Raw genomic sequence first — 45,578 nt, 5'->3', positions numbered from 1 at the left:
TTGGCCTCTCTTGAAGTGCGTTGGGACTGGGAGAGTGACGGATCCTGGGATACGGGTTACAGCACCACAAAGACTCTCACGCATACATTTACCACGGCAGGTAATTACACAGTGACCCTGGAGGTTCGGGACACCGAGGGAGCCACGGCTCAGGCGACGAAGGATATTTATGTGGCCGCAGTGAATACGGCTCCTGTGGCGGTGTTTACTGCCAATTACAGCACCGGAACAACCGAAACAGTCTTCACCTTTGATGCGTCAGATTCTTATGATGCCGAAGATAATGCATCTAATTTACAGGTTCGCTGGGATTGGGACGGTGACGGGACTTTTGAAACACCATATCAACCTGTCAGCCAACTCATGGAACATCAATTCAACATTGCAGGTATTTATCCGGTAACAGCACGTGTTAAGGACAGTGGAGGATTGACCGATGATGCCACAATCAGTTACACGATCACCGAATATGAAAATCAGGCACCGACTGCAGGATTTACGGTAACTCCGGAATCCGGATATATCGGTACTATTTTTGAATTTGATGCATCAAATTCAGTCGATTTGGAGGATGGTCAAAACCTGCTTTACATTTGGGATTGGGATAATGACGGTAATTGGGATACAGATACGCTATCTGTGTATACTGCAACATATAAATTCGAAAGTGCCGGATCCTATGTCGTTAAGTTGATTGTAATAGATTCGCAGGGATTGGTTGATGAGGCAACGGCTACAATAAATGTATCCACTACTGTTTATTACGCTCCTACTGCTATCTTTTCAGTAAGCTCTACAACAATCAATGTAGGTGATACGTTGACTGTTGACGCTTCAGAATCATTTGATACTGCTAATTATGAGTATACTCTTCGCTACAGGTGGGATTGGGAAGATGATGGTAGCTGGGATACGGGATATGAATCCAATGCTACAAAAAAGCATGTTTATGATGCTGCAGGAAATAAAACAATTCGGCTTGAGGTTATTGACGACGATGACCAGGTAGGCACAACAACCCAAACAATTACAGTTAACCCTTAAAAGAAATAATTATATGAAAAGAGTCCTGAATTCAGGACTCTTTTTCTTTAAGATAAAAATTACAAGTATCCACTACTAATCAAAAGGATTGGGATCTTCGATACCCGCTTTGGTTCGGGTAAACCGCAAAATTCTTTGATTCCCGTTATCTGAAACATACAAAACTTCATCATGAAAACTCAGTGCCTTTGGAGAAGCGAGAAGATCATGATATGATACCTGGATCAAAGTATCCTTGAGAACCATTTCACCGTCCACCCAGGTTGTATCTGTCTGTTTGATCCATTCCTCCCGGATTGCAACAAATTTTTGAAAATTACCTTGCGGACTGAATTTCAAGACGGCATTTATGGTTGAATCGAGGATAAATATGGCACCGTCGTCACCCACTACGGCATCCATGGGAGATTTAAAGCGACCTAAATCCATGATTTCATCTGTACCATAAGTAAAAGCTGTTGTATACGTGCCCGTACAAAGTTTATGAAAACCAAAGTAATCGCCATACTGTGTATATAATAAATTACCGTTATCATCACTATATAAGCTGTTCGGTTCCGAGATTGTCCCGGCACCTGTTCCTTCAGAAACCAAAAGATTATCATAGACCCCTTTTAAATGCCAGACAAAGGAACCATTTTTTAATTTCAACAAATAGGTTGGGATTAATTTAAAATTTATCAGTCTATTGTTTAATGAATCCATGACAGCAATATGGCGGGATTCCACGCTCTCGTCAGCTACAGCTATAAATGATTTTGGTAAAGATGCATAGACAGGATTATTACCTAAAACACTTCCATCAATGGGATCAATTGTGGCTTCACGGTTGGATTTGTCACGCGATGCATAAACAGGGACTATACCTAAAAGAGAGTCAATCAGAGCGGGGTCCGTATTAAGAACTTCGCTATGGTCAAGACGATTGTATCCCTCTGTAAACTCACCGATGTATGGATCCTCTGTAATAATTTCACCCTCCACACGATAATCAAAGGATGTGACAATACCCTCGACACCTGCCATATTCAAATATTGAAACCAGGCATAGACAGTGTCGCTTCTATTCGTGAAATAAAGAATAAATCGATTGTCCAGTGAAACTGAAACTGGTGAAAGGGGGGAACCCTTAAATGTAAGTTGCTGAAGTGGTTCATATACACCCGATTCCCGTTTTCCACTTGGACGGACAACAGATATGAGATGGCTAACTGGATCCGCAAGATAAAGATGGCCATCTTCCGTAGTTTCCATGTCGGAAAGTGAGCTGATACCCAAATCACTGAAATTCCACCGGGGAGTTATTTCTATAAATGCATCTTTATCTTCATATATTCCTGTCGGATTATCATTCTCGGCGGTAGGCAACTCCATGGTGTCAATACATGAAGTCAGGAAAAAAAGCGTGAATAACAGTAATATCAATTTTATGTGTCCCATTATCCGTCCTAGAAATTGTAAGATATCTGAAATTGTTGTGTCGGGTTCAAATATTCATTGTCCCTGTATGCGTAATCAATCATCAGAGATTGTCCCCATTTCTCTGCTTTAAAACCTAACCCAAAAGAGAGGGGATTATGATCTTTATTTGTATCAAAACCGGCTCTAAGAACAAGTGTCTTTAACAGAGTTACTTCAGTGCCGAAAGCAAAATACTCTGCATTGTCAACGGGATGGTTTAATTGGGCAGATACAAGCCAGTTAACTGCCTGACGTTCAAGAAGGGTTATGGCTGAACCCAGATGGAAAGTGGTGGGTGGAGAAAACTTTTCATACTCACGGGCCTCGGTATATCCTTCGGCATTGACATACTCATACGTGCCTTCAGGTGCCGTTGGAGGGCCGAAATTCAAAAAAGCAACAGCAATTCTCAGGTCTTTAAAACCGGTAAAATAATAGGTCCCTAAGTCCATGAGAATATTTGTGCTTTTAAAATTCAGGTATTCTTCCCGGGCGATACGCCCTGAAATGCCGAAACTGAACCGTTCACTCATTTTTCGGGAGAAGGAAAGACCGGCAAAATAATCGGTGAAGGTAAAGTATTCTCCGGAACCATAGGGTTTATATTCTGTAGTCACTTCCATGGCAGGCATGTGAAGAGTACCTGCTTCAAAGCCTAAGGCCCAATTACGAAATGGATAACTCACGGCAAAATATTCAAAATCAATATCGGCATACCAATCCAAATGACTGAACGTAACGGATGGATTTTCAAGCTGAATAAGTCCTCCCGGATTGTATTGTATGATTGATGCATCTCCGGCAATAGCAGTAAAAGCCCCGGCCATACCGGATGCTCTTGCACTGGGTTTTATTTTCAGGAATGTCAGAGATGATGTACCGGCACGTTGTCCGCCCAGCTGAGGCAATAATCCTCCGGCATGGAGTGTGGTTGTGAGAATGAGGAGTGTTAATATGATATGTTTTCGTTTCATTGTATTCCGTCAGCTAATGATTTAAAACATTAAAAACGCACCCAAAGACACCTGTCTGGGAACATAATACCGTGATGGATCATAATTCGGATTTCTGCCGCCTAAGTAGACATAGGATATAATTTCACCGGGATCATAGGGCTTGCCGGTAAAGGGGTTTATTCTTCTGGGAATTTTATGGTTGAACACATTTTGAGCATCAATGTAAAATCCATATCGGAAGGATTTAAAATAATATTCCTTGGTAAATTTAACATCGATTGTTACAAAAGGATCAGCGATAGCTCCGTATGGATTATCCGACATGGAGGTACCCAGAAAAATCCAGGTTCCATCTTCAACCTGAATAGTGTCTGTGGCAACACTGGGTGTATATCGCTGGCCTGACTGGGCATCAAAATGGATATTCAGTTTCCAATTGTTGGGGATTCTCATACCGAAAAGCCTGGGAGGTGTGTCTTCAAACATGTTAAACCGAAGATTTCCACGAAGTCGAAAGGGTTCATCCCACGAAAGGTAATTTTCTGAAAGGGGTTTTTGAGAAAGCATGCCTGCTTCAATCAGCAAATTATCATCCGGCCTTGATGATTTTCCTGTACTGATAGCGTATGAAAAGGATGCATCACCGGAAAAATACCGTCCGTACAGGCGGCGAAAAGTGATTTCTATACCCCTGGACCGGGCATAATCAGCATTAATGTAGATCAGCATGCTGTAATTCCCCACAAGGGGATTAAAACTGGTAATCCGTTGTGAGGTTTCGTAATCGAACATATCTTTATAATAAGCTTTGAATTCGATAGCCGTGGATTTTGAAAATTTATGTTTAATGCCCAATTCATAGGCGACTGTTGTCTTAGGATTCAAATTGGGATTCCCTATGAGGGAATAGGGATTTTCCGAACGGCTTGTGAGGTTGGCATAAACATAGTTGTAGGTTGGTAATTGACTGAAATGACCATAATTAAAATACAGGACATCGTTATCAGTAACCGGATGGCTGATTCCCAGACGCGGGCTTAAGTGACCCTTGGCTCTCCGCCCCAGAAGATTGAACGTTTCATTTATAAAGCGTTTTTTCCCTTCAGGGGTAATGGTAAGGATATCGGGATTATTCACAATATCTTCCACATATTCCCCGATAATCCAGTAATCATAGCGCAGTCCTATATTGGCAATCATACCTTCAAACGTAATTTTATCCTGGATATAAAAGGCTCCATCTGATGGTGATACGGTATAATAATCGAAGGATTCACCCAAACCTGAACCACTGCCTGCCCAAGGTTTATAGATATCTATGACCTGCATATCAGTTTTACGATGATTGTATCCCCCTTTGACTGTATGCCGTGTATTGGGTTGCCATGTAATATCTGCTTCAAAAGAATAGTTTTTACTGAAGTAATCATACCAATACGGTGCATCACCATGATCCCAGAACTCATCACCATTGTAGACACGAAGATTTCCAAAAGGATCCAAAGGAGTATAAGAGGTGGGATCCAAATCAAGGACTTCATTGTATTCGGACCAGTGTTTATTTTTAACCGCATCGTGCTTTCCGGTATAAAAATATCCCAGGTTCATATTGTAAAAAAGATGAGAATTCAGCGTATGTGTCCAAATAATATTAACAACCTGTGATTCCCGGGTTGTAGTGGGGTAATTATCCATGATTTCTTTATAGGCATAATCATAGTCCCTGTCGACATTGGCACTATGGTTATAAGAAACGGCAAATTTATGTTTTGGGGTAATCAACCAGCTCAGTTTGACCATGCCGCTGAAGTTATTTTCCTCCCGGCTGACAAAAATATCGGTCCATTCACGATAAGGATACAAAGGACCTGCTGTAGGTAAATAAGTGTCTGTCAGATAAAGATAACCACTCAGAAAATAGGAGAAATTTCCCGGAATTTTCTCATTGTTCCTAAACAGCGGGCCCCCCAGAGTAAACTCAATATTGTCTGTGTTGAAATTATCAGATAAAATTTTATCTGTCTTATATCTTGCGGAACCTTCCAGTTGTTTGGCGCCTTCCTTTAATTTGATGTCAATAATACCGGACATCGCTTGCCCATATTCTGCGTTAAACCCTCCGGTAATGAATTCCAATTCTTCGATGGCATTTGGATTTACATACAGACTGTTTGTGGCTCCAGTCAACGGATCTTTAATAGAAAGTCCGTCCACAATAAATTGTCCTTCATCAACACGCCCTCCCCGGATGTGAATTTCATTATCTCCGCTTTTCGATACACCGGTTTGCTGGGCCACAATATCGCTGACACTCTCCACTATGGAATTTTCCAGATCGCTGGCGCTTACATTGACAGAAGAACCGGTGGCATCTGCGTCAATAATCGGACGTTCACCAATCACCGTCACCTCTTGTCCTAAAGCCAAAACGGTTGGTTTCAGTTGAATATTCAGAACGCGTGTTTCCCGTTTAGAAACATCAATGCCGCCGTGAATCTGAACGGTATAACCCATCATGGAGACCTCAAGATCGTAACTTCCGGAAGATACATTCGGAATCACATACGTCCCATCCACATCAGATGCGGCACCGTAATATGTCCCTTTTAAAATGATATTTGCTCCCGGCAGGGGTTCACCCGTATCTGCATCTGTAACTGTTCCGCGGATAGTCGCAGCATATACCAAAGATGTACTAAGGACAATGAAGAGAAGTATTTTAATTATTATTGTATGTTTCATCATTCCAATTCAAATACGTGTTTAAAAAGTCTATCTACATTATCATTTCCATTACAGTAGTAAAGGGGGATGGTCATATAATAGCAAATACCATCGTTTATTCGGGTTTCGGTCATAATTCCGGGTGCGCCATTATAGGATCGCCCGTTCGGACCGGCATCCTCAAACCGGTATCGTATGACAGCATTTTCCCCGGGTTCTATAGCCCATAAACGGTCGGCCAGGGTAGACCCCAGTGATAAAGCCAATGTTGAATCCAGCTCTGAATTTCCCCAGAATGCATCGATTTTCGTCCCCGGCAGAACCCGCCCCGTTTTACTAAAAAAATACATAGTATCAATACTGGTGAAACTCCAGGTTGTATCTGCCAGTGTACCGCCTTTCATGGCATTATTCATAAAGAGAATACCACCATCAGCGACAAATCGTGTCAGAGCCAGGGCAGACTGGTTGATGGAGTTTTCCCCCCTGAATGTAAACCAAAAAACATTCTTAAAATAACTCAAATTGTATTCTATATCCTGCGTGCTGTAAGGGATTGAATTATGGGCATTGTTGACATTATCCCCGATTTCCCAGACAGAATAATGATCCGCACCAATGATCTTATCAAATATTTCTTTATAAAAATTCTGATGAGTATAATTAAGCTGGTCACTTGCATAGTCATTGACAATCAGATAATCGCCGACAGGTGCAATCACTTTCCACGTATTTGGAATCTCATCATCTTCGGGATCGGGAAAGGAAATAACATTCGATTTTGCTCCTGCAATGTCCTGTGCCTGAAAAAAGATTCTGTGAGTTCCTGGTTCCAAATTCTCAAGGAAAATGGAGCGCTGATCCCCATCCAGCCGGTGCCATGTGCTTGTATCATCCAAAGCCCAATAAATGGCTGTGATTGTTTCCAAACCGTCCAGATCGTAAACATCCCAGAAAAAAGAGTGGTGTGTAAAAGACTGATGGACAACATTCGGGGTAGTTGCAACAGAAGGGAGGGAGTTCAATTTCCATTCCAGAACGGGCGGGGAATTGTAAACAGGAAAACTTGCGGCAGCCGGTGTACTGTCTTCCAAACTGTCATTATCAACAGCCCAGACTTTTATGCTATATATATCAAATTTGCTTCGTAAAGGCAGATAAAATGTATCGGATTCCTGTTGTGTGAATACACGTTCAGGCATAAAACTCCATTGATAATAATATCCGATTACTTCACCATCCGGGTCATCACCCCACCAGAATACCTCTTTGACACTGACTGTTGTATCGAGTCCGAGGATTAGACTGTCGTTTTCTTCAATCCAAATTGTGTCTCCTTCATTAATCCAGTAATCACCGACAGTTAATACCGTATCCGGATGATAAATTATGGATATATGCGTTTCGGGGGCCAGATTGGTATAGGTTGTTTCCGGGATATTCGGCGTAAATGGATTTTCACAATTCCACATGAGAAGTGTTAATAAAAACAAAATTCCAACAAATACTCTATTTCTCATGGATACCTCTCATGATTGATCTGATTCTCACCCCATCAAAATCAGGGTTGCATGAAAGCCATGGTGTCGCCAATTTTCCGGATTTCCCCGTGATGATTTGATATTTCATGCTTTCTGTCATTTCATGAATGAATAAAAGGGGGGAGTTGAATCCCCCCTTTTAAACAAGATTTCTATTTAAGATACGTCATCTTTTTTACAGCGTTGAAATCACCGGCATTGATCTTGTACAGATAAATACCGCTACTGAGATTGATCGGTTTCCATGTTAAAGTATGTTGTCCGGGTGCATAAACACTGTTTGTCAGCGTATGAATTAACTGTCCTCTGACATTGTAAATCTGAATTGATACCAGAGTTTGTTCAGGGAGTGAGAATGAGATAGTGGTAGAGGGATTAAAGGGATTGGGATAATTCTGATACAAGGTATATGTGGTTGGTACTACAGGCTCGGTTGCTGATGTCAGCCCAAGATCCGTTCCGTCCCGGACTTCAATCTTAAAGGTGCCATAGGTGAACTGGTAAACACCTTTTACGATATCAAGGTAATCACCGATACCTACCGTGTCAGTGCCGCCGATGACAGCATATTCATTGCTGACAATGGTAAAGATTTCGGAAGGAACACAATCGTCATCGAGCAATATGCTGTCACTTCCATTTGTTATGGTGATATCATACTGATTGATGGAAGCGATTTGTGAAAAATCGGCCAGATTTACTTCAACACCTTCGAAAGATTCGTGATCGGCAGCAATATCCGAGATAGAAACTCTTGCGGGAGCGGGTGGTTCTGAAACATCGCCTGCAACGATTGAATCAGCGACAATATAGGTGTTTTTCTGCCATCTCCAGTAATCATCGTAGTTATCATCAACTCTGCCGGTTACAGTGACTTCCTGGCCATACTGGAGTCCGGCAAGCTGTTCAGGTGTGGCAAGAATGAAAATGCCGTTCCATGGACCACTGGCATCGGCCATGGGCAGGGCACTGACACCACTATTGGTAAAATGCGTAACATATCCCTGTCCGGCAGTGATATATCCGGTGACAGTCACGGTAGAGCCGTGGAATGGTGATTCACCATTGGCCCAATGTGTAAACTGGATATCCCTGATCACAGGATTACCATCTGTCACCACATAAGAGAAGTTTTTGAGATTTATATCTGACGGTAATGTAGACACACCGCCCTTTTCATCCTCAACATAGAAATAATAATCAACGAAGGCACCCTCTGCCTGAGCTGGAATTTCTCCGGCAAAAACCTTGTCGCCCTGATCATACATGATAACTTCCGTATAAGAGCCGGCATTGTCCACGCGATAAAAGACTTTGGCATCGGTTATTGACCGGTTCGTGACGGCTTTCACCTGAACCGTTACGGCATCAGAAGAGGAGGGAAGTTGAGGTGTTCTTGAAGCATCGGTCAGAAGTGCAGGACCTTCACCGGTTACAATATCCCGTTCATAAAGTGGTTCAATTTTATACGTTGTGGAATCTGCATAACTGCCGTAGTGATGATAAATCCATCCAACAACACTCTGCAGCTGCGTTCCAACAGGAGGTACTATATAGTTTCTCAGGCTGTCTGAATCATCATCAACCAATGCAGCCCCGGATCCATCATTAATTTCCATAACTTCATATTGGAGATCATTGTTTGTAACGACACAGTTTTCAACTTTTACAAAGACATTTCCCCATTGTTCGGCGGTCGTGGGCCACCGCAGGTCTCCTGTTTTCACAAGAGGAGTATCCGGAAGAGGCTGTTCGAAATTCATGATTTCAATATCCCCAACAAGCCAGAATTCCGTCATGTTCGCATCACCTGTGGTGTATTCACCCACATATCCGGTCATTTCAATCTCATCACCGGGGAAAAGGACGGGATAGATGGTTGAATCAGCATTATATGAAAGGATGGCACTCCAGGGACCGCCGTGAGGATCCGAAAGAATAAATTTAATCCCGTCTCCGGCATAACTGATACCAGTAGGCATGGTAACTATTCCCCGAACGGTCAACAGTGAACTGTCACCGGATTCTCTCACCAGATAAGATACATCAGATTCGGCATCTTCTCCTGCTTTTACCAGGTCCGAATACCGAACCTGCTGAATTCTCTGAATGCGGGTATATATTTTATCCTGCCCTTTTTTCACACCTTCTACAATATCATAGGCAATTCGGGGAGCAATTTTACGGTTGTTGTAATCATAGTTGAGGGGGCCGGTAATGGATTTAATCGAATCATATTCTGCGGGCCAGAAATAGTAATTTCCATTATCAACCATTACAGTGTCCGTACCATCTGTTACAGACCACTCACCGTATCCTTCATCGGGATTTGCCACGGCAACATCCCTGATCTGGACAAGCACTGCCTCATAGGATTCTGATTCGGCAGCTCCTGTGGCTATCTGATCTGCAGTGACGACGATTGGTTCAATACCGAAAACACCTTTTTCTTCAATGACAATTGATGTGAGATCGGTAAAACGAGTCATTCCATATTTTTCCTCGACAGTACCTGTTAATGTCACACTGTCTCCCTCGGCAATCAAAATATCATCGGGAGCGCTGTCATACACAAAAATTCCGGACCAGGGCGCATTATCATCCTGAACGAAAAAATATTTGTTCCCATAGGCATAGGGCTCTGCCGTTACAATACCTGATATGGTTACAGTTTGTCCGTTCAAGGGAGAATCACCACTGGCATCCGTTGTGTACTGAATATCCCTGATAGGCGTAATCTGGGCAAAAACAGTTGTTACCAGGACCGCTATCAGTACAACGGTTAGCAGTTTTTTCATATCACATCTCCTTTGTTTATTGTTCTCTACTTAATGATCAAAAAGCGGCCGGTTTGTTTTTTACCGGACTCTTTATCTTCGATGGAATAAAGATAAAGTCCGGTTGCCGTCGCCTGATCATAGTCGGTGATAAGATCCCATGCGTGTTCTCCACCGGCATAAACGGTATTTGATGTGGAAAGTTCTTTCAGGGACATAATATCTGATCCGTTATATGTATCGGCATCATGGTCAATGGTTTTAATCAATTCACCGGCAATGGTAAATATCCTGATAGTTGCTTTACGGGGTAAGCCATAGAACCATATCATCCGCTCACGAACTCCCAGACCGTCCCAGGCTGCATGAGCATTATAGGGATTGGGATAAACTCCCGTTATCCATTCTTCTTCCGGATTAGCCGGAGACTGCCCGGCAACAACCGCCGTACGGTTTTCCAGTGTGCTGGACTCCAGAGATACGAGTCCCGTGGCAGGATCACCGGTATCAAAGGAGGTCACGGAAAATACATTTTTATCCGGCCACCCGTTAAGTATGCCAGTATTTTCAAACTTATAGTAAAATGTGTCCGGACCAAAAACGGTATAGGACGGATTTCCATATTCATCTTTTATCCGGAGGACATCCAATCCACTGTTGAATCCAATATCATTTTTCTTGTCAATTTGTCCTAAAAGTGTCCACTGTTTATCAATGCCACTTGTTTTACGGCGTGCGTAAATCCGGTATCCTTCAAAGTCCTTTTTCCGGCTGATAGGGTCCTCGAAATCTTCAGGAGAATTATCCCAGTACAAAATAGCTTTACCGGCTTCCACTTCAATATGAAGGCGGGGAGAGGGTGGGGGAGAAGGGAGTATATAGCGATCCAGTACCCCATCCCCATCCTGATCTTCCCAATCATCCAGAACGCCGTTTCCGTTGCTGTCTTCGCCGTTATAGGCCTTCTGGGCCCAGTCCAGGTTTGCCCGAAGGAGTTCACGCCTCTCCGGTGAATCTTTTAATTCATTAGTTGCCCAACGCCCACACCCTACAGCATATACTACATTTAATGTGTCTCCGGGATAAAAATTCCAGGCTGTGCTGTCTTCATTTGCCGGATGTGTCCCGAATGGACCGGCTGAGATGAGTATCATCCAACTGTTGGGCTGACTGGGGTATCCATCCTCCGTGTAGAGATCGGGATAAGTACTCGGATCACCTTTGGGAACCGACGTTTTCATCTTATCATAGCGCTGATTGTCATCAACCGGCATAAAGTAATCCGGATAGGTCATATTGGATGCTGCCTGCCACGGCCATTGATTATACTGAGTATCCCAATATTCCCTTGGAACCGTTTCCGATCCGAGACAGGAAAATCCCACATAACTTTCGGCATATCCGTTATCTCCGTCCGCATCGAACTGGTAAGCTATATTCCGGGGAAAGCCCGGGACATTATCGTCCGGCATAGGGTCAAAATCAGATTGATCAAATCCATTCTGATTATCATACCAGCTCCAACCGCCGCCATTTTCATAAATACTTGTATAGTTCATGTTTCCGACAGCAGCATCTGCCCACAAGCCAACATAAACGTCTTTAATTACATCGGTACCCTTATTGACAATAAAATAATCCAGAATCACAAAAGCTTCTGCAAACTTATAATTCCAGGCATGAGTCTGTAAATTAACTTCTAAATTCATGGGTGTGTGTTCAACAACCGGGCTCATATCATGAAACCGGGTGATAAAATCCTGATGACTGACGGCATCGGGAGAATAGTAGCGGCTGGTAGTAATAGAGGAACGAACATAAATTGAATCACCGTTATCTGTAAATTCAAATCCTTCTGATCCGTAATCAAATACACCGTCCACAATGGCCGTTGAAACCCGTTTCACATCTCCAACAATTCCACCGATCCATAAACCGCCATAGCTCATGTGTTCCACTTGTTCCTTAATATTGTCGGGATATTGTTTGTACATGAAACTTGGTTGATCCGGATTGTTATATCCTTCGCCAATGATTCCAAAATTTGTGACCGTTAAACCCAATTGTCCCACCGTCGTATAATGGACATAATCGGCAACGCCGGCGCTGCTTTTTTTCATTTGAATATCCGAAACAGGTCCACTGCGTCGCTGTCCATAGGCACTTGATTGAATGATTAAGATAAAAACCGCTATAATGACATACAGAAAGTGAATTCTTCTGAAAATCGCTTTTTTCAATGCAACTCCCGCTTGATACCAGTAAAATAATCGATCTGATTATTTTCTGTTTGTCCAAATGTGTAAGATGTGAAAATATTCACCTTTTCCCCGGATTTATTGGACATATAAGCTATTTATTTTTAACGGATAAGTCAAAATTAAAATTATTTATAATCCCTTAATTTCAACTATCCCAAAGAAATTTTTACATTGTTTTAATTATCTATTACAGTCAAAAGTATGTCGTTGTAAACCAGTATGATAGAATAATTCATAAAAGTAATGGTAAGGATTCAAGTCATTCTTAATACAGAAAATCTCATTGCCCTTAAGAAATCTTAACTATATCTTAACACACAATTCATAGTGAATTAATTTAAAATGCGGATTATTCCGTGTATTTTCCGGCTTTGAAAAGCGGCTGTCCATGAAAAACCCAGGGAGTTCATGAACAAATACAAAAGCGGACTGATTAAAACATTACAGATTCTTGGCCTGTTATACATTTTTCTTCTCAGTATTGAATTGATTGGTTTGGGTTTTAAGTTGTTCGGCAAAGAGTTTGCCCATGCGTTGATGGAAACCACATCTTCACCATTTGTCGGGCTTTTTATTGGGATTCTTGTTACCAGCATGGTACAGAGTTCTTCTACGGTTACATCCATAGTTGTCGGGATGGTGGCGGGAGGGACGCTGACTATTTCAGGAGCCATTCCCATTGTGATGGGATCCAATATCGGAACATCCGTAACCAATATTATTGTTTCAATGGGATCCTTATCCAGACGCAACGAATTCCGGGATGCCTTCTCAGCAGCTGTTGTCCATGATTTTTTCAATATCCTTGCGGTCCTGATCCTTTTTCCGCTGCAAATATCCTTCAACATACTGGGTGTTTTATCTAAAAAACTGGCAGATATTTTTGTCGGGTCATCCGGAGTCACATTTAAAAGTCCACTTAAATTGGTTGTCGGGCCTGTTGCATCCTGGCTTGCGGAGTTTTTAAATAAAAATCCTGTTCTCATTGTTATTATGGCTCTTGTGCTTCTCTTCATTGCACTCCGGTATATCGTTGTGGTCTTGAAAAGTGTATTCATTAACAAGGCAGAAAACTTTTTCGATAAAGTTATTTTTAAATCTACATTCACTGCCCTTGCCTTTGGTTTGATCCTGACTGTTCTTGTCCAGAGCAGTTCCATTACCACGTCATTAATTGTACCTATTGTAGGTTCGGGTATTCTGACTCTGTATCAGGTTTTTCCCTATACCATCGGGGCTAATATCGGCACAACGATCACGGCAATTCTGGCTTCTCTTGTCACTGGTAAAACTGAGGCATTGATCGTTGCCTTTGCCCACTTTATGTTCAATGTAATCGGAGCTATACTAATTCTTTCTATTCCGTTTTTACGCAATATTCCACTTTGGGGCGCAAAGAAATTTTCAGGACTTGTTTATAATAATCGATATATATCCATTCTCTTTTTGCTCATCTTTTTCTTTATTATTCCACTGTTAGTAATCTTTTTATCGCGTTGATTTGAAATAGATTGAGATTAAGATTCATTTGCAGGTTATTTTAATAACTAATTACAACGTAAAATCGTTCATTTCAGTCAACATTTTTCTTAATTTCCCGACATGATAACGCAGATCCCCACCTGGACACATTCAACCCATTCATTTTCTCTTTCAGCTGCTCAAAAATATTTGTCTGTGATGAATCCGGTCATACGATTCACATGCAGAAATCAAGAATATCTTATCATAGATATATTCTTGAATGACAGGCAATTAAGGAAAATTTCATAAGGAGAGTCATGGCAAAAAAAATCATTAATGAACCTTCCCGGACCCTCATGGAATACCGTCTTTTACCGGGATACACAACAGATGAAACTTCCATTGATCAGATATCCCTTGAAACGACGTTGGCGTGGACTCCTGAGGGTGAGCAAAAATTCAAGCTCAATATTCCGGTTGTTTCAGCTGCCATGCAGAGTGTTTCCGGTGTGGAAATGGGAATTGAACTGGCCAGGCTGGGTGGACTGGCTTTTATATTTTGTTCACAAACGATAGAGAATGAAGCGGCCATGATCCGGGATATTAAAAGTTATAAGGCCGGTTTTGTGGATCCTTTCTATGTCCACCCGGATATGCTGATTGGAGATGTTTTCGAAATCAGTAAAAGTAAAGGCTTCAATACATTTCCCGTTGTTGATGTCAACCATAAACTGTTGGGTATTCTAACGAAAAATGATTACAGCGGAACCCATCATGCTCAACTGAAAGTTTCCGAGAGAATGATTCCCAGGGATCAGCTGGTTGTTGGAGTCAATATTTCTGATATCAAAGAAGCCAATAAACTGCTGAGAGAAAGTCATCAGAGTGTTCTTCCCATTGTTAATGAGGATGATCGGCTGAAAAATCTTGTTTTCCGGAAAGATATCCGCAATCACATGAATTATCCCATGGAATTGCTGGATGACCGGAAACGCCTGCTTACTGGAGCGGCGGTTAATACCCACGATTACAAAGAGCGTGTCCCGGCATTGGAAGAAGCCGGTGCTGATATTTTGACAGTGGATTCATCTGATGGTTTTTCAGTCTATCAAAAGCGAACCCTTGAATGGATCACGGCATATTATCCCTATCTTCCGGTGATCGGAGGCAATATTATCACGGGGAAAGGCTTTCGATTTCTGGTGGATTGCGGCGCACGGGCCGTGAAAGTCGGTATGGGCGGAGGATCCATTTGCATTACTCAGGAACAAAAAGGAACGGGGCGCGGACTTGCATCGGCAATTATTGATGTCGTTAACGAAAGGAATCGGTATTTTGAAGAGACCGGAAAATACATTCCTGTTGTTGCAGACGGAGGGATTGTGGATTCTAAAGATATTACCATTGCCCTTGCATTGGGTGCGGATTACGTGATGATGGGACGCTATTTTGCCCGGATGGAGGAATCCCCTACGGAAAAGATTCAGCTCAATAACCGGATTATGAAGCCCTATTGGGGTGAAGGATCTGCCAGGGCCCGCGAGTGGAAATCAGTCCGATATTACCAGATGAAGTTTGTTGAAGGAGTAGAAGGCTTTGTCCAGTATGCCGGCAAACTCCGGGACAATCTGCCTGAAACTCTCTCTAAAATCAAAGCATCCATGTCTTCCTGCGGCGTGACCAATATTCGGGAGTTTCATGAAAATGCAGAGCTTGAAATTGTCTCGGCATTATCCATCCGGGAAGGGAAGGTTCATGATATCTATATGCCGAATGACTCTTCAGATTATAAATCCGATAAATATTGACAGGACGTGTTGTTATGAGTATATCAATTGTTATGGGAGCCCAATGGGGTGATGAGGGGAAAGGGAAAATTGTAGATACCCTGGCTGAAAATGCCGATATGGTTATCCGGTATCAGGGTGGAGCCAATGCGGGACATACGGTAATACACGGATCAAATAAATATGTCCTTCATCTAATCCCCAGCGGTATCATATCCGGCCAATCAGTCAATATCATTGGAAATGGTTGTGTCGTGGATCCCGTATTACTCCTTAAAGAAATCGAAACTCTACGGAAGCAGGGGATTACGGTTGATCCCCGGCACCTCATGATTGCTGAAAATGCCCACATTGTAACACCCCTGCACAAATGGCTCGATTCACTTCAAAATGCATATATCGGTACGACCAAACGGGGAATCGGTCCGGCTTACGAGCAAAAAGCCCGCCGTAACGGAATTCGTTTTGATATGGTTGCCGGAAACAGGTATCAATCCATTCTGGAATCCCAGCTTGCTGAAATCCAAAAGGTGACTAAAGCCGTTTATGACCGGGAATTTCCCCTGGACATGGAAGATAAACTGGCAGAGTGTTTCAACTACGCCCAAGAACTTCTGCCCTTCGTCAAGGATACGGCACCTGTGATTGCCGATGCCGTGGCCTCAGGAAAAGAGGTTTTGTATGAAGGGGCACAGGGAACACTTCTGGATATTGATCATGGCACCTACCCCTTTGTGACTTCATCCAGTACAACCATCGGCGGGGCTTATACAGGATCCGGCGTTTACGTCCATTTCAATCAACGGATTGGCATCGTCAAATCCTATACTACACGGGTAGGTGAGGGACCCTTTCCAACGGAACTTTTTGATGAAGATGGTGAAATGCTACGAAAAAATGGTTATGAATACGGATCTACCACCGGCCGCCCCCGCCGCTGTGGCTGGCTGGATCTTCCCCTTCTGAAAAAAGCTATTCTAATCAATGGTTTCAATACCCTGGTTTTAACGAAAATCAGCTGCCTGTCCGGATTTCATACGTTGAAAATAGCTGTTGATTATCATGATAACCATCCGATTTATCAGGAGTTTGCAGGTTGGCAAGAACCTGTGGAAGGGATTACGGACTGGCAATCGCTCCCAAAAAACTGTCAGGACTATATTCAATTCATCGAAGATGCACTGGAGGTTCCTTTTGGGATGATTTCCACCGGTCCGGACAGGAAAAATATCATTATCAGAAACTCATAGCTTCATGATCCGCCACCGGCGGCAAATCACATTAAGAGGCATTTCATGAAAACACTATTTCAGAATGAAAAAATTCTTATACTTGATTTTGGATCCCAGGTGACCCAGCTGATTGCCCGAAGAATCCGGGAATCCCATGTCTATTGTGAAATTCATCCCTTTAACATGTCTCTGAAGGATATAAAAGCTTTTAATCCGAAGGGAATCATATTGTCAGGCGGACCGGCCAGTGTATACGCCAACAATGCACCGAAACCCCAGGACAAAATATACGATCTGGGCATTCCCATTTTGGGTATTTGTTACGGATTGCAATTGATTGCCCAACATTTTGGCGGATGTGTGGATAAGGCAGCTGAAAGAGAATATGGCAGGGCCGAACTGTCCATTCTGAATGAAGAAGATTTGTTCAACGGACTTCGGCTCGCAAACGGACGGTTAACGGTTTGGATGAGTCATGGCGACCGGATTGAGAACCTTCCCGGAAGCTTTGAAATACTTGCCGGGACGGATAATGCCCCGGTAGCTGCGATCCGGAACAAGGATAAAAACATATACGCCATCCAATTTCATCCCGAAGTTGCACATACTGATCAGGGTAAAGAAATTTTGAAGAATTTTATTTTGAAAATCTGTGATGTCCAGCCGGTTTGGACACCCCTGAATTTTGTCGAATCCCAACTGGAAAAAATACGTGAAAAAGTGGGAGGGAAGCGGGTCCTTTGCGGTTTATCAGGCGGAGTGGACAGTTCTGTTGTGGCACTTCTCTTGCATAAGGCGATCGGGGATCAGCTAACCTGTGTTTTTGTCAACAACGGCCTTTTAAGATTAAATGAAGCGGAAGATGTCCGGCAGGCCTTTTGTGAACATTTTAAAATCAAACTTGTCTATGTGGATGCAGAGGAACGTTTCCTGCAAGCCCTTCAAGGAGTTTCTGATCCTGAAACAAAACGGAGGATTATCGGTAACCTCTTTATTGACATTTTTGAGGATGAAGCCCGTAAGCTTGGAAATTTTGAATTTTTAGCCCAGGGGACACTTTATCCTGATGTGATTGAATCGATTTCTTTTAAAGGACCTTCGGCAACGATCAAAAGCCACCATAATGTGGGTGGACTCCCGGAAAAGATGCATTTTCAGCTTATAGAGCCTCTCAGAGAGCTTTTCAAGGACGAAGTCCGCGAAGTTGGCTTCCAGCTCGGCTTAGATGAAGAAATCCTTTACAGACATCCTTTTCCGGGACCAGGACTCGCAATCCGCGTTTTAGGCGAAATTACACGGGATAAACTGGATACTTTACGTAAAGCAGATTATATCGCCATTCAGGAATTGCAGAACCACGGCTTGTACCGGGAAATCTGGCAGGCATTTTGCGTCCTCCTGCCGGTTCGCAGTGTTGGCGTTATGGGAGATGAAAGGACGTATGAAAATACCGTCGTTTTCAGAGCAGTGACCAGTTTGGACGGCATGACTGCCGATTGGGCTCATATTCCTTATGACGTATTAAGTCGGATTTCAAATCGTATCATTAATGAAGTAAAAGGCGTGAACAGAGTAGCTTATGATATCAGTTCAAAGCCACCGGCAACGATTGAATGGGAATAACTGACTGAGTGGAGAGTTGAGAGGATAAAGTATTGATTTGGAGTTGGGGAGTTATGAGTTTGTGTAAGGTGTAAGGCTTTAAACTTATATCAATTTCCAATATTTAAATACTGTATATTGTTGACTATCAGTAATATACGACATATTTATTAAACCATGAAGACATCTCATATACATATTCTGGGTACCGGGACATCCGTCCCTGAACCGGGAAATGCACCTTCATCATATTTGGTAAAAATTGCTTCTAAAGCAATTCTGATAGATTCAGGTCCTGGAATTGCACAATACATTGTAAATGAAGGATACCATTTAGAAGATATTCATACTATTTGTTTTACTCATATCCATTCTGATCATATCCTGGGACTTCCGGAGATTCTGTTTGGGCTTATTCATGACAATCATATTGCAAATCATAGTATAAATATCTGTATTTCAACAAATTACGCCCATTTTATAGAAGATGAATTACTCAAGGCATGGCATCCGTGGTTTAAAAAATATCAGCATATCAATTATCGGATAATTCCTGTTTTTTCTGGGACAAATATCCTCATAGATGATGTACTTATCACACCATTTAGGGTCAATCATCATGAAAGCAGTCTGGGATATGTAATTAGAACCGGAAGTTCATCAATAGCTTTTAGTGGTGATACGGATGTTTTCAACATAAATGAAGTAGAAAAACATAATCCTGAAATACTTTTTTTGGATAGCAGTACATGTGAACCCAATAAAATTCCGGGACACCTGAGTGTTCAGGAGGCAGTTCGTCTTGTAAGCACTACCAGTATATCGAAGGTGTATTTAACCCATATAATGCCTGGAGAACGTAAAAAGATTGTGGAATTCCTTAGAAAAAGAGGAAAGATAAGTGATCCCGAGATACTATTAGCCCAAAAAGGACAAAAAATACCCCTATAAATACTGCGCATAATATGTATTATGTAAACTAACACGTTCGGGCGTTTAAAAAATTAAAAGATGATTATTTGCATTGTTACGAAAAAGTATGATTTTTAATATTGTTGTCCCTCCTTTTACTGTCTTTCTTCTTTCATGATGCACTATAAACAAAAATTAATACAGAATTATTATTGCCCTTTTATAAATAAAGAATAAAACTTACTTTTTAAGTGAAATAATCAGATCACGATTGTGATTATTTTTTCCGGGACTACGATGAATTTTCGGATATTCTTCCCTGTTGTATATTTTTTTACACGTTCATTTTCAAAAACAACTGCTTCAAGATTTTCCCGGCTGATGTTTTTCGGGACGGTTATGATGGTTCGGACCTTACCGTTTATCTGTACGGGATAATCAATCGTTGCCTCGATAAGATATTTTTCCTCGTATTCCGGCCAGCTTGAATATGCCAATTCATCTGTATTTCCCATTTTTTCCCAGAGTTCTTCAGACAGGTGCGGTGCAAAAGGTGATAACAACTTTACAAATCCATTCATGAATGAACGGTTCAGATTCTCCTCTTTATAACACTCATTAATAAAAACCATTAGTTGAGAGATCGCAGTGTTAAAACGACATGCTTCAATATGTTCAGTAAGAATTTTAACCGTTTCATGATAAACTTTTAAAAGTTGTTCTGATGCAGGAGCATCCGTGATTTTATCTGTCAGTGTCCCGTCTTCTTCAATAAAAAGGCGCCATATCCGGTTGAGAAAACGGTTTATACCGGCTAAGCCCTGTGTAGACCAGGGTTTGGGACGTTCAATTGGACCCATGAACATTTCGTATACACGCAATGTATCTGCACCGTATTCATGAATAATATCATCGGGATTAACAACATTTCCACGGGATTTACTCATTTTCTCGCCATCTTCACCAAGGATAAGTCCCTGATTCATAAGCCTTTGGAAGGGTTCATCTGTAGATACCACTCCGAGATCATACAGGACTTTGTGCCAGAAACGGGCATAGAGTAAATGTAAAACTGCATGCTCGGCGCCGCCGATATAGAAATCTACCGGCATCCAGTATTTTTCTTTATCGGGATCAACCAGCTTTTCCTCATTATGGGGGTCGATATAGCGCAGATAATACCAGTTAGAGCCGGCCCATTGAGGCATTGTGTGGGTCTCCCGGTAATATTTCTTCCCGTTTTTGGTAAATTCAACCCAGTCCCGGATGGAAGCTAAAGGCGACTGCCCCTTGCCTGCTGGTTCATATTTTTCAACATCCGGCAATTCCAGTGGGAGTTCATCCTCATCCAGGGCATATACGTTACCTTCATCGTCCTTATACAACGGAATGGGTTCACCCCAGTACCGTTGTCGTGAGAAAAGCCAGTCCCTGAGTTTATAATTGACAGCCCTCTCCCCTGCTTTGTGTTCTTCCAGCCATCGGATCATGGTGTCGATAGCATCTTTTTTATTCATTCCGTTAATAAAACCGGAATTGATATGAGTTCCGTCTCCAACGAAGGCTTCTTGTATGATATCCCCGCCTTCCAGAACCGGAACAATTTTCAAATTAAATTTACGGGCAAATTCCCAGTCCCGCTGATCATGGGCAGGGACAGCCATAATTGCACCGGTACCATAACTGATGAGCACATAATCAGCAATCCAAATGGGAATTTTCTCCTCATTAACCGGATTGATGGCATAAGCACCCGTAAATACACCTGTCTTTTCTTTCGACAGTTCTGTCCGGTCTAAATCACTTTTTAGAGCCGCTTCTTCCTGATATCGCTTTACCTCATCCGTATATTCCGGTGTGCATATTTTATCAACAAGGGGATGTTCCGGAGAAAGAACCATATACGTGGCGCCAAAAAGTGTGTCCGGACGCGTGGTAAATACTTTTATTGATTCAGAATGGCCATCTACGGGAAAAAGGACTTCAGCTCCTTCGCTGCGCCCTATCCAGTTTCTTTGCATCTCTTTGATGGCTTCAGGCCAATCCAGTTTATCAAGTCCTTCAAGTAATCGGTCGGCATAAGCAGTGATTTTCAGCATCCATTGTTTCAGCATAATCCGGCGGACAGGATAACCGCCCCGCTCGCTCTTTCCATCCACTACTTCTTCATTGGCCAGGACGGATTTAAGTTCTTCACACCACCACACGGGAGATTCTGCTTCATATACCAGACCCTTTTTGAAAAGCTGGATGAATACCCACTGGGTCCATTTGTAATAACCCGGGTCTGTTGTGTTCACGACCCTGTCCCAATCGTATGAAAAGCCGAATTGTTTCAATTGGCGGGTAAAGGTGGCTATATTTTTTTCGGTGGTGATTTGCGGATGAGTGCCTGTCTGAAGCGCATAAGTTTCTGCCGGCAGGCCAAATGCATCAAAACCGATGGGATGAAGAACATTATAACCGTTCATTCTCTTGAATCGGGCAATAATATCACTGGCTGTATATCCTTCGGGATGCCCGACATGCAAACCCTGTCCCGATGGATAAGGGAACATGTCCAGGATATAAAATTTTTCTTTCCCGGGGTCTTCCTTTGTCCTGAATGTTTTATTCTTTTCCCAAATGCTTTGCCATTTTTTTTCGATGTCTTGAAACGGATAAGATTTTGCCATGCATCAACCTTTCTTTGTTACGATTCGACTCGAAATTTAACGGATTAGCTAACGATTATTAATTGAAAACTGACCTAAAACCCAAAAAAACGAGGGAAATTTTCAAAAAGTACCCATAGCAAAAGGTTAAAAATGAGAACAAATAACAATAATAGATCAAAATGTTCTTGATTGTTTTTTTCTTGGAGATGGCTATCCCGGTCGATTTTATGATACAGATAGATCCAGAATGCTAAGAGAAATGTTCCACCTGTGAGAAGGAAATAGCTGTAAAGAGTCTCAAAATTCATGTGTTTCAGAAAATGTATCCAGACAATACTTCCGGCTGTTACAGGAATTCCATGAAACGTCATGAGCATTAAAAGATAAGCCCTGCGGTATCTGGTCCGCCACCAGTCTTCTTTTATAAGAAATAAAATGATCATTGGGAGCAACAGATACCCATAAACGGCATACAGATAAGTTGTTCCGGATAAAGAAAGTATTAAGAAAGGCAGAATCAGAGAATTCAGGCTCATATCCAGATAAGAAGCATCTGACTGCTTGCGCCAGGACTCAAGGAAGAGGATGATTACAGATATCACGAGGAGTCCTCCACCTAAAACACGGACAGGCATAGAAACCATCTGAGGATGAAAACGAATTATCAGAAGGATGGTTATAAAAGTCTGAAGAAATGAGGCATAATATGATTGGGCCGGCTTTGTAAAATGCTCTCCGGGGGTATAAAGGCGGAGTATCAATCCGGAAAACAGGAGAAATGAGGCATAATCCCGAATCATGACCTGTTCGTTTTGGGCAGATAAAATAAATAAAGAAAGAAATAGAATTAATGAAGAAATAAAATACCTGATGCGGAAAGCTTGAGACCGAAATGTTCCGCGGGATAAATGCAAAAATAGGGAGAGGACTTCAAAAGATAAATACCAGATGAGTGGATGATCAAATCCGTTAAGGAAAAAGATAAAATAAGGGATCAATCCAAGAGTGGGATTAGAATCAAATATTCCATAACGTTTCGTATTTATAAGTGCCGGCAGCATAGCTAAAGCGGCTAAGGCAAATAAAACCCCGGATTGCTGATGAAACGTAAATCCTCCGGAAAATCCATCAAATGAAATCAGGCTGATAAATGAAGAGTAAATCAGTCCTGTCCATAAGACTAATGCCGATATTTTCCCGTAAACCTGTTCCCTGTTGGAAATGACGTATAAAACGGCAGCAGCGGATAAAACAAGCAGCAGCGTATATATATGAGACAGAGTAAGGTGTATCATGAGAGAACTCCCAGTTCTTGAATCATCAGAACAAGGATAGTCATGATTAACATGACCCCGGGAAATTTGGATCCCTTCCCCTCCCCTTTTTTTGTCAAAAAGAGCAAAAATGCCACGGAAAGAATTGAAAGCAGTGTAAAAAGTATCAAAAGAACCATTCCAAAAATATTTTCATGCAAAAAAGTAAAAAAGGTATAAGCATAAACCTTTCCGGAAAGGGTAAAAGGATTCAGTAAAAGCCCCATAGTGAAGATAATTATTGAAAAATATCGGGTTAAATCATCCTTGAGAGTCTTGAATAAATCCTGAAAAAGAATAATAGTCAAAACATACAAAGGGAAAGCTGTTATGAAACCATTTTGCAGGTGTAAGACAGATATATTAACCGGGAAAAACCTCAGGTTCATGAAAATTAGGGCAAGAACAAGTAAAAAAGTTATCATAAAGGGGGCAAAAAAATCCTTTCCTGAGCATTCGAAGAAGAGAAGCCCCATCAAGACGAATAGTATAACGGAAGCAGAGATAAACCAATACATAAGAAAAACTTGAGGATTCAGCATCATACCGGTCAGTCGTTGGATGATGAACAGCAAGGCAAAATATGAGATAATCAGTTCGATTATTCCATGTCTGACAGATACAATACCCTGAATAATATCTGTTAAGCGTATAACAGCCATCAGAAAATAGGCGGAAAGAATCAAGTACAGAACTGATCCGGAAACCGGAATAACAGCAGATATTTCATGAATGGGTGTGGAAAGAGATGCTGGTTCCTGTAACATATTGAACAGGAAATAGGCTGTTATCAATAAGAAAGTCGGAATGTAGGTAACAACATGTAATTGTTGTTTTCTGCCGAGTTGAGAAACAAAAAAATAGATAAACGAGGCAAAGAACATCATTCCTGTATTACCTGCAATAACCAGGAGATAAAGAGATATTATAATCCACAGATACCTTCGCTGGTCCATATCCTGGCGAATCAGCAGCAGAATGAAGAGGGAAAATGAAATCCAGATAAGAAAAAGAGTATTCATTTCATCCAGTTGAAGGGTTAAAGAAAACATGTTGAAAAATGAGACAGAAGAAATAAGGGGAAACACATCCTGTAAAATCAGGTATATGGTAGTTGATATAAAACCGGTCTGAAAGAGTAAAAATATCGGGTACCGGTGGCGTATTCGGTAAAAACGATCTGGCAGAACATCCACAAAAAATGCAGGAACAAACAGCATAAGGAAAAGGCTTTTCAAAAGAAGATTCATCCTGTTACCAATCCTATCATTAAAATGATAAAGCTTATAATAAAATAGAGTGTCAGGATAATAATTACGGGAGTATCCTGTTTAAGCACACTACTGGTTTTCCGTTGAGATTGAGGAGGATGATTACGAAAACATTCCATATTCTGAATGTGTTTAAAAAGAGTTTCAGAGTCATACAAGAAAAACACAAACAGCGATAAAAGTGAAAACAGGATCCCCACTAAAGCAGTAAAAACATTCCCCGAAAAAAGAAAGAGGCTGATAAAAAAACCGCTGACCAATAGTTCATCCATCTTCTGTTTATGACGATAATAGATTCCGATAAGCAGTAAAGTAATAAATACAAGAGAAAACAAGATAAGTCTGATGATGGTTAGTTTGAAAAGAAGGATATCATATTCGTAGAGAGAATATGTTAATACAGATTTTTTCAAAGAGCCGGGAAGTGTCAGAAAAAGGGTAACCGGAAAGAGAATAAAAAAAGACAGCAGGGGCAAAAACACAAATTGCCGGCGAAAGGCAGGAATCAGCCCGTACAACAGATAGAATGTCGTAACATACACAAGCAGAGCCAAAAAGAGCTTATCCTGCAGAATCATCATGGTTCCTTCCCATCATAAAGAAGATGAAAAACAAAATCAGGAGAATCATCCCGGTAAATGCAACAGGAATTGTAGTATGGTGCATCAGAATGGATACCATCACAGTCATACCCATCACATACCCCATTCCCTGAACAAGTTTGCCCTTTGAGAAAAAAAGCAATATCCCTGAAAAAACAATCAGAAAACAATAAGAAATATAGGGTAATAAAAGTTCCCACATCATAATCGATTGTCCTTTTCTTTTTCCAGATAAAATCGGATAAACAGGATGAGAATCATCAACAACAACAAGGAGAATACGGGTATAAGGACTGTTTCTGAAGAAAGACGTGCAGGATAAAGGATGATAAAGAAGCCTGCCATCATAAATGATATCACATATAAGAGAAAAAGAAAAACCCGTGACAGGTTTTGCGGTAAGAGAATGGGTCTGATATTTCTTATAAAAACAAGAGATATGGTACATAAAAGAATCGGAATAAGAAACAGGAAATAAGCGGGTTCCTTTGAATACTCTACAGGGAGTAAAATTAAGATTACCAATAAAACGATGATTCCTATCCGGAGCATCGGTGATCGGAAATAAAAAAACATGCCACCGGCTATTACGGTAAGGAGAATCATAATCAGGGAAAACAGTTGAGGACTTATATTCATATCATCACCAAAGCAATTGCAGTAACCATCAGTACCGGTAACAAAACTTTATTGTTCAGTCTGATCAAATATTCCTCATCCGGCCAGGAATAACGGGTCATCAAACGGCGTTGAAAAAAATCTAACAGAATCACGGCAAAAAAGGCCATCATGTATAGAATCAGGGGGTTAGTCAAACCGGATCGATTCAGCAATTCCGCCATAAAAACCCCGTTTCGGATACTCAATGTCAGAAAAATACTGAGGAGCAGAAATCCCGACACCTGTTCACACAGCTCACAGAAAATTTTTCCGTTTTCCGACAAACGCTCAAACCATGGTTGCTGTATCAGATACATGTCCAGTGAAAATGTATGGCGTATTACCCATAAATTAATAAACAGGACAATCACCAGAAAAGCCCTGAAGACAATGATCAATGATGAAAGAAATGGTACTTTTACAGATGCCGGATCTGATGCTCCAAGAATTAAAACCAGAAAAAAAAGAAGGAAAAAGTATTCAAAGAGAATCCGAATTCGTTTTAAAAAGAAATATCTCAGAACAGAATCCTTGCTGGAAAGGAACAATAGAAAATAGAGGAACAACATCACGGTCCCGTAGAGAGTTATAAAGACAAAGCTGTGTTCCTGAGGGACGGGAAAAAGAAACAGATAAACTAAAAACAGTAAGGAAACAGGGAGCTGTATCTTATATACGGCATCATTCCGGCCGGTAGTGTTGTTATACAAGGAGTTAGTAAAAAGTGATTTCAACTGAAAAGCAATACCGGTTTTTTTTCGACAAATGAGTCTGTTGCTAATCTGACGGTAATAAACAATCAGAAAAAAAAACAGGATCATACAAATTCCTGAAATCAGAATTGTCAGGATTCCTTTTACAAATGGATTGACGGGCAATGTTTCAAGAAAAACCGGCAAGTTCATGAATACTCTTTCTCTATCAATGTAAAATTCATCATGGAAAAAACAAATTCCAGAGCTTCGTGGTGCATTCCACAAAAAATATGGGGATTTTGAAAGTAGCGCTCATATAAATATTCAACTAAATATTGATGATTCATTTTATAATGGATGCTACCGTAATGAAAGTCGGATTCAAATTCTCTTTGTCCGGCTGCTTTATTTTGGGTATCGCCTCCCTCCTCTTTTCCGGACAGGATCTCCAGGTCATGCTTTATAACTTTCAGATATGTTTTCAAGTCCATCAGTAATTTTTTTCTGTACTCCGGAACGGAAATCGTATCAGGGTTCGAGTTCTTTGAAAAAGTGTTGTCATAGAAATGACAGGGCAGGATTTTTGTATGTTTATGAAAGTGCCTGAAAACAGAGTGGTTGATCACCAAATAGCTTTTCCCTTCCTTATCCTTTTCTTTTTCATATCCCATAATCAAATCGTAGAGAAAAAAAATATCTTTTATGGTGAGGATTGTGTTCAGCGATTTCTTTTTCGGGTTCAGAATATGGGCAGACAGACGCTTGAGAATTTTTTCATTGAAAACATTTTCCCGAAAAAAGAGCTCCGTTGTTTGAAAGAGGGCTTTATCATGATACTGAACAGCCAGCAATTTAATCTGTTTCATGATTTCCAGAATCGTAAAATAATCCTGAAGAATTTTAAGTTGGAATCCCGGGTATGAAAATGAAAATTGTTCATTTAAAACATCGGATTGATTTTTAATAAGGTAGTTCAAAAAGTTGAAAATCAGATAAGGGTATTCAAACGAGAGATGCATAATCTCTGATTGCCGAATCAATTCCGGTTCAGGTGTATAGGATGGCAAAGTAATTTTTCGAACATAACCATGATTCAGACAGGCATGAATATCAATTTCCCTTGCTCTTTTCAGAGCGGGGGTGCTGTATTTCCAAAAAACATTCATTGATATCTGTATCCTGAAACATAAATAATCAAAATATAAAGAATGCTCATCATCAGGGCGACAAAACCCTGGTAATTCAGTACCTGCCTGCTCATAAAGACAAATATCAAAATGATGAATAAGAGCATTTTCAGAAGGAATACAGGAAAATTCTCGCCAACATCTGAATCGACGGGTTTGGATAATATGGAATAGTCTTTCAGCGATGATTTATGCAAAATCCGGAGAAGATACAGAAAAAGAAAAATCAGCGCTGCAATCAGGTATACAGTAGTTATCATGTCAATTTCCCGTCATAATCAGGAGTTTTGAGCGTCAAAATCCCGGATTATCTCATCCATGACCGGAGACACTTCCCGGATGAGCCGGACCCGATCCCTGTGATGCATAAAAGAGCTTTTAAAGCCGTCAATCAGTACGTCTTTAATATCTTTCAATTTCAGATTGAACGTATGGTAGGCCAGGCAGAGTTCATCGGTGAGGGTTGTATTTGAAATTAATCGATTATCCGTATTCAGGCACAAACGGAGCCCGTAATCCTTGAAATACTTGAAAGGGTGTTTTTTCAGGCTTTTAACCGAGCCTGTCTGAACATTACTGGTAAGACAGATTTCCAGACAAATGCGATGATCGTTGATATAGTTGAGCAAGTCCCCATCTTCCGCAAGGCGGGTTCCGTGTCCGATCCTGTGCGCCCCGCAATAGTGGACGGCCTGATGAATACTTTCCGGTCCGTACGCTTCACCGGCATGGATGGTAATGTTAATATTGTTTTTCAAAACCAGTCTGAACGCATTTTCATGATCTTTGGCAGGATAATTCTCTTCAGGTCCGGCGAGGTCAAAACCTACAACACCCCTGTTTTTATAAGCAACAGCCAGTTCTGCGAGATTATAGGAGATATCCGGACTGATACTCCTCATGCCGCAGATAATCACGCCGCCGCGGATTCCAAAATCCATCTCTGCCTTTTTCAGTCCACGGATGACAGCTTCCAGGTTATCCACAGTTCCCATATCATTATTAACATGCAGGATGGGTGAATACCGGACTTCAAGCCATTTGATATTTTCCCCGGAAGCGTCTTCAGCCAACTCATAGGCGGTTCTTTCAAGAGCGTCGGGTGTCTGGAGCACACTCAGTGTCAAATCGAATTTTTTAAGATAAATTTCCAGGGATTCTCCCTTTTCAAAGTGAAGAAACTCCATCAGCTTATCTTTATTCTGATAGGGAATTTTGACATTATTTTGTTTTGCGAGATCGAAGAGGGTATCCGGCCTGAGTGAACCGTCCAGATGACAATGGAGCTCTGCTTTTGGAAGTTTATGGATGACTTCCCTTAACTTTGGATCATAGTTTTGATGATGTGACATTTAATTCCTTTTTGCAATTTTTGTTAATATCGCAGTAATTATGATAAACAGCAAGACCCCAAGCCATGAAAAACCGGATATTTCGAACCACCAGTTTTTATCTCCTGAGATAAAGATAGGCACAGCCACCAAAATACCCATCAGTGCCTCACCGGTAATGAGTCCCGATGCGAAAAGAAGTCCTTGCTTGTTTTCCGGGTTTGTTTCCCTGTGTTTCCGCGTAAAATGGGAAACCATACCGCCGATAAAGATGGGGGTTGAAAGTGTGATGGGCAGATATATGCCAACTGCAACAGCCAGAATGGGAATTCTGAAATCAGATCCTCTGGATTTCTGTATTAAATCCGCGACAATGATTAAAACACCTAATACTGCGCCGATAATGACAAAATTCCAAGGCAGGTTCCCCTGAAAAACACCTTCAGCTACTGATTTCATCAGTGTTGCCTGAGGTGCCGGAAGGGTTTCACTGCCAATAGTATAGGCACTGTGGAGAATATCCAGTGTAAGCCCCAGGGCTACGGCTGCTGACAGCGTTCCTACAATTTGCATGATCTGTTGTTTCCAGGGGGTTGCTCCTAAGATATAACCGGCCTTTAAATCCTGCATATTGTCACCGGCAATAGCCGCAGCACAACAGACAACTGCACCAATAATGACAGCACCTGCAGCACCTTCTATGCTTCCTGCCCCTTTGATGAGAAGCAAAAGCAAAGACGAAAAAAGAATTGTCGCAATGGTCACTCCACTGATGGGATTGTTGGAAGATCCAACCAAACCCGCCATATAACCTGCAACGGCAGAAAAGAGAAATCCGAAAATCAACATAATAACGGCCATTAAAAGTGCCGTAAACAGATTGTGAATAATATTCTGATAAATAAAAAAAACAGGAATCACGGAAATAATCAGGGCGATGATTACCCAATTTATGGGAATATCCTTTTCATGACGATCTACGACAATGCCGGAATTACGATTTTTATACGCATTTAAACTGGATTTTACACCGTTAACAAGGGGGCGGAAAAGATTGATGACAGACCAGATTCCGCCTATAACCATGGCGCCTACCCCCATATACCGGATTTTGGTACTCCAGATATCATACGCAGCATCCAGATACCCTGATCCGACTTCTACGGGATTAAAAAATGAATAGAGGGGAATCGCAATAATCCAGGATATCAATCCTCCGGCAAAGACCAGGACAGCTATATTTCTCCCTACAATATATCCCACTGCCAGAAGTGCCGGGGACAATTCAGAGCCGAATCCAATGATGGACCGTTTTCCTGCCTGTCTTGAAAAAAAAGGAAGGGCAAAATCAACAGCTGAATTCCACATCTGTAATCCCTGTTGAGCCAATTTCATTAAACCGCCGAAAAGGGCTGCTTTAAAAATCATAGACAAATTTTTTGAAGAATCATCATTTTCACCGCTATGGTCTCCTGCTTTCAGGACCTCTGCTGTTGCAACACCTTCGGGATATTGCAGTTCAGCCTCTACGATAAGTGCTCTACGGAGGGGAATGGTAAATAATACACCTATCAATCCACCAATACCGGAAATTTTAGCAATTTCGAAATAGTCGAAATCTGTCCAGTATCCCATAAGTACAAGCGCGGGTATTGTAAAAATCACCCCTGCAGCAAGGGACTCCCCGGCAGATGCTGCAGTTTGCACAATATTATTTTCGAGAATATTGGAACGTTTGAATAGTTTTAAAACACCCATTGATATTACTGCAGCAGGTATTGACGCACTTACCGTCATTCCGGCAAATAGTCCCAAATATGCATTTGCAGATGCAAGAACAATGGATAAAAAGACACCAAGTATCACTGATTTAATCGTGATTTCAGGTAAACTGTGCATTTCTTTCATCATAATCCCTGTTGTTTAACTGTGTCTGGTTAAAGCTTTGTCGGAACATGGAGTTAAAATAGTCATGATTCCATTTGTGGTAAAGTGATTTTTATCCTTAAGTTTGATTAAATTCAATAAAAACCGGGGTTCAACCATGGAAAAATACAGTTTCAAAGATTATGATGTAGACGGACTCACGTTTCTGATGTCCAACCGGAAGGAAGTGGTCAAATCCTATCAGAAGCTCATTTCAACGCTGGGTGGGCACCTGGATGACAAGACCCGGATACTCATTACACTGGCACTTCAGGTCACCACACAGCAACCTGAAGCCGTTAAAATTGTTATTCCCAAAGCCCTGAAAGCAGGAGCCAGCTCAGATGAAATCATTGACAGTGTCATATTAACTACACCGATAGTCGGACTTACCGGAATTATAAAATTGCTGCCAAAAGTCTTGGATGAACTCAAAAAACATCAGGATATGACAAAAGAGGGATAGTTATGAAATTATACGTGAGTGCGGATATTGAAGGAATCACCGGCGTAGTTAACTGGGATGATGCGGAGATCGGCCATCAGGAACATCAATTTTATCGCCAGATTATGACCCGTGAGGTTTTAACGGCTTGCAAAGAAGCAAAAAGCAACGGTGTCCGGGAAATACTGGTTAAGGATGCTCATGCCTCCGGCCGGAATATTCTGATTGATGAACTCCCGGATTATGTCACCGTCATTCGGGGTTGGAGCGGGCACCCTTTTTCAATGGTACAAGGGCTTGATGGCAGTTTTGATGCTCTTTTCATGATCGGATACCACTCCCCTGCAGGTTCCCTGGGGAACCCCCTCTCTCACACCATGGCTTCATCCATTATTCGGGAAATGCGTCTGAATGGTCACCGGATATCGGAATTCACCCTCCATGCCTTAGTTGCAGGACATTATAAAGTTCCGGTGACACTCTTAGCCGGTGACGACGAGATGTGCAAACAGGCAAAGGAACTGATTCCTCAAATTATCACATTGCCTGTAAAACTTGGGTTTGGCAATGCGGTTGTAACAAAAACCCCGTCAAAAGTATTTGATGAATATAAAACAGCGGTAAAAGAGGCCTTAAACGTGAAGCGTTTCAGAGAATGCATCCCGGTTATTCCCTCCTCACTGTCCATGGAAATTGTCTACTCACGTCCAACAATAGCCTATAAATACAGTTTCTTCCCCGGTGTTGAGATGACGGATGAATCAACTCTTCAGTATAATGCAGCAGATATTTTTAAAATGATGACGTTTATTCAGTTTTGCTCATGAAAGGAAATCAAGGAATTAATTAATTTATGATGAAATTCCGGATCACTCGAAGACACGGCCGCTGTGCCATCTGTAAAAAACATTCCATGCGGCGTATTCATCGAAACCGATGGATGAAAATGTTTCCGGGAACAAAGCTCCTGAGTTGCTATAATTGTCATTCAAAAGAATATGTCTTTTTTAAATACTTTTCTGTCATTTTAAAAAATAAGCAATAAAAAAATAATCCGGCATGATACGCCGGATTGTTTTGCGGGGTCTGTTGTGTGATAACGATTAAAACCGCTGAGTTTCAGACAGAATTGACCAGACTTCAAGCCAGTTTTCAGTACCGAAAGCTCCTTTACAATTAACATTTTCAAAAAATCCGTGTAACGGGATTATAGGATGCTATCGTTACATGATAATCTTCAATTCGTACGCCGGCAATGATGCGCCATTTATTGAGTGTTGTGTAGCGACTCATACCCAAACATATTTACTGTATTACCGTTCAGCACCGATACCCCTGTTATGCGTTTAACAGCATCGGCTGCATTGGAATCTCCTGACCGTGACATTTGGGAACCGCTTACCCCATCCTGAACATTGGATGACTGCCATTTTTCTGAAATCAGATACGCATCAGAATTTGAAGATGCCCGGGCTTCCACGACAATCTCCGATAGATTCATCACCGATGGAATGAGGGCAACATCCAGATAATGGTTTTCATCCTTCTGTATTTGAAGACCTTTCACGGCCTGGTTTTCATATCCCGCATAGGTGACAAAAACATCATAGCTTCAGGAAGGCACGTCATAAATCATATAATGACCGTCCAAATCGGTAGCTGCCCCCATGGATGTTCCGAAAATTATGACGTTTGCTCCGACAAGAGCCTGACCTGTCTTATAGTCAATGACACGTCCCATTAAGGATCCTCCTCCGTTCCCTGCATGGAGTAGTGGAATACCTGTACCAATCATCATGAAGAGCAAAATACCTGCCTTCATGAATTGCTTCGTCCGGATCATAGTGTCTCCCTTGTTTTATCGTTATCACACAGGGGAAATTCCACATCAGGAATTAAAGCATCATGAATAAAGAATGAATTAATGGTTAATAATTATTTTTATTTGAAATTACCTGAATTTCCAGGAATGATGAATTTTTTTATCAGATAGCGGGTAAGCAGATCATATATTTCATATTCATCGGAAAGCCCTTCTTCTTTAAGGGCTTCTTTTTCCCGATTCAGAAGTCCGTAATCCTGCCGGACAATAGGTCCCCCCAGAGCATTCTGCAATCCAACCTGGTGAATGTGATCAACAACACTGTCCACAAGCGGCATAAATATTTTTTTATAGTCTTCCGGAGAAATGCCGGCGACGGAAACGATTGTTTCAGCACCCCTTAAAACACCAATGATTAAATTTGCCGTCATCACTGCCGCAGCATGGTAGAAATCCTTTTTATCGTCGGGAAGCACAAAACTTTTAAGTCCGGCCTGAGATGCAAATGCTTTCATCCACTCAGGATCATCGCCGGATAAAGCCCACCAAGCCTTTTTAAGGAGTAACTTCCCCTTTTCAGGGTTTGTATCAATCACCGATATCATGGGATGAAAAGAATGAACTTCTGATTGAAAACCCGTACGGAGCGGGGATAAAATTTCCGCTTTATGAAAGCCGCTGGTATGGATAATATGAGACGTTTTCCATTCCGGTTTACCCTGAAGTGTCCGAATCAGGTCATGAAAAGAATCATCCCGGATACAAATAAAAAGGCATGCCGATTGTGATATATCACGTTTTAGGGTAAAATACGGAGCGAAATGTTTTTGATAGGCTTTCAGTTGATCATCTGATACATCATCAACACGATCTATTTTCCACCCTAAATCTGTCAGGAGTCCGCTCAAAGCCCAGCCGATGCGCCCTGTACCGATGAGTGAAAAGCTTTTATTCATGGTAATCCTCTTCCGAGAACACATCTGCCGTAAAAATAAAAAATTCCGTGTTTCTATCATGATAAGCCTGAGGATTCAGACCTGCCTTCATGGACAGATGGGTCAGCATCTCATCTCTGTCCCATCCTTGTTCTGAAGCTACCTGAGGCAGGAAAACAGCCTGCCGGAATCCTTGTTTTAAAACCACCCCGTGTTTTCCCGGGGTGATTTTTTCTTTAGAATCAACAGGAACCAGTTCGGAAAGGATTGAAATTTCAATGCTTACATCTTGGAGTTCATTCTTTCTTAAGGGAGGGAAACGGGGATCGGAAAAGGCTGCAGCTTCCGCCATTTCAAAAAGAGATTCTTTTAACGGGAGATATCCCACAATATGTCCGATACATCCCCTGAGATCATTATTTTTATGGAGTGTGACAAATATCCCGGTTTTTTGACTATAAAGGGGATTTTCCTTCAATACAGGCTTTGTATCGCTGATACCCAATTTGAATGAAAGGTGATTGCGTACAGCCCTGAGGAGCTCCTGTTTCACATTATGATCCAGAGTCATATCACACCTCCGCAATAACAGCCGACGTATATCCCACAACCGATGAATAATCACCGTTGATTTCGCCGGAATGGGTATATCCCGTAACACTGATCTGTGTTTTATCCGATTGAAGCGCTTTCAGGAGGGCGATGATACCCCCTCCGCCGCACGCTTCACAGCTTGCAGAAAAAAAATATTTTTCCAGTGTTTCAATGTCATAGTTTTTCATTGCATCTATCCACATGTCATCCATGCTCCGGGCCGTTTCAGAATTGTGAAAATGAGATAAGTCCGAGCTGGCAATGATTAATAAATCCGGATCCTGTGATTTGGCCGTTTTCAAAAAATTTGTCAGGTACGCAATATTTTTTTCGTCCTGATTTCCTATGACGACCGGTAAAAGACGGAAGGAATCACCCAAAATAACCTGCAGGAAAGGAAGTTGCACCTCCAGTGCATGTTCAAAACCATGGCCGGACTCAGAAAACCGGCATCCGGGCGATGATTCAACCAGCTTGTCAAAATCATGCGTTCTTTCGATAATACCCAGGGGTGTCTCATATCCCTCCCCGGGATAGATGGAGATAAAATTAAAAAATTCCCGGTGACTCGGGCTGATTACAAGGACATTTTTAAATATCTTTCCACTCAGGGATTTATAGGCTTCCGCCGCCCTTTGGCCGGAGTAGACATAGCCGGCATGGGGTACTACAAGGCCTGAAATTTTTCCTTTCAAATCCGGGGTTTTTGCATTTCCCAGAAAAACCCGAATCATATTGGTCAGTTCACGGGGTGAGCCCGGATAAAATTGACCGGCAACGCTGGATTGTCTGATCATTGTATCAACCCTCCCAGATAAATCAGTGAAAGATTATAAAAAGTGTGAGTATAGGCTGCAACGGCAAATCCTCGAAATAAAAAGACAAGACTCAGAATCACTGAGACGGCAGAACGGACCAAAAAGGTGTGCCATTCAAAAGGGTATTTGAATTCCCCAATATAATGGAGAGTTACAAAAACCGCCGTTGATATAAGAATAGCCGATACCCACGACAGCCATTCATTCTTTCCAAGTGATTGAATCATCAGATAGAGTCCATACATGAGAACAGCTCTGAAAACCAGTTCTTCATAGACGCCCGCTCCGCAACTGTAGGCTATGTTCAGTGCGTGATCCGGACTGTTGACAGGCGCATAGCTCAAATTCAGATGTATTAAAATGTAAAAAATAAACAAGGCGTAAATCAAGCCCTCTCCAACCATGATCGGAATGGATATGAATTTGAGTTCGTTTTCATTGAAATGAATATTATGGAGCCATTTCACCATGATAAAAACGATAAGAAAGAGAACAATACCCGCTTCCAGTCCGTAAAACCCGATTTCCGACAAGAGTTTTTTCAGGAGGATATCTGCACCGTTTCGGATTGCCACCGTTTCGGATTGATAACGGATAAACATGACCGATTCATAAATAATCACCAGAGGGATCACGGCGATAAAGGAGAGAAGGGGTGATTTTGTGTGTTTAGGAGGCATAACAATTTATAAAACGGAGTAGACAATTTTTCCGTCGATAATGGTCATCAGAGTTTCGATAGAGAGAAAATCCTCCGTTTCAAAGGGATCCTCACTGACAACGATCATATCCGCCAACATTCCCGGCAGCAGTTTCCCCACAAGGTGTTCCTTTCCTATGGCGATGGATGGATGTATTGTTAATGCATCAATACATTCGTCAACGGTCAGACTTTGTTCGGGATGCCAGGATTTTTCTTCCTTTTCGGGATACCTGAACACCGCTGCATGGACGGTTTTCCAGGGATTGACCATCTCAACAGGTGCATCCGATCCCATAATCACATTGGCTCCCGTACCCCACAGGTCCCGGTAATTATAGGCGTGATCGCAGTTGTCCTTCCCCCAAATTTTCTCTGCCAGGTGAATATCCCCCGGCAGGTGAGATGGATTCAGACATACGGTCAGATTGCGCCATAAAGTACGGCTCAAAAGGTCTTCAGGTATGTACTGGACATGTTCGAGACGGCATTTTCCGTCAAACCTGTCAAGACTATTGAATATTTGTTCCAGTGCAGCATCGCCAATCACATGGACCATCATATCCCAGTGATTTCGGCTTGCTTTCGAGAGAATCGCTTCCAATTCCTCACGGGAATATTTTAAAAAACCTTGGGCCGTTGTATCGGTATAGTCAAAACGCATGGCTGCAGAACGGCTTCCCAGGGATCCATCGAGAAAAATTTTCATTCCCAGAAATTCAAACCAGTTCCCTCCCCTGCCGGAGCTCTTAATCATCTTTTCTATTGCCTTATGATCATCCCAATAAATATAGGCTCTGAAACGGGGTCCCCGTTTGGACGGGTCCTGGTATAAATTCTGGTATTTGATGAAATTGTCATATTCTTCCACGGCATGAACAGTGGTTATTCCGTGTCTGAAGAGTTCCTTGAAGATTTTTTCCGGTTTATAAAAAACCGGTGATTCCATATTCCGGATAATGGGAGATATGAGTTCATTCAGGGCATCCTCTTTCACAATTCCCAGGGGTTTTCCTGATGCATCCAGAGGAACCCGGCCGTTTTGAATATTTTTCATGAGGATTCGTGTATCCATCAGGTCAAAGACGGAATAATTCACCCAGGCAGTGTGGTAATCCTTATTGATTAATATGGCCTTAGTGTGGGGGGATAGAAAGTTCAGGTCACTGGCCTGAGGCATGAGATATTCATCCCAGGCATTGGCATTCCATCCCCATCCCAAAAGCCATTCCTGTCCCTTGTAATAATTCCGGACCATTTGAATTGCTTCATCCCGGCTGCTGCTTTCACCCAGATTCAACTGTGTGATTTTCTTAGCCCAGTCGGAAACATGGATGTGGCAGTCACACAAACCCGGCAGAACAATCCGTCCCTCCAGATCAATGGTAATACTGTCCCGGCTGATGGAAGGTGAAAACTCATGGGACTCCCCGATTGCCGAAATGTATTGATCCTCAATCAGAAGGGCTGATACCCAGGGCTTTTTTATATCCCCCGTATAGATACGCCCGTTATACAGAAATATCTGACCTGTCATGAATTACCATATAAAAAGGTTTCGTTGAGTGATATTTGAGCGTCTCATCCTGTCAGTTAAGGATTGGGCAAGGCGTTTCATAAAAAGATATCCTACCTTAGGATTTTTTTCGAAGAGTCCGTTCAGTTTTTCGTAATCAAATTTAATGATTACGGCATCCTTATCCACCAGAGCGCTGGCACTTCTGGGTGAACCGTCAATAAAGGAAAATTCACCGACAGCTTCTCCCGGTTTTAAACGATAAATATTGATTTCCTCACTCTCTTCAAAATTTACCTTCATGGTAATCTCAATCCTTCCACTGACCAAAAAATAGAGATCACGGCTTTTTTCCCCTTCCTGGAGAAGCAGTGAACCGGCCGGAAGTTTTAATACTTCCGCATAGGGAATCAAGTTATCGAGAACAGCGTTTGGCAAAGCTTTGAAAAAAACCAGATCCTTTAAAAATTCTTTAACAGCCATCACACATCTCCTTATTTTTCATTACCAAGTTGGAGAACAGCCAGAAAGGCTTCTTGTGGGATTTGTACACGCCCCACCTGTTTCATCCGTTTTTTGCCTTCTTTTTGTTTTTCCAGCAGTTTGCGTTTTCGGGTAATATCACCGCCATAACATTTTGCGGTTACATTTTTCCTCAGTGCTTTTACATTTTCACGGGCAATAACATTATTACCGATTGCCGCCTGGATAGGGACTTCAAAAAGATGGCGGGGAATCAGACTGCGGAGTTTCTGTACCAGGCGCCGTCCCTGGTAATAAGCTTGATCCTGATGGATGATCAGTGAGAGGGCATCGACCGGTTCATTGTTGATCAGAATATCTAATTTAATCAGTTTACTGGGTTTGTACCCTATAAATTCATAATCCAAAGAAGCATATCCACGACTCACGGTTTTCAATTTATCGTAAAAATCATAGATGATTTCCGAAAGGGGAATTTCATAGATAAGCTGAACCTTGGTGGGATCCAGATAATGGGTATTGACATACGTCGCCCGTTTATCCTGTGTAAGGGTCATCAGGTTTCCGATATATTCCGGCGGTGTGATAATCTCCGCTTTGACATAAGGTTCTTCTATGAACTCAATATCTCCCATATCCGGCATTTTTGACGGTGTATCTACAATAATGAGATTCCCCTGACGGTCAGTAACATGGTATTCCACATTGGGGATGGTTGTCACCAGATTTTGATCGAATTCCCTTTCCAGGCGTTCCTGAACAATTTCAAGATGCAGGAGTCCCAAAAAACCGCAACGGAATCCAAAACCCAGGGCTTCTGATGTTTCCGGCTCATAACGGAGTGAAGCATCATTCAGCTGAAGTTTTTCAATGCTCTGACGGAGCTCTTCATAATCATCGCTGTTTACGGGGTATAATCCTGAGAATACCATGGGCTTCATCTCTTTATACCCTTTTAAGGGGGATGTTGCCTCATTTTCAAGTATTGTGATGGTATCCCCTACCTTCAGATCGCGGATATTTTTAATCTGGGCTACAATATATCCAACATCTCCGGCTTTCAGCTCTTTTGTGGGAATTTTTTTAAAGAGGAATTTTCCCACCTCCGTAATTTCATAGATATGCCGGGTTGCAAAGGATTTCATTTTCTGGCCGGGTTCAATTCGTCCTTCAAAAACACGCACATAAGGGATAGCGCCTCTGTAATTGTCAAAAACACTATCGAAAATCAGAGCCCGGGCTGGTTTGTCAAAATCCCGTTCCGGTGGAGGAATTCGGGAGATAATTGCCTGAAGCAGCTCGGGAATCCCTTTCCCCGTCTTGGCACTGGTTAACAGGATTTCCTCTTCCCTGCACCCTGTCAAATCAACAAGCTGATGCTTTACAGATTCCACCTGTGCCCCGGGTAAGTCAACTTTATTGATCACCGGAATAATTTCCAGATCGTTTTCAAGAGCCAGATAGGTGTTGGAAACAGTCTGAGCCTCCACACCCTGGGAAGCATCCACCAGTAATAAAGCCCCTTCACAGGCTGCCAGACTCCGGGAGACCTCATAGCTGAAATCCACATGTCCGGGAGTATCAATTAAATTCAGTGTATACGTTGTTTTGCTATCGGCTTTGTACAAAATCTGAATGGGGTGTGATTTGATTGTGATACCCCGCTCCCTTTCCAGATCCATATCATCCAGAATCTGTTCTTTCATTTGAAATGTCTGAAGTGTACCGGTATATTCCAGAAGCCGGTCTGCCAGTGTGGATTTTCCGTGATCGATATGGGCAATAATGCAAAAATTTCGAATATTGTTGTCTTTCATACCTTGAAAATAACGGAATTTTACCATAATTAAAAAGACATTGATAAATTAGGAAAAGATAAGGAGGATCCATGAAACGCGACGAACTCGATCAATTTTTACGTGAACTGTACCAGTATGAAACTTTTGATGATTATTGTTATAATGGTCTGCAGGTAGAAGGATCGGAAGATATTCACAAGATTCTCTTTGGCGTATCCTTCCATTCCCTTTTGCTGGAGGAAGCCATCCGTGAACACGCTGATGCCATCATTGTTCATCATGGGATATTCGGAAAAGACTTTTTTAAAATCCATGAGCCCTTTAAAAAAACTCTTCATACTTTATTGGACAAAAACATTTCGCTTTTCGGCATTCATCTTCCCATGGATGCCCATCCTGAAATCGGAAACAATGCCGAATTGGCGCGGATGATCGGAGCAAGTATTCTGGAACCGTTTGAAGTAGGTTTTCTGGTGGAAAACACCCGAAATCTGAGTTTGCAACAAATTATCAACCTTTATCATAAGGAACTGGATCCTTCCGGAGATGATCATGAAATCGTTCATCCATCCCCCCTGCACTACAAAACCCGCGGCGGCATTCAGTATTATGATTTCGGCCCTGACACACCCGGAAAAATCGGAATATTAAGCGGCGGTGGAAGTGGATATATCCGTGATGCACAATTACTTGGAGCTGACACTTATATTACCGGAGAAATGAAAGAACACCTTCCGGCCTACCTGAATGACCATGGCTTGAACTATATCAATCTCGGTCATTACCGGTCGGAAACCACCGGCGTGCTTGCACTGAAACGGCGAATCGAAAAGATATACAACGTGGAATGTGTCTACCGGGAAATATTTAATCCGATTTAGGAGTTGAGAGTGGTGAGTGGAGAGTAATGAGTACAAGTTTTGAGTTTAGAGTCTGGTTATGAGGAAGGGCGATAATGAATTTTATAAGCTATTGTGGCCTTTGATAATAATGTTAAAATAAAACAAGAAGACATGTTTTATTAAAGTAAGTTTCATTCCGGATATTTGACCATATTTTGATATGGTTTAATCCGCCAGAAAAAATGAGCTTTCCAAAAAGGCACAATCCACCAACCAAAACCCGGAACCCACAACAGAAGAAAAACGCAAACTCACTATTCTCAATTCCAACTCAGAGGCAAAAAATGTTTTACCTCTACAACTCTCCACTCTCAATTCTCAACTCCCAAATAACATGTATTTGTCTCAGTAATTTTGTACTTTTACATATAATCCAAAGGAGCGTGTATGGACAAAGAAATCAGGGAAATTTTAGACATATTTACAGAAATCAATCAAATTCCCCGGGAATCGAAACACGAGCAACAGATATCGGAGTGGTTGATAACCTGGGCGGAAAAGCAGGGTTTTACGGCAAAGCAGGACAAGCTGATGAATGTTCTTATTCACATCCCTCCCACCCCCGGATATGAAAAAAGTCCTGTTGTGGTGCTTCAGGGACACATGGATATGGTGTGCGAAAAAACCCCCGAATCCACCCACGATTTCGGGAAAGATCCCATAAAAGTCCTGATCGATGGAGATTGGATTCATGCGGATCAGACCACATTAGGGGCAGATAACGGGATTGCCATCGCCATGGCCATGAAAATCGCCACGGATCCATCCATAGAGCACCCGGAGTTGGAATTGTTGTTTACTGTAGATGAAGAAACAGGTCTCACCGGTGCCAACGGATTATCTTCCGATTTTTTAAAGGGTAAAATCCTTTTAAACATTGATTCGGAAGACGACAAAAAATTCACCATCGGTTGTGCCGGTGGACGGGATACAAAAATACGATTCGTAAAGGAGGAAGAAGTCGTTCCTGATAATTTTGGGATATACAAACTGTCCGTATCGGGACTTTCAGGTGGGCACTCGGGGAGCGATATCCATAAAGGACGTGCCAATGCCAACAAGCTTCTCGGACGGGTTTTAGATCATATTCAGCGTCAGCTACCGGAATTACGGCTCCTGTCACTCTCCGGGGGCTCTGCCCACAATGCCATCCCCAGGGATGCCCATGCCCTGATTGCGCTGCCGGTCCTTCAGCCAGATCCGGCCTCCCGTTTTGAACCTTTTTTCTTCGATTTACGCCAGGAATACAAAGAAAGCGATCCCCGCTTGCGTATCAGCCTTGAAAAAACGTCAGAAGCGCCGGATATTGCTTATAAAAAGACAACAGGTTTCCGGATTATCCAAACACTCATGGCTTTACCTCACGGTGTGGCAGCCATGTCTCCCACAATTCCCGATCTGGTTGAAACCTCCTCCAACCTGGCAACTCTGAAAGAGGATTCCGGTGAACTGACCATTCTCATTAGTCAAAGAAGTTCCGTTATGAGCCGTCTGGATGCCGTTACCCGAAGCATTGAAAGCGTGGGGCTTCTGGCAGGCGCACGTGTTGAATCGGGAAATGGTTATCCTGCCTGGCAACCGGATATGGACTCCGCCCTGCTGAAAAAATGTACCGCCGTTTATGAAAGAGTTCACAAGAAAAAACCTGTAATAGAGGTCATCCATGCAGGGTTGGAATGCGGTGTCATCGGCGCCAAATATCCCGGCATGGAGATGATATCTTTCGGCCCCCTGATTGTGAATGCCCACTCTCCGGAAGAGAAAATGAGTATCTCCTCTCTGGAGAAAGTCTGGCGCTTTTTGAAACAACTCATGAAAGAATTATGAAACTTATACACTTAAAAACAGCCGATCCCCTGGAATTTTATTCTGCAGAAAGCAGCGCACCCCTGAAACTACCCTTTTATGAATCGACGGTGGAAGCGGGATTTCCATCACCGGCTGATGATTATACAGAACTCAAACTTGATCTGAACAAACATTTAATCCGTAATCCTTCGACAACTTTTTATGTCCGGGTCCGGGGACATTCCATGGTGAATGCCGGTATTTGTGACGGGGATATGCTGATTGTGGACCGCTCCCTGGAGCCGAAGGACGGCGATGTGGCCGTGTGTGTAATCAACGGAGAATTCACCGTCAAACGCATCAAAAAAAACGGTGAACATATCATTCTCTCCCCGGAAAATCCCGATTTTCCCGAAATGTCCGTCACAAAAGACGACGATTTCCGGATTTGGGGCATTGTTTCTTACGTAATTCATAAGCCCTGAGAAACCCGTGTTTGGTATTGCGGACTGCAACAACTTCTATGTTTCCTGTGAAAGGGTTTTCAATCCCTCCCTGGAAAAAAGGCCGGTTGTGGTTTTATCCAACAATGACGGATGCATTGTGGCACGGTCTAATGAGGTAAAGGCGCTTGGAATTCCCATGGGGACTCCCTTGTTTAAGGTCCGTGAAATGATTCAGGAATACAACATTGCCGTCTATTCCTCCAACTATACCCTGTATGCCGATATGTCTCAACGCGTCATGACGGTTCTGGCCCAAATGGTCCCCTCCATGGAAATATATTCCATAGATGAGGCTTTTTTGGATCTACGGGGTTTTCCGGCAGATCGTCTGGAGGCTCATATCCGGGATACACGAAAAAAAGTGCTCCAATGGACCGGCATTCCTGTTTCTATCGGAGTGGCTCCCAGTAAAACTCTGGCAAAAATCGCCAATCGGGCAGCTAAAAAGAAAGGGGAATACGAAGGCGTGTGTATTCTTAATTCTAAGGCGTTACGGGAGGATTTCCTGAAACACACCGCCGTGGAAGATATCTGGGGCATCGGTCCCCGCCTGTCCCGTTTTTTGAAGGCACGGGGAATTTTTACTGCTTTACAACTGACGCGCATGAATGATTTCTGGATTAAAAAGAATCTCACGGTTACGGGATTAAGAACGGTCTATGAATTGCGGGGCGTTCCCGTCCTCCCTCTGGAAAACAAAACTCCGGATAAGCAGGAGATTTGTACCTCCCGGTCCTTTGGCAGGCCGGTGGAAAAACTTCAGGAATTGAAGGAATCCATTGCCACCTATGTGGCACGATCGGCTGAAAAACTCCGGCAACAACACTCCCTGGCCAATACCATTCTGGTTTTTATTCGCACCGATCCCTTTAAAGAAAGTGTCTATCAGAATTTCAGAATCCTCTCCCTCCCTGTCCCCACAGCTTGTACCGAAGAAATTACTGAATATGCCTTATACGGATTGGAACGTATCTACAAACCGGGATACCGCTATAAAAAAGCCGGGGTGATTCTCAGCAGTATCATTCCGGACACAGGTGTACAGCAAAACCTTTTTGATACACGTCCCCGGGAAAAAAGCCGGAAACGCATGCAGGTGGTAGATTTTATCAATCAAAAAATGGGGAGCGACACCCTCCGTTTTGCCTCCCAAGGCATTAAAAAATCCTGGAAAATGAAACGGGAAAATATCACACCCGCCTATACCACGAACTGGGATGAAATTTTAACGGTCAGGATTTAAGGATTGGGGACGGGGAATTGGGTGCATCAATTGACGGTATGCGTAAAAAGTCCCCTATTTGAGAGGGGATTCAGGGGTGTGTAAGGCGGCGAAGCCGCAGGCATGAAGGACGTAGCGAGATGTATGTAGAGCCGCAATATCTTGCGGCTGTATTATAGAGACGAAAGTCAAAAAAGAGTAACGAGGTCCGAGTAGCGAGTAGCGAGGAGGTATCCTTTTTTCACTCATGATGCACTCCTTTCACAATAATTCCTCCCGGGATACCTGAATCAAACAAGCCCACAATCACAGCCAGATTGTCTGTGTATCGTGCCCGTCTCACCCATAACATATTATTCCCGTATAGTTGAAGCAAATCCATCATTATTTTAAGACTGCTGCCATTGTAGTGCACTACAACGGATTCCGGTGAAATAAACAGAATGTCATGATTCCGTTTACCACGGACCTGATTTCCGGTTGAATAATAATCGGTTCTCAACACTGTTGATTTGACGGGATAATAGTGATAGATGTCCGGAATGATTTCATAAACCAACATGTCCACTCCACCGGGATTGGCATAGACTCTTGAGTCTGTCACTGTTAAAGTAATCATTTTTCCATAATTGCCATTTTCCGGAT

At 42.2% G+C, this 45,578-nt stretch carries 38 protein-coding genes; 12 read left to right on the top strand and 26 right to left on the bottom strand.

Going from position 1 to position 45,578, the window contains the following annotated elements:
• Positions 1 to 1,044 (top strand): hypothetical protein (locus J7K63_10080; GenBank protein MCD6235368.1); only part of this gene is annotated, 1,044 nt, incomplete at its 5' end.
• 75 nt (positions 1,045 to 1,119) lie between these two features.
• Here J7K63_10080 and J7K63_10075 read toward each other — a convergent pair.
• The 6 genes from J7K63_10075 to J7K63_10050 form a co-directional block, all read right to left on the bottom strand.
• Positions 1,120 to 2,484 (bottom strand): hypothetical protein, encoded by a 1,365-nt coding sequence (locus J7K63_10075; GenBank protein MCD6235367.1) that lies wholly within the window; start codon positions 2,482 to 2,484, stop codon positions 1,120 to 1,122.
• Positions 2,485 to 2,492: 8 nt separating this feature from the next.
• Positions 2,493 to 3,479: a PorV/PorQ family protein gene (locus J7K63_10070; protein ID MCD6235366.1), complete on the bottom strand. Its 987-nt coding sequence runs from the start codon at positions 3,477 to 3,479 to the stop codon at positions 2,493 to 2,495.
• Positions 3,480 to 3,500: 21 nt separating this feature from the next.
• Entirely contained in the window at positions 3,501 to 6,203 is a 2,703-nt protein-coding gene (locus tag J7K63_10065; protein ID MCD6235365.1) for a TonB-dependent receptor, read from the bottom strand.
• Positions 6,203 to 7,705, bottom strand: a complete 1,503-nt coding sequence (locus J7K63_10060; GenBank protein MCD6235364.1) for a hypothetical protein — start codon at positions 7,703 to 7,705, stop codon at positions 6,203 to 6,205. The genes J7K63_10065 and J7K63_10060 overlap by 1 nt, the downstream gene beginning before the upstream one ends.
• A gap of 173 nt (positions 7,706 to 7,878) precedes the next feature.
• Positions 7,879 to 10,524, bottom strand: coding sequence for a T9SS type A sorting domain-containing protein (locus J7K63_10055; GenBank protein MCD6235363.1), 2,646 nt, complete (start codon positions 10,522 to 10,524; stop codon positions 7,879 to 7,881).
• 26 nt (positions 10,525 to 10,550) lie between these two features.
• Positions 10,551 to 12,623 (bottom strand): hypothetical protein, encoded by a 2,073-nt coding sequence (locus tag J7K63_10050; GenBank protein MCD6235362.1) that lies wholly within the window; start codon positions 12,621 to 12,623, stop codon positions 10,551 to 10,553.
• 549 nt (positions 12,624 to 13,172) lie between these two features.
• On the opposite strand from J7K63_10050, the gene J7K63_10045 reads away from it, so the two are divergent.
• The 5 genes from J7K63_10045 (at position 13,173) to J7K63_10025 (ending at position 19,800) form a co-directional block, all read left to right on the top strand.
• Positions 13,173 to 14,264: a Na/Pi symporter gene (locus J7K63_10045; protein MCD6235361.1), complete on the top strand. Its 1,092-nt coding sequence runs from the start codon at positions 13,173 to 13,175 to the stop codon at positions 14,262 to 14,264.
• Positions 14,265 to 14,545: 281 nt separating this feature from the next.
• Entirely contained in the window at positions 14,546 to 16,036 is a 1,491-nt protein-coding gene (locus J7K63_10040) for an IMP dehydrogenase (GenBank protein ID MCD6235360.1), read from the top strand.
• 14 nt (positions 16,037 to 16,050) lie between these two features.
• On the top strand, positions 16,051 to 17,265 hold the full coding sequence (locus tag J7K63_10035) for an adenylosuccinate synthase (protein MCD6235359.1): 1,215 nt from the start codon (positions 16,051 to 16,053) through the stop codon (positions 17,263 to 17,265).
• 45 nt (positions 17,266 to 17,310) lie between these two features.
• The gene (gene guaA / locus J7K63_10030) at positions 17,311 to 18,870 is read left to right on the top strand and encodes a glutamine-hydrolyzing GMP synthase (GenBank protein MCD6235358.1); all 1,560 of its coding nucleotides are present in this window, start codon (positions 17,311 to 17,313) and stop codon (positions 18,868 to 18,870) included.
• A 156-nt stretch (positions 18,871 to 19,026) separates the two neighbouring features.
• Entirely contained in the window at positions 19,027 to 19,800 is a 774-nt protein-coding gene (locus tag J7K63_10025; protein MCD6235357.1) for a ribonuclease Z, read from the top strand.
• Positions 19,801 to 20,021: 221 nt separating this feature from the next.
• On the opposite strand, the gene J7K63_10020 is transcribed toward J7K63_10025, so the two are convergent.
• The 10 genes from J7K63_10020 to J7K63_09975 all read right to left on the bottom strand — a co-directional run bounded on the left by J7K63_10020 (position 20,022) and on the right by J7K63_09975 (position 31,385).
• A complete protein-coding gene (locus tag J7K63_10020; protein ID MCD6235356.1) occupies positions 20,022 to 22,436 on the bottom strand; it encodes a leucine--tRNA ligase in 2,415 nt (804 codons plus the stop codon).
• A 74-nt stretch (positions 22,437 to 22,510) separates the two neighbouring features.
• Positions 22,511 to 23,713, bottom strand: a complete 1,203-nt coding sequence (locus tag J7K63_10015; GenBank protein ID MCD6235355.1) for a hypothetical protein — start codon at positions 23,711 to 23,713, stop codon at positions 22,511 to 22,513.
• Positions 23,710 to 24,981 (bottom strand): hypothetical protein, encoded by a 1,272-nt coding sequence (locus tag J7K63_10010; GenBank protein MCD6235354.1) that lies wholly within the window; start codon positions 24,979 to 24,981, stop codon positions 23,710 to 23,712. The genes J7K63_10015 and J7K63_10010 overlap by 4 nt, the downstream gene beginning before the upstream one ends.
• On the bottom strand, positions 24,978 to 25,583 hold the full coding sequence (locus J7K63_10005; GenBank protein MCD6235353.1) for a hypothetical protein: 606 nt from the start codon (positions 25,581 to 25,583) through the stop codon (positions 24,978 to 24,980). Before J7K63_10005 ends, J7K63_10010 begins: the two co-directional genes overlap by 4 nt.
• Positions 25,564 to 25,809, bottom strand: a complete 246-nt coding sequence (locus J7K63_10000; protein ID MCD6235352.1) for a hypothetical protein — start codon at positions 25,807 to 25,809, stop codon at positions 25,564 to 25,566. Before J7K63_10000 ends, J7K63_10005 begins: the two co-directional genes overlap by 20 nt.
• 430 nt (positions 25,810 to 26,239) lie before the next feature.
• Positions 26,240 to 27,169, bottom strand: a complete 930-nt coding sequence (locus tag J7K63_09995; GenBank protein ID MCD6235351.1) for a hypothetical protein — start codon at positions 27,167 to 27,169, stop codon at positions 26,240 to 26,242.
• Positions 27,166 to 28,125, bottom strand: a complete 960-nt coding sequence (locus tag J7K63_09990; protein ID MCD6235350.1) for a hypothetical protein — start codon at positions 28,123 to 28,125, stop codon at positions 27,166 to 27,168. Before J7K63_09990 ends, J7K63_09995 begins: the two co-directional genes overlap by 4 nt.
• Entirely contained in the window at positions 28,122 to 28,406 is a 285-nt protein-coding gene (locus tag J7K63_09985; protein MCD6235349.1) for a hypothetical protein, read from the bottom strand. The genes J7K63_09990 and J7K63_09985 overlap by 4 nt, the downstream gene beginning before the upstream one ends.
• A gap of 18 nt (positions 28,407 to 28,424) precedes the next feature.
• On the bottom strand, positions 28,425 to 29,498 hold the full coding sequence (gene add, locus J7K63_09980) for an adenosine deaminase (protein ID MCD6235348.1): 1,074 nt from the start codon (positions 29,496 to 29,498) through the stop codon (positions 28,425 to 28,427).
• Positions 29,499 to 31,385, bottom strand: coding sequence for an oligopeptide transporter, OPT family (locus tag J7K63_09975; protein ID MCD6235347.1), 1,887 nt, complete (start codon positions 31,383 to 31,385; stop codon positions 29,499 to 29,501).
• Between the two features lie 136 nt (positions 31,386 to 31,521).
• On the opposite strand from J7K63_09975, the gene J7K63_09970 reads away from it, so the two are divergent.
• Complete coding sequence (locus J7K63_09970) at positions 31,522 to 31,869, top strand: carboxymuconolactone decarboxylase family protein (protein MCD6235346.1); 348 nt, start codon at positions 31,522 to 31,524, stop codon at positions 31,867 to 31,869.
• Positions 31,870 to 31,871: 2 nt separating this feature from the next.
• Entirely contained in the window at positions 31,872 to 32,675 is an 804-nt protein-coding gene (locus J7K63_09965; protein MCD6235345.1) for a M55 family metallopeptidase, read from the top strand.
• A 440-nt stretch (positions 32,676 to 33,115) separates the two neighbouring features.
• On the opposite strand, the gene J7K63_09960 is transcribed toward J7K63_09965, so the two are convergent.
• From J7K63_09960 to lepA, 9 genes are all read right to left on the bottom strand, one after another.
• Positions 33,116 to 33,415, bottom strand: a complete 300-nt coding sequence (locus J7K63_09960) for a hypothetical protein (GenBank protein ID MCD6235344.1) — start codon at positions 33,413 to 33,415, stop codon at positions 33,116 to 33,118.
• A gap of 45 nt (positions 33,416 to 33,460) precedes the next feature.
• A complete protein-coding gene (locus J7K63_09955; GenBank protein ID MCD6235343.1) occupies positions 33,461 to 33,691 on the bottom strand; it encodes a carboxypeptidase-like regulatory domain-containing protein in 231 nt (76 codons plus the stop codon).
• Positions 33,692 to 33,789: 98 nt separating this feature from the next.
• The gene (locus tag J7K63_09950) at positions 33,790 to 34,626 is read right to left on the bottom strand and encodes a DUF2520 domain-containing protein (protein MCD6235342.1); all 837 of its coding nucleotides are present in this window, start codon (positions 34,624 to 34,626) and stop codon (positions 33,790 to 33,792) included.
• The gene (gene amrA, locus J7K63_09945) at positions 34,619 to 35,176 is read right to left on the bottom strand and encodes an AmmeMemoRadiSam system protein A (protein MCD6235341.1); all 558 of its coding nucleotides are present in this window, start codon (positions 35,174 to 35,176) and stop codon (positions 34,619 to 34,621) included. The genes J7K63_09950 and amrA overlap by 8 nt, the downstream gene beginning before the upstream one ends.
• A gap of 1 nt (position 35,177) precedes the next feature.
• Complete coding sequence (gene amrB / locus J7K63_09940; protein ID MCD6235340.1) at positions 35,178 to 35,996, bottom strand: AmmeMemoRadiSam system protein B; 819 nt, start codon at positions 35,994 to 35,996, stop codon at positions 35,178 to 35,180.
• Positions 35,993 to 36,697, bottom strand: a complete 705-nt coding sequence (locus tag J7K63_09935; protein MCD6235339.1) for a CPBP family intramembrane metalloprotease — start codon at positions 36,695 to 36,697, stop codon at positions 35,993 to 35,995. The genes amrB and J7K63_09935 overlap by 4 nt, the downstream gene beginning before the upstream one ends.
• 6 nt (positions 36,698 to 36,703) lie before the next feature.
• Positions 36,704 to 38,254 (bottom strand): amidohydrolase, encoded by a 1,551-nt coding sequence (locus tag J7K63_09930; protein MCD6235338.1) that lies wholly within the window; start codon positions 38,252 to 38,254, stop codon positions 36,704 to 36,706.
• Between the two features lie 3 nt (positions 38,255 to 38,257).
• Positions 38,258 to 38,716: a Crp/Fnr family transcriptional regulator gene (locus J7K63_09925; GenBank protein MCD6235337.1), complete on the bottom strand. Its 459-nt coding sequence runs from the start codon at positions 38,714 to 38,716 to the stop codon at positions 38,258 to 38,260.
• An 11-nt stretch (positions 38,717 to 38,727) separates the two neighbouring features.
• The gene (lepA, locus tag J7K63_09920) at positions 38,728 to 40,533 is read right to left on the bottom strand and encodes a translation elongation factor 4 (protein ID MCD6235336.1); all 1,806 of its coding nucleotides are present in this window, start codon (positions 40,531 to 40,533) and stop codon (positions 38,728 to 38,730) included.
• A 71-nt stretch (positions 40,534 to 40,604) separates the two neighbouring features.
• On the opposite strand from lepA, the gene J7K63_09915 reads away from it, so the two are divergent.
• From J7K63_09915 to J7K63_09900, 4 genes are all read left to right on the top strand, one after another.
• The gene (locus tag J7K63_09915) at positions 40,605 to 41,396 is read left to right on the top strand and encodes a Nif3-like dinuclear metal center hexameric protein (GenBank protein ID MCD6235335.1); all 792 of its coding nucleotides are present in this window, start codon (positions 40,605 to 40,607) and stop codon (positions 41,394 to 41,396) included.
• A gap of 408 nt (positions 41,397 to 41,804) precedes the next feature.
• Positions 41,805 to 43,244, top strand: a complete 1,440-nt coding sequence (locus tag J7K63_09910; GenBank protein ID MCD6235334.1) for an aminoacyl-histidine dipeptidase — start codon at positions 41,805 to 41,807, stop codon at positions 43,242 to 43,244.
• The gene (gene umuD / locus J7K63_09905; protein ID MCD6235333.1) at positions 43,241 to 43,690 is read left to right on the top strand and encodes a translesion error-prone DNA polymerase V autoproteolytic subunit; all 450 of its coding nucleotides are present in this window, start codon (positions 43,241 to 43,243) and stop codon (positions 43,688 to 43,690) included. The genes J7K63_09910 and umuD overlap by 4 nt, the downstream gene beginning before the upstream one ends.
• A gap of 7 nt (positions 43,691 to 43,697) precedes the next feature.
• On the top strand, positions 43,698 to 44,954 hold the full coding sequence (locus J7K63_09900; GenBank protein MCD6235332.1) for a Y-family DNA polymerase: 1,257 nt from the start codon (positions 43,698 to 43,700) through the stop codon (positions 44,952 to 44,954).
• Positions 44,955 to 45,174: 220 nt separating this feature from the next.
• Here the strand turns inward: J7K63_09900 and J7K63_09895 are convergent.
• The coding region (locus tag J7K63_09895) for a hypothetical protein (protein ID MCD6235331.1) at positions 45,175 to 45,578 on the bottom strand (404 nt) is incomplete at its 5' end.

The organism is Candidatus Neomarinimicrobiota bacterium, assembly GCA_021157965.1.
GTDB lineage: Bacteria > Fidelibacterota > Fidelibacteria > Fidelibacterales > Fidelibacteraceae > Fidelibacter.
Note: the sequence above shows the minus strand (reverse complement) of the source record. Positions and strands in the feature narration are given on the sequence as shown.

Coding starts and splice junctions, on each gene's coding strand:
- J7K63_10075 (MCD6235367.1), bottom strand. CDS start 2,484: ATGGGACACATAAAATTGATATTACTGTTATTCACGCTTTTTTTCCTG.
- J7K63_10070 (MCD6235366.1), bottom strand. CDS start 3,479: ATGAAACGAAAACATATCATATTAACACTCCTCATTCTCACAACCACA.
- J7K63_10065 (MCD6235365.1), bottom strand. CDS start 6,203: ATGAAACATACAATAATAATTAAAATACTTCTCTTCATTGTCCTTAGT.
- J7K63_10060 (MCD6235364.1), bottom strand. CDS start 7,705: ATGAGAAATAGAGTATTTGTTGGAATTTTGTTTTTATTAACACTTCTC.
- J7K63_10055 (MCD6235363.1), bottom strand. CDS start 10,524: ATGAAAAAACTGCTAACCGTTGTACTGATAGCGGTCCTGGTAACAACT.
- J7K63_10050 (MCD6235362.1), bottom strand. CDS start 12,623: ATGAAAAAAAGCAGCGCCGGCGTTGCCGATTATGTCCATTATACGACG.
- J7K63_10045 (MCD6235361.1), top strand. CDS start 13,173: ATGAACAAATACAAAAGCGGACTGATTAAAACATTACAGATTCTTGGC.
- J7K63_10040 (MCD6235360.1), top strand. CDS start 14,546: ATGGCAAAAAAAATCATTAATGAACCTTCCCGGACCCTCATGGAATAC.
- J7K63_10035 (MCD6235359.1), top strand. CDS start 16,051: ATGAGTATATCAATTGTTATGGGAGCCCAATGGGGTGATGAGGGGAAA.
- guaA (MCD6235358.1), top strand. CDS start 17,311: ATGAAAACACTATTTCAGAATGAAAAAATTCTTATACTTGATTTTGGA.
- J7K63_10025 (MCD6235357.1), top strand. CDS start 19,027: ATGAAGACATCTCATATACATATTCTGGGTACCGGGACATCCGTCCCT.
- J7K63_10020 (MCD6235356.1), bottom strand. CDS start 22,436: ATGGCAAAATCTTATCCGTTTCAAGACATCGAAAAAAAATGGCAAAGC.
- J7K63_10015 (MCD6235355.1), bottom strand. CDS start 23,713: ATGATACACCTTACTCTGTCTCATATATATACGCTGCTGCTTGTTTTA.
- J7K63_10010 (MCD6235354.1), bottom strand. CDS start 24,981: ATGAATCTTCTTTTGAAAAGCCTTTTCCTTATGCTGTTTGTTCCTGCA.
- J7K63_10005 (MCD6235353.1), bottom strand. CDS start 25,583: ATGATGATTCTGCAGGATAAGCTCTTTTTGGCTCTGCTTGTGTATGTT.
- J7K63_10000 (MCD6235352.1), bottom strand. CDS start 25,809: ATGATGTGGGAACTTTTATTACCCTATATTTCTTATTGTTTTCTGATT.
- J7K63_09995 (MCD6235351.1), bottom strand. CDS start 27,169: ATGAACTTGCCGGTTTTTCTTGAAACATTGCCCGTCAATCCATTTGTA.
- J7K63_09990 (MCD6235350.1), bottom strand. CDS start 28,125: ATGAATGTTTTTTGGAAATACAGCACCCCCGCTCTGAAAAGAGCAAGG.
- J7K63_09985 (MCD6235349.1), bottom strand. CDS start 28,406: ATGATAACTACTGTATACCTGATTGCAGCGCTGATTTTTCTTTTTCTG.
- add (MCD6235348.1), bottom strand. CDS start 29,498: ATGTCACATCATCAAAACTATGATCCAAAGTTAAGGGAAGTCATCCAT.
- J7K63_09975 (MCD6235347.1), bottom strand. CDS start 31,385: ATGAAAGAAATGCACAGTTTACCTGAAATCACGATTAAATCAGTGATA.
- J7K63_09970 (MCD6235346.1), top strand. CDS start 31,522: ATGGAAAAATACAGTTTCAAAGATTATGATGTAGACGGACTCACGTTT.
- J7K63_09965 (MCD6235345.1), top strand. CDS start 31,872: ATGAAATTATACGTGAGTGCGGATATTGAAGGAATCACCGGCGTAGTT.
- J7K63_09955 (MCD6235343.1), bottom strand. CDS start 33,691: ATGATCCGGACGAAGCAATTCATGAAGGCAGGTATTTTGCTCTTCATG.
- J7K63_09950 (MCD6235342.1), bottom strand. CDS start 34,626: ATGAATAAAAGCTTTTCACTCATCGGTACAGGGCGCATCGGCTGGGCT.
- amrA (MCD6235341.1), bottom strand. CDS start 35,176: ATGACTCTGGATCATAATGTGAAACAGGAGCTCCTCAGGGCTGTACGC.
- amrB (MCD6235340.1), bottom strand. CDS start 35,996: ATGATCAGACAATCCAGCGTTGCCGGTCAATTTTATCCGGGCTCACCC.
- J7K63_09935 (MCD6235339.1), bottom strand. CDS start 36,697: ATGCCTCCTAAACACACAAAATCACCCCTTCTCTCCTTTATCGCCGTG.
- J7K63_09930 (MCD6235338.1), bottom strand. CDS start 38,254: ATGACAGGTCAGATATTTCTGTATAACGGGCGTATCTATACGGGGGAT.
- J7K63_09925 (MCD6235337.1), bottom strand. CDS start 38,716: ATGGCTGTTAAAGAATTTTTAAAGGATCTGGTTTTTTTCAAAGCTTTG.
- lepA (MCD6235336.1), bottom strand. CDS start 40,533: ATGAAAGACAACAATATTCGAAATTTTTGCATTATTGCCCATATCGAT.
- J7K63_09915 (MCD6235335.1), top strand. CDS start 40,605: ATGAAACGCGACGAACTCGATCAATTTTTACGTGAACTGTACCAGTAT.
- J7K63_09910 (MCD6235334.1), top strand. CDS start 41,805: ATGGACAAAGAAATCAGGGAAATTTTAGACATATTTACAGAAATCAAT.
- umuD (MCD6235333.1), top strand. CDS start 43,241: ATGAAACTTATACACTTAAAAACAGCCGATCCCCTGGAATTTTATTCT.